The sequence below is a fragment of the uncultured Winogradskyella sp. genome, assembly GCF_947498005.1.
Classification (GTDB): Bacteria; Bacteroidota; Bacteroidia; order Flavobacteriales; family Flavobacteriaceae; genus Winogradskyella.
Genome location: NZ_CANMIW010000008.1, coordinates 115,343 through 173,013 on the forward strand (window position 1 = coordinate 115,343; position 57,671 = coordinate 173,013).

The window sequence follows — 57,671 nt, forward strand, 5'->3', positions numbered from 1 at the left end:
GTATTCTATAAACCGTGGGTATAAGCAAACCACTAATAACGTTACGCAATACCGCAATTTCCTTTTTACAGACAGAAGCATTTATAGACCTGGACAAACAGTTTACTTTAAGGGAATTGCAACTAAATCCATAAATGGAAAAACAGAAGTTTCTGCAGATGAAGCAGCAAAAATTAGATTAAAAAATGTAAATGGCGAAGTGGTCAGCGAACTTTCATTAAAGACTAATGAATTTGGCTCAGTGCATGGCGAGTTTATTTTACCAAATAATGGATTGACTGGCAATTACACTATTGATCTGTTTTCTAACAACTCTACTTACTCCTATATTTCAGTTGTAGAATATAAGCGACCAAAATTTAAACCAGAATTTCAACCCATTACAGAGACCTACAAAGTAAATGACAGTATTATTATAAAAGGCACTGCAATCGCTTTTGCCGGAAGCAACATTACAGATGCACAAGTGGTGTATCGTGTTAAACGAAATGTAAGGTTTCCTAGTTGGTATTATTGGAGACGACCTTATTTTAATTCTGAAGCTCAAGAAATTACGTTTGGAGATACGAAAACAAATGATAAAGGTGAATTTGAAATAATATTCAAAGCCTTACCGGATGAAAGCATTTCTCAAGATGATTTACCAATATTCAATTACGAAATCACAGCTGATGTTACAGACATAAATGGCGAAACACGATCTACATCTACAATAGTTAATGTTGGTTATCATTCAATGACTTTAAATATTGTTGCACCTCAAAAAATTGATAAAAGCAAGAAGGAAATTGAATTTAGCTTAGCGACTCAAAATCTAAATGGAGAATTTGCACCTGCACAAGGTGAAATAAAAATTTACAAACTAAATGCACCAAACCGAGTTTTAAGAACAAGATCTTGGCCAGCACCAGATTACCAAGTCCTATCTGAGGAAGAATTTAAAACCTTATTTCCACATGAAGCTTATGATGATGAAAACCAATTAACAAATTGGACAAAAGGAGAAGAAGTTTTTAGCACTACATTTAATACTGAAAAAGACAAAACCATAATCTTAAAAAAATTGAATAAATGGGATTCTGGTCAATATATTATAATCGCAGAAAGCAAAGATAAATTTGGGCAAACTATAAAAGATCAAATCTTTACGTCATTATTTAGCCACAAGGATAAAACAGTTGCAGACAATCAATTATATGAAGCGTACTTAGACCAAACCAGTTATAAAATCAATTCTATAGCAAAACTAACATTAGGTTCTGCTGCTAAAGATATCACTGTAACTGTTGAGATTGAGAAAGAGGGTAAAATTATAATGACCCAATTAGTACAGCTTAACAATTCTAAGACAACCATCACAATTCCTGTTTTAGAAAATGATTTAGGAGGCTTTATAGTACACACCTCATTTGCCGCTTTTAATGAATTTAAATCTCAAAGTTTTAATATCAATGTGCCATTTCCTAAAACTGACTTAGAAATTGAAACGACTACATTTAGAGATAAGCTTCAATCAGGACAAGACGAAACGTGGAGTTTTAAAATTAAAGGTCCTAAAGGCGATAAAGTTTCTGCGGAATTATTAGCAAGCATGTACGATGCGTCTTTAGATGAGTTTAAGCAACATAATTGGAGTTTTAACCCAATAAACAATCCTAACTATTACCCAAGAATTTATAAGAATTCTCGAGAAAGTTTTGGTAATACCAACTTTAGGATGTTTAACCATTTTAGCACAAATGCTAGCCAACCTTACCAAAATTATGACCAATTGAATTGGTTTGGATTTTATTTTGGGAATAATAGTTATTTGAGACGAGGCTATTCAAACATAAAAAAAATGGCTGCTCCAGAAGCCGCACTAGTTAGTAATTATGCTGTGGAAGAATCTGAAATGGAATTTGGGCGTGAAGACTTAAGTATGGACACTAAAGATAGTATAGCTGGTTCTATAGATGGAATTGGAATAAATCTCAAAGAAAAAAACAGCAGTACTTCAAATGATCCCTTAAAAGGAAAAGCTGACAATATTATCCAAATAAGAAAAAACCTCAATGAAACCGCATTTTTCTTTCCTCAATTAAGAACTGATTCAGAGGGTAATGTTAGTTTCAATTTTAAAGCTCCAGAAGCTTTAACCACATGGAAATTGCAACTATTGGCACACACAAAAACTTTAGAAAGTGCTGTAACCCAATTAGAAACCGTTACTCAAAAAGAGTTGATGGTTATACCGAATACACCTCGATTTTTAAGAGAAGGTGATAGAATTAGAATTAGCACTAAAATTGCCAATCTTACGGAAAATGCTCTAGATGGTGTTGCACAATTATTACTTACAGATCCAACTACAGGTCAATCAATTGACGGTGAATTATCAAATGCCTATAATGATCTCGGCTTTAAAGTTGAAGCCAAAGGTAATACGCAGGTAACTTGGAATTTGGTAATCCCAAAAGGCATACCAGCTGTAGAATATAAAATCATTGCCAAAGCCGGAAACTTTAGTGATGGTGAGCAAAATGCATTACCTGTTTTAAGTAACAGAATGCTGGTGACGGAAACTATGCCAATGTGGATTCGTTCTAACCAAACAAAAACATTCACTTTAGATAAGTTAAAGAAAAATACGTCTTCGACTTTAACACATCATAAGTTAACATTAGAGATGACATCTAATCCGGCTTGGTATGCTGTTCAGGCATTACCATATTTAATGGAATATCCTTATGAGTGTAACGAGCAAACGTTTTCAAAATATTACGCAAATGCGTTGGCGCAGCATATTGTAACATCTAACCCTAAGATTGAAGCTGTTTTTAATCAATGGAAAACAACAGATGCTTTACTAAGTAATTTAGAGAAGAATCAAGAATTAAAATCATTATTGATAGAAGAAACGCCTTGGTTACGTGATGCACAATCTGAAACCGAACAGAAGAAAAGAATTGCATTATTATTTGATCTTAACAGAATGAATAATGAATTGCAGTCTGATGTTAGTAAATTAAAGAATAACCAACATAGCTCAGGCGCTTGGCCTTGGTTTAATGGCGGCCGCGATAATCGTTTCATTACACAACATATTATAGCTGGTTTTGGGCATTTAAAACAATTGAACGTCGCAAACAACAATAGCGAAGACGCCATAATAAAAAAGGCTATTGGTTATTTAGATAAACAATTTGTGCAAGAATACAAGGACATAAAAAAATATAATAAAAATGCGGATTTAGAAAAGGACCATTTATCGCAAATGCAATTGCACTATTTATATACAAGGAGTTTTTATCCTGAAATAAAAGCCTCTAAAGAGGTTCAGAAAGTCTTAGACTATTACCATTCGCAGATTCAAAAATATTGGTTAAAACGTTCATTGTATGCAAAAGGTTTAATGGCCTTAGCTGTACACCGCATGAACGATTCTAAAACGGCTGGTAAAATTATAAAGTCCTTAAAAGAAAATAGTATTACGTCTGAAGAATTAGGAATGTACTGGAAAGCAAACACCAACTCTTGGTATTGGTACCAAGCACCAATTGAAACCCAAGCTTTAATGGTTGAAGTATTTTCGGAAGTTGGACATTTAATTCAAGATAACACCAAAAATCTAAATGATATAGACAACCTAAAAATTTGGCTGCTAAAAAACAAACAGACAAACCGATGGAAAACGACTAAAGCAACAACAGAAGCTGTCTATGCCTTATTACTACAAGGTAGTGATTGGCTAAGCGTTACAGAACAAGTTGATGTTACGGTTGGAAATGAAAATATTTCGCCAGAAACATTAGATCATGTAAAAGTTGAAGCTGGTACAGGCTACTACAAAACATCATGGAATGGCTCTGAAATTAAACCAGAACAAGCTGATGTAACAATTACTAAAAAAGGAGAAGGTATAGCTTGGGGAGCAATGTACTGGCAGTATTTTGAAGATTTAGATCATATAACCTCAGCAGAAACACCTTTAAAATTAAGTAAGAAATTATTCTTGAAAAAGAATACAGACAAAGGTGAAGAAATTACCGAAATCACAAAAGATTCAAAATTAAAAATTGGCGATTTAGTAAGAGTAAGAATTGAATTAAGAACCGATAGATCAATGGAATTTGTGCACCTTAAAGATATGCGAGCGTCTGGCCTAGAACCAATAAATGTTTTATCTCAATACAAATATCAAGATGGTTTAGGTTATTATGAAAGCACAAAAGATGCAGCTACTAATTTCTTTATGGATTATTTACCAAAAGGCATTTACGTATTTGAATATGACTTACGCGTTAGTAATGCAGGTGATATGAGTAACGGCATTAGTACTATACAAAGTATGTATGCACCTGAGTTTAGCAGTCATAGTGAAGGCATTAGAGTTATAGTTGACTAAAAACTTAATTGATCTTTAAATATATAGGATTGTCTTCTGGAGATTTCAATTTCTTCTCCAGAATTCATTTCAATTTTCAGTTTACCATTAAACCAAGACACCACTTTATTAACATGATTAATATTAATAATCTGCTGACGGTTGGCTCTAAAGAAAACATCTTGAGGTAGCTTCTCTTCAATTTGAGCCAATGATTTATAAATTAACGGCTTGTTGTCATCAAAAAAGACTCTAGTATAGTTACCTACAATTTCAAAAAGTGAGATGTCTTTAACTTTTACAAGCCAACAATTGTCACCATCTTTTATAAAGATTTGTCGGTCTAGATTATAACCTTCCTGTTTTGGTGTTGAGGATGTACCAGAATTTGCTTTTTCTAAAACTTTAGTAATTGAACTTGAAAACCGTTTTTGACTAATTGGTTTCAACAAATAATCAAAAGCATTGTATTCAAAAGATTTAATAGCATACTCATCAAAAGCGGTTGTAAAAATGGTTATTGGGACTTCATCTAACATTTCTAAAAGTTCAAAACCATCCTTTTCTGGCATATTGATATCTAAAAATAATAAATCGGGATTACTTTTATTAATTAAGGTAAACCCATCATCTACATTTTCCGCTTCACCTATAAACTCTATCTCTTTGTGTGCCTTAAAAAGTTCTTTTAACTCATTACGAGCTAAACGAGAATCTTCAACAATAACGGCTTTTAAGGTGTTCATACTAAAGGCATTTTAATAGTTGCTACTACGTTGTCTTCTTTTTCTTTTAATGTAAATTTGGCGTTTTTACCATAGAGTAATTCTAAGCGCTTCTTTATATTTTGCAGGCCAACTTGCGTAGAATTTTCACTATTTCTAAGTTTTCCTGAATTGATAATTTCTATTTGTAATAATTCATTTTTTATTGTTGTAGACAACTTCACCTCTCCACCTTCTTTTAAGTTTGAAATACCATGCTTAAGAGCATTCTCTACAAGCATCTGAATAATCATTGGTGGTATTTGCTTATTTAAAGTTTCGGGATCTATTTCTGTTGTGAACTTTAATCTATTTTCAAATTGAATTTTAGAGATCTCTACATAATTTTCAACCATTTCTAATTCATCTTCTAATGTAATAGAATTGACTTCACTTTTAGTTAATGAATACCTTAAAGTTTCAGACAAACTAGTTAACATACCTCTAGCTTTAGTGACATCTTCTAACATTAATCCACGAATGTTATTTAGGCTATTAAACATAAAATGCGGATTTATTTGCCCTTTTAGTGTATTGAGTTGCGATTCTTTAAGATTCGCTTCTAGCTGTAACTGTCTTAATTTAATAGTATTGATGTGATGCACTAATTTCAATGTTAAGACCACAAATAACCACACTAGAAAATAGGCAAGAAAATGTGGAACATTCGTTAACTTTTGAACGAGTGTTAAATTAACACCTTCATTTAAATAATACTGAACTGGAATACCCAATAATGGCCAAAGTAAAAAATTATAAATAACTTGAGTAACTAAAACTACACCAATCAACTTATACAAATCTACCTTGGTGTAATTACCAATGTCAAAAAAATTCTCTATAAAAAACAAGATGATAAAAGACAACACATAACCCAATAATCCACAAAGCACGCCTTCTACAATAAGGTAATTTGTGTAGTTAATTGGAATATCACCTGCATAAGATATTTTATCTATTGTTAGCATCAACAATGCAAAAACTACCCAGCCAATTAGATTGAGAATCCAATATCTATAATTTGTTAATAATTTCAAATGTTATTTTATTAGTGATTATTAATTTGAGTACAAGCTATGAAATAAGTAACGTTTATTGTAACTGATTTTCAATATTTCTCTGTAAAATCGCTATCTCCTTGTCAGCTTTCTTATATGCTAAATTACCTAAAAAACCTACAATAGCAATATATAGCATTACACCAATGATACCGAAAATATGAGACTCAAAATAGGCAGTAGAAGATGGTATAAGCGTTAAGATCCAAAACGCAATAAAATACATTTCATACTTTTTTCGTCGACACATATAGTTCTTTAGTTTGTATACACTAGCGATTAAGGACGTCTGCGTATACGATTTTTGTTTTATGCCTTTAAGCGACAAAAACTTATCCATAAAGAAAATAATAGCCAATGCTCCCATTAACAAAAGCATAACATAAAGACTGTTCTCTCTAGATTTAAATGCTTGAACCAATGATACTACAACCAAAATAACAGATGACAGTTTGGCCATTTTTGCTCCAGTTAATAATTTTTCAAATTTTGATTGCTGTTTTTTAAATGTGTCTTGATTGTTCATAATTAATATTTTTTGATTGATTGATTGATTGATTGATTGATTGACCTAGGAGAACACCACTTCTACTATAAACTCTACGACGGTTTTAACTAAATTGAACATAATACTGTTGTTTTTTGATTGATGAAATCTATTCGTTTTTTTATTGATAGTATAAATATAGTAAGGCTTTTACCAATAAAAAATCAAAATATGACGAGTGGTAAATAGCATATGGCAAGCGGAAATCACGACATCTTTTAGCATGAAAAAGCCTCTTAAGATCAACTCTTAAAAGGCTTTTTACTAACTATAATGATTGGTTGGTTATTTGATTTATTTTAAATGTTGCGCAAAGAAACCTAACATGGCTTTGTACAATTCCACTTTATTTTGTTCATGAGAAAAACCATGGCCTTCGTCATATTTTACCATGTATGGTACATCAATACCTCTAGCTCTCATACTTTTTACAACTTGATCTGACTCATCAATATTTACTCTTGGGTCATTAGCGCCTTGAATTACAAATAGTGGTTTTGTTATTTTATCCACGTGTAACGCTGGTGATACAGCTGTCATTATTTTTTGATCTTCTTCGTCCTCAGAGTTATACCATTGCTCATTAAACTGTGCCATGTAAGGTTTCCAGTATTCTGGGAAGGATTCAAAGAAGGTAAACAAGTTACTTACACCTACATAATCAATACCGCAAGTATATAAGTCTGGTGTTTTTACAAGACTACCTAAAGTCGCCAAACCTCCATAACTAGCACCATAGATGGCTACTTTATCATTGTCAATAAAATCTAAAGTCTTGGCATAAGCAACAGCGTCTTCTAAATCATTAAGCATTTTTCGTCCAATTTGCTTGTTTCCAGCTAAAAAGAAATCTTTTCCATAACCACCAGAACCTCTGTAATTAACTTGTAAAGTTGCATAACCTCTACTTGCAAATAATTGTGTTTCTGGATTAAAACCCCAATAATCTCTTACGCCATATGGTCCGCCATGTGGATTTACAATTAAAGGTACACGTTCACCTTTTTTAATATTGTTTGGTATTGTGATGTAACCATAAACTTTTAATCCATCTCTTGTGGTAAAGTTAATTGGTCGCATCTCTGCCATATCTTCTTCATGCAACTGTGGCATTAAATCTAATATTTTAGTAAACTCGTCCTTTTTTACATCATATGTATAGTACGTTCCGTAAAGCTTATCTGTTTGTAAAATAATTAAATATTTATCTTCATCATCCGTTTTATCTACAATAGAATATACTTTATCTCCAAATTGTTTTTTAAACTTTTTATCTAGTTTTTTATAGTAACTACTCACAGGCACAACGTGCGTTTTTTCACCAGTGTAGTAGTAATAATCTACTTCGTAATTTCTTTTTCTAGATCTACTGACACCACCAACATCAAACGTGTCATTACTATATATTCTTTCAATGATTTCTTTTTTAGCTAAATCATAAAGCACTAATTCGCTTGTGTTACTTTCTAAATTAGTTAACACATAAGCATCATGCTTGTAAGGTGTGTTGTAATTAAATGCCACTAAAGAAAATGAATCTTGCCAATTGGTAGTTACAATTTCATTAAATGGTTGATCATTACCTGTTCTGTAATACAATACATATTCTACTCCATTTTGTTGTTTAGTATAACCTCTAAGCTCACCATCTTTATCAAATTCATAGCCTGCAATAGGCGAAGAGGCATCTTTATTTTCGTATAACTTAACCATTTCACCAGTTACAATATTTAATTTATAAGGCTCAAATATTTGTTTATTATCCTTATTCATCATTATAATAACATGATCTGGTTGATCTTTTAAAAGATTAGAAAAATTAACCTGTACATCTTCAAAAGGTGTTAAAGCCTTAGGATTACTGCCATCTAAATTCGCTGCAAAAAGTTGGTAGTTTTCATTTCCACCATTATCTTTTATATAAACTAATCTATTATCATTAGCCCAACCGTAACCTCTAATAAGTTCCTCACCTTCTTTAATAGCTAAAGTTACCTTTTCAGTTTTAGTATCTTTTACATAAACATGGTTTTTGCCGTTTTCATCCTTTTCTCTAAATGAAAAATAATTGCCTTTAGGCGAAAATTGAAATGAGCTTTTACTTGGATCTTGAAAATAATCTTCAGCAGAATATTTGTAGGTTCCGTTATCAAAAGCAGCTAATTTATCTAATGATTCTTTAGTTGACGGTAACGACACATCACCTGGTTTCGTTTTTACAGTTTTAGATAAGTTGAGTGGCAACTCCATTCCGCCTTGAAAAAATGTTCCGTTTATAGTTTCATTTTCTAAAACACCTACATATTTAATTCCGCCTTGTGTGAACGCAATTGTTAACTCATTAGCCTCAAATACTGTTTTATCCATAGGAATTCCTGTTGCACCTTGGCTAGGACTATCCATTGTAGATGATAAAACACCGTTATCATTAGACACATTAAATAATAGTGGAATTTCTTGACCTTGAACTTTTAAAACACCTTTCCAAGATCCTGAGATATCTTGAGCAAAAGTGCTAATTGAAAACACTAGAGCAACAATGCTTAGTATTAAACTTGAATTTGATTTTGTTTTTTTCATGATGATTATTTTAAATTGATTTACAGTTTAGAATGTTACCTCATCAGTAAACGATTCTATAGAAATGTTACATTTATTTCTGTAAATATAATTTTGAAACAACCTCAATCCATTGAAAATATGACGAGTGGTCATTTGAATATGCTCAACGGAAATTTAGTATAATCACCAAGTTTTAATATAAAATGACGGAGAATCAGTCTTTTTGAGGCGGATATTCTGCAAATACTTTATCTATAATTTTAGCAAATAAAGCTTCTCTTTTTTCAGGGCTAGCGTTAGGATTAAAACTACTCTCACTAATAGCTTGCCAGAATAAACCAGTTTTAGTTTCATCTACAAAATCAATTATCAATTCTCTAGACTGTTTGTTTTGTCCCACAGGAATACCTACCGAAACACCGCCAAAACCGCCTCCACTTCCGCCACCTACGCCAACACCAACTGAGCTGTTATTGCGGCTAACGATGCTTTGACTTTGAATATCAATATAAAAATCTGGATTATCAGTGCGCGAAAACCCCATTGCTTTGAGCTTCTTATCCATAACTCTGATTAAGCGTTTGGTATCTAATTCGCTTAAACCCGTTTCTATATCATCAAAATAATTGTACGTTTTGTAATCGTCAAAATTTGTTGACTTTTCATAATCGTAGTTTACTATTGTACCACAAGACGTCAAAAGAAATGTAATAAATAGAAGTTTTAAATTCTTCATCATTTTTTATTTTAAAGGTATTAAAAAAATGAAAAAGTAAAGCCTATTTTAACGCTTCGTCTTCATTAGGTTCAACAGCTTTGGTCAATGAAGATGAAATAATACCTGTAGGAATTGCCACAATTCCCAAACCAATCATTAGAATAAAAAAGGTAAAAATTCGCCCACCAACTGTTATTGGGTAAACGTCGCCATAGCCAACAGTAGTTAACGTTACTATAGACCACCAAAGACTATCAAAAATTGAAGTAAAATGCTCTGGTTGTGCTTCGTTTTCAAAATAATAAATACCAACAGCCGCAAAATAAATTAGCATTAAGGTAATAATCATAAAGAGTATAATCTGTTCCTTGGCTACCATCATCGCTTGTGCAAAATGCTTCATGGCTTTATTGTATCGCATCATTTTAAACAAGCGAAATAACCTAAACATTCTCAATAAACGCAGTGATCTTAAATCGATGCCAAACGATAAGTAAAATGGAAGAATGGCTAATAAATCAATAATACCGAAGAAACTGAAAATAAATTTAGGCTTATGATCAGCAACATATATTCTAGCCAAATACTCAAAGGTAAATATGACAACACAGAAAGCTTCAATAGCATTTAACACCACCTTAGTTTGTGGCTTTAAGTCAGGAAGCGTTTCAATTGAAAATGTTATGACTGAAAATATAATTAAAAACTGAATAAAATACGCGAAAAGCCTACTTCGTCTATTATCGTTGAGTTCTACTAAGTTTTTAAGATATGCTTTCATGTTAAGCCATACACATTATTTAGTCATTTAACATCTTCCAGAGCGTATCTTTTAATTCTGTTAAGCCTTGTTGTGCTACTGAAGAAATGAATAAATAATTCGCTTTTAAATCTTTATCTAAAATAGCTGATATTTCAGATTTTAATTCATCATCTAACATATCAGATTTTGAAACTACTACTAAACGTTCTTTATCTAACATTTCAGGATTGTAACGTCTTAATTCATCTTCTAAGATTTCATATTGCTCTACGATATCCTTAGCATCTGCAGGAATTAAAAACAGAAGAATTGAATTACGCTCAATATGTCTTAGAAAGTAATAACCTAAACCTTTCCCTTCTGCCGCGCCTTCAATAATACCTGGAATATCTGCCATAACAAACGACTGATAATCGCGATATTTTACAATTCCTAAATTGGGCTTTAAAGTGGTAAACTCGTAATCTGCAATTTTTGGTTTTGCAGAGGTTAAAACAGATAACAGCGTTGATTTTCCTGCATTCGGAAATCCAACCAAACCAACATCTGCTAAGACTTTCAATTCTAAAGTAATATCTAATTCTTCAAGAGCGATTCCTGGTTGCGCATAACGCGGTGTTTGGTTTACAGAACTTTTAAAATGCCAGTTTCCTCGTCCACCCATTCCGCCTTCAACTACAATTCTTTCTTCGCCATCTTCTGTAATTTCAAACAATATTTTATCAGTTTCAGAATCACGAACTACAGTGCCTAAAGGTACATCTACATACTTGTCTTCTCCATCTGCACCTGTACTTCTACCAGAACTTCCATGAGATCCATGACCTGCTCTAATATGACGCTTAAATTTTAAGTGAATCAATGTCCAAAGATTAGAGTTTCCACGTAAAATCACATGACCACCTCGTCCACCATCTCCTCCATCTGGTCCTCCTTTAGCAATATATTTTTCGCGATGTAAATGCGAAGAACCTTTACCTCCATTTCCGGATGTAACGTGCATTTTTACGTAGTCTACAAAATTTCCTTCAGTCATGTTTACTTCCCACAAAAAGTGGGAATCTTTTTAATTAAAATCTTAAGCTAAATATAAATTTTAGTTTTATCATGAGTTTCCCGACCTCGCAGGAACGACAAACTAAAGTTTATCAATCACAGCACTTAAACGTACAGTAATATCTTCGATACTACCTACACCATCAACACCAAAATATTTATTTTGCTCAGCGTAATAGTCCTTTAAAATTGCTGTTTTATTGTAATATTCTTTAATTCTGTTTCTAATAATACTTTCATCTGCATCATCAGCACGTCCACTAGTTTTTCCTCTTTCTAGTAAACGACCAACTAACACTTCATCGTCTACTTCTAAAGCAACCATAGCATTAATTTGAGAATCTTTACTATCCATTAATTCGTCTAACGCTTTAGCTTGTGCATTTGTTCTAGGAAAACCATCGAAAATAAACCCTTTAGCATCGGCATTTTTCTCAACCTCTTTATTTAACATATCAATAGTTACCTGATCTGGAACTAATTCTCCTTTATCCATAAAAGACTTTGCTAACATTCCCAAAGCAGTTTCGTTTTTAATATTAAATCTAAAAACGTCGCCAGTTGAAATATGAATTAAATCGTATTTTTCTTTTAAAAAATTAGCTTGGGTTCCTTTACCTGCACCAGGAGGTCCAAATAGCACTAAGTTTGTCATGTGTTGTGTGGTTTTTAATTGATAAACGTCTGGTAAATCTCTCCCTAAGCCATCATAATCTAAGCCGTAGCCAACGATAAACTTGTTAGGAATCTCCATACCAACGTAATGAAGTTTAAAATCTTTATTGTATGCTTCTGGTTTATAGAATAAAGTTGCAATAAGCAACTGTTTTACATTTTCATTTTTAAAAATACGATGAACTTCTTCTAACGTATTACCTGTATCAATGATATCTTCAAGAATAACAACAGTTCTTCCTGTTAAATCTTGAGTAAGGCCAATTAAGCGTTGAATATCATCAGTAGATTTAACACCTTCATAAGATGCCAATTTTATAAAAGTAACTTCACAAGGTTTTGGATATTTCTTTACAAAATCACTCACTAACATAAATGAGCCATTCATAATACCAATAAAAACTGGAACTTCATCTCCCAAATCTTCTGCAATTGCATCCACCATTTTTTGAACAGCAGTATCTATTTCTTTTTCAGATATAAAAGGTTTGAAGTATAAATCGTGAAGCTTTATCACTTTGATATAATTTTAGATTTGCAAAGATAATCAATTGATTGGCGATTGACGATTTTTTGATTTACGAATTTAGAAGTATATATCATTTTTAGCTTATTTTTGTTGCTGAAAAGCAGAATTTTTAATCTTAAAAATAAGATTCCCATCTAATCGGGAACAACTCAAGTTAATGAACTATTTTTCTTCTAATTTTAAACTCGGAATTCTTGGTGGTGGACAACTTGGCAAAATGATGCTCTACGACACGCGTAAATTTGACATTTACACCTGCGTATTAGATCCTAGTACTGACGCACCATCTCGCCTTGCTTGTAATGAATTCACGGTTGGTGACCTATTAGATTACCAAACTGTGGTTGATTTTGGCCAAAACCTAGATGTGTTAACTTTTGAAATAGAAAATGTTAATGTAGATGCTCTCGAAACTTTAGAAAAACAAGGCGTAAAAGTTTACCCTTCCTCTAAAACCTTAAGGACGATACAGAATAAAGCAACCCAGAAATTATTTTATCAAGACCATGATATTCCTACTGCAGAGTTTTCAAGATTTGCGTTCACCTCAGAGATTCATGAAGCCGTAGAAAATGGTGGATTAAAATATCCCTTTGTTTGGAAAAGCGCACGTTTTGGTTACGATGGTACAGGTGTAAAAGTTGTAAGAAGTGAAAGAGATCTGGTTGACTTACCAAATGTAGAATGTATAGCAGAAAAACTGATTCCATTTAAAAATGAATTGGCCGTAATTGTTGCTAGAAACGAAAAAGGATTGGTTAAGACATATCCTGTGGTTGAGATGGAGTTTCATCCAGATGCCAACCAGGTTGAGTATGTTATTTGTCCTGCGAGAATACCCGATAATATCGCAAAAAAAGCAGAAGCCGTAGCGTTGAAGGTTGCAAACGAATTTAAACATGTTGGCTTATTAGCAGTTGAAATGTTTCAAACTAAAGACGACGAAATTTTAGTTAATGAAGTTGCGCCAAGACCGCATAACTCTGGCCATTATAGTATAGAAGGCAGCTATACATCTCAATTTGAACAACAGATACGATGTGTTTTTGGATTGCCTTTAGGAAATACCGAAAGTAAAGTTGCTGGTGTTATGGTTAACCTTGTTGGTAAAGAAGGATATACTGGTGATGTCGTTTATAAAAACATAGAAAACATAATGGCCTTAGATGGCGTTACACCACATATCTATGGTAAAAAACAAACACGACCTTTCCGCAAAATGGGACATGTTACTATTGTAAATAAAGATATTGCAATGGCAAGAGAAATTGCAGAAAAGGTAAAACAAACAATTGAAGTAATTAGTGAATAACGATGAGTAAAGTAGGAATTATAATGGGAAGTAAAAGCGACATGCCAGTTATGCAAGACGCTATAGATATTTTAAAAGAGTTCGATATTGCTATTGAAGTCGATATTGTTTCTGCACATAGAACACCAGAAAAATTATTCGATTATAGTAAAAATGCACATACAAGAGGTATCCAAGTAATTATTGCTGGTGCAGGTGGTGCAGCACATTTACCAGGTATGGTAGCATCTTTATCGCCTTTACCAATTATTGGAGTACCTGTAAAGAGCAGTAACTCTATTGATGGTTGGGATTCTGTTTTGTCTATTTTACAAATGCCAGGAGGCGTTCCTGTAGCAACAGTTGCACTAAATGGTGCTAAAAATGCTGGTATTTTAGCTGCACAAATTATAGGCAGTTCTAACCCAAATGTTCTTAATAAAGTAATTGAATATAAAGACGGCTTAAAAGCTAAAGTTTATGATTCTGCGAAAGATTTATAAAAAAGCCTCAACTTACGTCAAGGCTTTTCAGCTATTAATCAAATCTGAGTAGTAACTGTATCACTCTTAAGATTTTGCAAAGATATAGCAAGTGATAGTATTTACTCTCTTAACGTTTCGTTAAAAAACAGACTGTCAACTATTTAAATATAAAATTAAAACATGACAATTCTAAATAAACCCTTCAACACAGCCTATAATACAGCACCTTTTTCTCAAATAAAAACAGAAGATTATTTACCCGCTTTTAAAGAAGGTATCAAAAAGTCGAAAGCTGAGATTGATGCTATTGTAAATAATAGCGAGGCACCAACTTTTGAAAACACTATTGAAGCCTTAGATTATTCTGGTGAAGAATTAGATCGCTTATCTAGTATTTTCTTCAATTTAAATTCAGCTGAAACTAACGAAGAAATTCAGAAAATAGCACAGGAGGTATCGCCTTTACTTTCCGAATTTAGCAATGATATTACTTTAAATGAAGATTTATTTAAACGTGTAAAAACGGTTTACAATTCTAAATCTACTTTAGAGTTAACCACAGAGCAAGAAACACTTCTCGACAAAAAATATAAAGGGTTCTCTAGAAATGGTGCTAATTTACCAGAAGACAAAAAGGAAAAACTAAGAGCTATTGACAAAGAATTAAGCCAATTAAAATTAAAATTTGGTGAGCATATTTTAGCTGAAACTAATAAGTTTGAAATGCATCTTATTAACGAAGATGATTTGGCTGGCTTACCTGATGGCGCAAAAGAAGCTGCTAAACAATTGGCAGAGAGCAAAGATAAAGACGGCTGGCTAATTACACTAGATTACCCAAGTTATATTCCGTTCATGACTTATGCAGACAATAGAGCATTACGTGAAGAATTATCTAAAGCCTTTGGCAGAAAAGGATTTCAGAATGATGACTTAGACAACCAAGATATTGTTCTTAAGATTGCTAAACTTCGTTTTGAACGTGCGCAACTTTTAAGCTATAAATCTCACGCACATTTTGTTTTAGAAGAACGCATGGCACAAACGCCAGAAAAAGTAACCTCGTTTTTAAATGAATTACTAGACAAAGCCAAACCAGCTGCAAAAGCAGAATTTAAAAAACTTGAAGAATTTGCTAAAGATTTAGATGGTATAGACCAATTACAAAAATGGGATTCTAGTTATTATTCTGAAAAATTAAAACAAAAATTATTTGATTTAGATGACGAGCAGCTGAAGCCTTATTTTAAGTTAGAAAACGTTATCAATGGTGCATTTCAGGTTGCAGAAAAATTGTTCGGATTACAGTTTGAAGAAATTGATACTATAGATAAATACCACGAAGATGTTTTAACCTATAAAGTTACTGATGCCGAAGGCGAATTAGTGTCTATTTTCTATGCTGATTTTTTCCCAAGAGCAGGCAAACGAAATGGTGCTTGGATGACGTCTTACAAACCACAAATGATTAAAAATGGTAAAAACGAAAGACCACACATTTCTAACGTTTGTAATTTTACCAAACCAACAAAAAGCAAACCTTCATTATTAACATTTAATGAAGTAACCACCTTGTTTCATGAGTTTGGCCACGGACTTCACGGCATGCTAGCCAATACCACGTATCCAAGTTTATCTGGCACAAGTGTGTTTTGGGATTTTGTAGAATTACCAAGTCAGATTTTAGAAAATTGGTGTTACCAAAAAGAAGCTTTAGAGTTATTTGCTACGCATTATGAAACAGGGGAAGTAATTCCTATGGAATTAATTGATAAAATTACAGCATCATCAACGTTTCACGAAGGTATGCAAACCTTACGTCAAATTAGTTTTGGATTATTAGATATGTCTTGGCATGGTATTGACCCTTCAGATATAACAGATGTAAAAGCACATGAAGTTGAAGCTTTTGGAGATACTAGTTTATATCCAGATGTGGCAGAGAATTGCATGAGTACGTCATTCTCGCATATTTTTCAAGGTGGATATTCTTCTGGTTACTACAGTTATAAATGGGCCGAAGTTTTAGATGCTGATGCTTTTGAGTATTTTAAAGAAGAAGGTATTTTTAACAAAACGGTTGCTGACAAATTTAAAACCTATGTGCTCTCACAAGGTGGAACAGAAAACCCAATGACCTTGTATAAGAAGTTTAGAGGTCAAGAACCAAAACCTGAAGCCTTATTAAGACGTGCTGGTTTATTAAAATAAAAGAGCTTACAAAAAGAGAGTCAACAAAAAACTCTCTTTTTTTACAAATTAAACTTTCAATAATTACTGAAAGTTTAAAAAATATTATATATTTGCCGTATGGAATATTTAGAAGCTAAAGAAAAATTTATTGGTACTTGGGGAAGTTTAGGCTCACTTTGGGGCATAAATAAAGCCATGGCACAAATACAAGCACTACTTTTTATTTCTACAAAACCGTTGTCTATGGAGGACATTATGGAGGATCTTAAAATTTCTCGTGGCAACACCAGCATGAATTTAAGACAACTTATGGATTGGGGAATTGTAACCAAAGTTTTAGTTTCTGGGGAACGTAAAGAGTTTTTTACGACTGAAAAAGATGTACAAGAGTTAACCCGAATAATTGCCAAGGAAAGAAGCAGAAGAGAAATTCAACCTGTTATAAAAGTGCTAGATGATGTGTCTTCTATTAAAGACGATGGTACGGATAAAACGAAAGAGTTAATAAAACAAACAAAAGCTTTACATGATTTAAGCGTAAATGCGGACGCTATGCTTAATAAGTTAGTAACTCAAAAACAAAATTGGTTAACTAAGTCAATTATCAAATTATTAAAATAAAAAAATTTAAATACATCTTTCAATGTTTTCTGAAAGTTTAAAATTAACAGAATTATGAAAACCTTATACCAATTAAACAAGATCGTCTTAATAATTACCTTAGTACTTTATCTAACATTCTTATTAGGTTTATATGCTCAAGTCGTCTTGGGAGCTATTCAACTATTGAGCGCAATAAGTGTAACATGTTTTTGGAAACAATTAAAAAATCACAACAAGAAACAACTCCTAACCTATTGGCTACTTGTTACCATTTACGGAATTGGTTGGCTCATTGAAATAGATCTCAATGACCTTTGGTGGTTAGGCATAATCATTATACCAATGTCTATAGCTATATATTTTGTCTGGCTATTAAATAATGTAAAAAACTTATATCATGACATCTAAGAACAACCATAGCAACAACATTTTCATGACAGGACATTGGGAAGACCTAATTATTTCAACTTTTGAAGTGGAGGAAGAAATTTTAGAATCTTATTTGCCAAACAATACAGAACTCGATTTATTCAATGGCAAAGCCTTAATGAGCATTGTAGCATTTACATTTTCTAAAGTAAAATTCTTTGGTATTAAAGTTCCTTTTCATCAAGATTTTGGGCAAATCAATTTCCGGTTTTACGCAAAATCAACAATCGATGGCTCCAAAGGTGTTGTATTTATAAGAGAATTTGCACCAAAACCACTCATAGCATTAACTGCCAATCTATTTTATAACGAACCATATTTCTATAGAAAGATTCAATTAAATAAAACTTATTCAAATAAAACTCAAGCTCTAAAATATTCTTATAAGAAAATGAATATTAAAGCAAACACGTTTAAAGAATCAAAAGTTTTAAAACAAGGCTCATTTGATGAATTCGTTGTAGACAGATACATTGCTTTTGTTAAAAATAATAGTACAACAACCTTTCAGTATAAAATTCAACACAAACCTTGGGAATTATATAAATCTGCCAACATAGAAATCGATAAGACTATAATTACTATGCTTCCTGATGCATTCAAAAATGCAAAATATATCAAATCTTGTGTTGTAGATGGTTCTTTTGTATCTGTAGAAAAAGGAATTTTACAACAAACTATAGCAAAGCCAAAACCACAACAAGCCATCGCATAAAACTTAAAATTATAAATATGAAACCAAAAAAAATAATTATAGCAGGTGGAACAGGATTTTTAGGTAAAGTCTTAGAGAATTATTTCGCTAATAAAGGATTTGAAACCCTAATTTTAACACGACAACCTACTAAATCAAATCACACCTATTGGAATGCAAAAGATTTAGGTCAATGGGTAAATCATCTTGAAGGTGCAGATGTCTTAATAAATCTTACAGGGAAATCGGTAGATTGCAGATATACAGTAAAAAATAAAAGACTAATTCATGATTCTCGTATTAATTCTACTCATATTTTAGGCAAAGCAATTCTTCAAAATATAAATCCTCCTAAAATGTGGTTGAACATGTCCACTTCAACTATATATAAGGATTCTTACATTAAACAAATGACAGAGGCAAATGGCGATATTGGTAACGATTTTTCAATGAATATTGCTAAGTCATGGGAAGCCGTATTTAATAAATTTGAACCTCCGAATACAAAAAAAGTTATACTAAGAACGTCTATAGTTTTAGGAAAAAATGGAGGTGCCTTATTGCCTTTAAAATCATTAAGTAAACTTGGTTTAGGGGGAAAACAATGGCATGGAAAACAAAAAGTGAGTTGGATTCATGAAACTGATTTTGCGAGAGCCATAAATTTTATCATAGAAAATGAGCTGTCAGGAACATTTAATATTGTCTCACCTCAACCTACTACAAACGCCTATTTAATGAAATCTCTAAGACATGTTTTAAAAGTTTCAATCGGGCTACCACAACCAAAATGGCTCATTAAATTAGGAGCAAAATTAATAAGAACTGAACCAGAACTAGTTCTTAAAAGTAGAAATGTAATACCCGAAAATTTAATAAATAACGGGTTTAAATTTAAACATCATAAAATTGAAAAAGCTTTAAGTACACTTATTAATTCATAGAGTAGTTTCTCAAAATTTTAACTTATTTTTGACAAAGCAATGAAATTGAAAAATGCCTAAGCACAAAATAGATCCAAATAATTGGGTGAAACTATATTCTGATTATCTCTTTAATTACACAATTACTCGTGTAAATGATAGAGAAATAGCGCAGGATTTAATTTCCGAGACATTTTTAGCTGGTCTAAAATCAATGAAAAACTTTAAAGGAGAAGCTAGCGAACGTACGTGGCTAATTTCTATTTTAAAACGAAAAATTATTGATTATTACCGCAAAATTAATTCTAATAAAGGTAAAGCTGAAGTTAGAATGGGTTACATTAATAGCGAAGAATCAGAAGGTGACTGGCTAGAAGAACGTGTATCTGACCCATTTGACAAAACTGCAGAAGACACTTTAGTGAATTCAGAATTAGGAGATGCTATTTACGATTGTATAGAGAAAATCCCACAAAAACAGGCTGATGTTTTCAAAATGAAAACTATTTTAAATTATGATACTGAAACTATTTGTAATGAATTAAATATTTCTGCGTCTAACCTTTGGGTAATAATCCATAGAGCTAGAACTGCTTTAGCAGATTGCATGGAAGATAATTGGTTTAATTAGAGTGATTATTATCATAACTGAACATTAAAAATGAAAAAAAGTTTTTTATTTATTAGCTGTGATGAAGCTCAGCATATTTGCGATAAAGCGCAATATGGCGAAGCATCTGGTTGGGAACGCTTTAAACTTAACGTGCGTCTAATTTACTGTGGCATTACAAAAAACTATTCTAAAAAGAACCAAAAGTTAACTGAAAACTTAGAGAAAGCTGATGTTAAGTGCTTAAAAACGGAAGAACGCAACAAACTAGAAAAACATTTTAACGAGGAATTAGCGAAGCAGAATCAAGGTTAACAACCAAACCATTGGTATACTTTCTACCCAAAATGAACTGTGATATTTAGATTGATCTTTATGTGAAATTACAATAAAAACTAGCGTTAGAATAGATATACTTATTGTAGAAATAATTAGCGCTGAGCTTAATTCATCTTTAAAATAGTTTAATAACACAAAAACAACTAAAAGAAAAACACCAAATATTTTGGTTTTTTTTATGCCTATTTTTTGAGGTATTGTTGCCAACTTTATACTATCATAATTCAAATCTCTTATTTCAAAAGGCAGCATTAAGGCCAATACAAAGCAGAATCGTTGAGCTCCTGTAAAAATCACATCAGAGTTTATAGAAATGTCATTATTTACTACAGGCAAAAAAACAGTTGTAAAGGTCCAAACTAATGCTATCAGATAAACCTTTAAACCTCCTATTTGTCTTAAGTTTTTATGATCGTCAAACAAATAATGTTTAGGTATCATTATAGGTATTGCATAAAAAAAAGTAACGACGCCTAATATGGCAATAAGTATCAATGCTTTTGTATTAAGATAAAAAGCATAATAACACATTCCTAAAAACGCAACGAATGAGAATATTTGAATAACCTTAAGCCAGTTAGCCAATCTTCTATGATGAAACTTAGCAACTCCAAAATATTTTACAAAATTATATCCAGATATACTAGCAAAAAAAACAAATCCAAAAAGATCCTTATCGTAGTCTAAATTAAATTCAATAAAGGTTACCCAAACCAGTGAAGTGGCAACCAAAGCCACATGTATACTGCTATTTAAATAAAAATTAAAAATGCGTTTCACTACTTGCATAAAACAAAAATAACATTTGTGTTAATAACCTCTGCTTTCGGTTAAAAACTTTAATTAGCATTAACATAAAAACGTAGCTAAATCTGTATTTTTGCAAAACATAAATAATATATAATTTTTATATGGATACGACCTCTTTTGCACTTAGACATATTGGACCAAATTCTAACGAACAAGACGCCATGTTAAACACTATTGGTGTTAAAAATATTGAACAGTTAGTTACGGAAACTATTCCGGATAACATACGGTTAGAAAAAGATTTAAATCTAGATGCTGCTATGAGCGAGCAAGAATATTTAAGTCATATTTATAAATTATCTCAACTTAATAAAGTTTATAAATCTTATATAGGTTTAGGATACCATCCTACTAATTTACCTGCAGTTATTCAGCGTAATATTTTAGAAAATCCAGGTTGGTACACAGCCTATACACCTTACCAAGCAGAGATTGCGCAAGGTCGTTTAGAAGCTTTATTAAATTTCCAAACCATGGTTATTGATTTAACAGGTATGGAAATTGCAAACGCATCACTTTTAGATGAAAGTACTGCAGCAGCAGAAGCTATGTCATTATTATTTGCAGTAAGAGATCGCAGCCAAAAGAAAGCAAATGTTAATAAATTCTTTGTTTCAGATTTAGTTTTACCACAAACTATTTCATTATTAGAAACAAGAGCGAACCCAATTGGTATAGAATTAGTTATTGGTAATGAAGCCGAATATAACTTGTCTAGTGAATACTTTGGAGCGTTATTGCAATATCCAGGGAAAAATGGACAGATTACTGATATCAAATCTTTTATTGAGAAAGCAAATGCCGAAAACATAAAAGTAGCCGTAGCTGCTGACATTTTAAGTTTAGTAAAACTTGAAGCTCCAGGTAAATTTGGAGCAGATGTTGTTGTTGGCACAACGCAACGTTTCGGAATCCCAATGGGTTATGGAGGACCTCATGCTGCATATTTTGCGACTAAAGAAGCATATAAGCGCGATGTACCAGGAAGAATAATTGGTGTTACAAAGGATACCAATGGTAACAGAGCCTTACGTATGGCGCTGCAAACAAGAGAGCAACATATTAAAAGAGATAAAGCAACATCTAATATTTGTACAGCACAAGTACTTTTAGCCGTAATGGCAGGTATGTATGCTGTTTATCATGGACCAAAAGGCCTGAGTTTTATAGCTGATAAAGTAAAAAACTCTACAGCTACACTTGCTAATGCATTAGAAACCTTAGGTTTAGAGCAAGTGAACACCCACTATTTTGATACACTTCAAATAAAGGCAGATGCTGTAAAAGTAAAATACGAAGCTGAAAAATCTGAAGTTAACTTTCACTATCCAGACACCAATACAGTAACTATTTCTTTAAATGAAACCACAAACATTTCAGATTTAAATGAAATAATTTCAATTTTTGAAACCGTAACAGATAAGACAACTGACAAGATTGAAGCGCTTTCTGCTGTTGAAACAATTCCAGATCATTTAACACGCCAATCAGAATTTTTAGCATTCGACGTTTTTAACACCTATCATTCTGAAACTGAATTAATGCGCTATATTAAACGTTTAGAGCGAAAAGATTTAGCGTTAAATCATTCTATGATTTCTTTGGGATCTTGTACTATGAAATTAAATGCAGCCTCAGAAATGCTACCATTAAGTTGGAGTAGTTGGGGAAATATGCACCCTTTTGTACCAGCAGACCAACCAATCGGTTATAAGTTAATGTTGAATGAATTAGAACATCAACTTTCAGAAATCACTGGTTTCGCAGCGACGTCGTTACAACCAAACTCTGGTGCTCAAGGTGAGTTTGCAGGTTTAATGGTTATAAAAGCATATCATGAATCTCGAGGTGATCATCACAGAAATATTTGTTTAATCCCGTCTTCTGCGCACGGAACAAATCCGGCAAGTGCAGTAATGGCAGGTATGAAAGTCGTCGTTACTAAAGCGTCTGAAAACGGAAATATTGATGTTGAAGATTTAAGAGAAAAAGCAGAATTACATAAAGATAATCTTTCTGCATTGATGGTAACGTATCCATCTACACATGGAGTTTATGAATCTGCCATTAAAGAAATCACACAGATTATTCATGATAATGGTGGCCAAGTATATATGGATGGTGCCAATATGAATGCTCAAGTTGGATTAACAAATCCTGGTAATATTGGCGCAGATGTTTGTCACTTAAATTTACACAAAACATTTGCCATTCCTCATGGTGGTGGTGGACCAGGTGTAGGACCAATATGTGTTGCTGAGCAACTTGTTCCTTTTTTACCTGGAAACCCAATAGTAAAAACGGGTGGACACCAAGCAATTTCTGCAATTTCAGGCGCGCCATTTGGATCGTCTCTGGTATGCTTAATTTCTTACGGCTACATTAAAATGTTAGGTTATAGAGGTCTAAAAAAATCTACTGAGGTGGCTATTCTTAACGCCAACTATATTAAAGAAAGATTAGAAGGCTCATATCCTACTTTGTACTCTGGAGAAAACGGAAGAGCGGCACACGAGATGATTATTGATTGTAGAGATTTTAAAGCAAATGGAATAGAAGTTACTGATATTGCTAAGCGTTTAATGGATTATGGATTTCATGCACCAACCGTTTCTTTTCCAGTTGCTGGTACTATGATGATTGAGCCAACAGAAAGCGAAAGCAAAGCAGAAATGGATCGTTTTTGTGACGCTATGATTTCTATTAGAAGAGAAATCGATTTAGCTTCTAAAGATGATGCTAATAATATGCTTAAGAATGCTCCGCACACTTTAGACATGTTAACTTCTGATGAATGGTTATTACCTTATTCAAGAGAAGCCGCTGCGTTTCCATTAGAATTTGTTAGAGATAACAAATTTTGGCCAAGTGTGAGACGTGTAGATGATGCTTTTGGAGATAGGAATCTTATCTGTAGCTGTGCGCCTATAGAAGATTATATGTAAGGCTTATAATTGCATTTTCAAAATCATGAAAAACACATCTTTTATTGTGTATTTTAGAATATAATTAAAAATAATTACGATATTCTTAAAAATTAAAGCATTAAATCTGTAATTAAAAGATAAGCCTTTATTATTAGTTAACTTCGCAGTAATGAAAATAGAAAACAATGGCGATTAGAATTATAGGAACCGGAAGTTATATACCAAGCACAATTGAAAAGAATGAGGATTTTTATGATCATGAATTTCTAAATGCAGATGGATCAGCAATTAACAGTCCAAATAAAGTTATTGTAAATAAGTTCAAGGCCATTACAGGCATTGAAGAACGTCGTTATATAAAAAAAGATTTAGTAAACTCGGATATTGCATTTTTTGCTTCACAGAAAGCTATAGAAGATGCAAAAATCGATAAAGAATCTATTGATTACATCATAGTTGCACATAATTATGGTGACATTAAGCATAATACCGAACAGAGCGACACAGTACCTAGTATTGCCTCTAGAGTTAAGCACCTATTAAAAATTAAAAATCCAAAATGTGTAGGTTACGATTTACTTTTTGGTTGTCCTGGTTGGATAGAAGGTGTTATACAAGCCAAAGCTTTTATAGCGTCTGGTCTTGCTAAGCGTTGTCTAATAGTTGGCTCAGAAACCTTATCGCGAGTTATTGATCCGCACGATAGAGATTCAATGATTTACAGTGATGGTGCAGGAGCTGTAATTGTAGAAGAGAATAACGAAGAAGGTGGAATATTAGCTCACGACACAGCAACATTTGCTTTAGACGAAGCGCATTATATTCATTTTGGAGAAACTTATAATACAGAGATAACTGAAGAACGTCGATATATAAAAATGTACGGTCGTAAGATTTATGAGTTTGCTCTTTCTAATGTTCCTAAAGCATTAAAAGCCTGTTTAGAAAATAGTGGTAAGTCTATTAACGATGTTAAAAAGATTCTAATCCACCAAGCCAATGAAAAAATGGATGAAGCTATTGTTCAACGTTTCTATAAATTATATGATATGGAAATGCCAGAAGGCATTATGCCAATGTCTATTAACCTTTTAGGAAATTCTAGTGTAGCCACAGTCCCTACACTTTATGATCTAATTTTAAAAGGTCAGTTAGAAAACCAAGACATAAACAAAGGCGATATTATACTATTTGCTAGTGTTGGCGCTGGTATGAATATTAATGCTATTATTTACCAGTATTAATTAAGAATTCTCAGAGTTTAGAACAATAGTATGTACGAAAAAACATATCCAAATAAGCGATTTAAACTCACACTTCAGTTTTTACAAAAACACATTGATACATCAGAATCGATTTTAGATTTAGGTGTCATAAATCCATTATCGGAAATTATGATTTCTGAAGGTTATACGGTAAAAAACACTTCAGGCATAGATTTAGATGAGGACCGCTCTGAAATTGAAAATGCAACTGCCAAAGTGGTTACTGCTTTTGAAATTTTTGAACATCTTCTATCCCCTTATGAGGTTTTAAAATCGATAAAAGCAGATAAGATTGTTATCAGTATTCCTTTAAAATTATGGTTTGCTTCAGCCTATAAAAGTAAAACCGACATGAGAGATAGACATTACCATGAGTTTGAAGATTGGCAACTCGATTGGCTTTTAGAAAAAACCGGTTGGGTTATTAAAGACAGACAACAATGGACAAACCCTGTTAAGAAAATAGGCATAAGACCAATTCTAAGAAGGTTTACACCACGATATTATATTGTTTACGCAGAAAGGGCTTAACTTTGAAAAAACGATTTTCAAGATTTGAACTTTTACATCATCATTCCTGCACATAACGAAGACGATTATATTGGTAAAACTTTAGAATCATTAACGCAACAAACCTTACTACCAAAAGCTGTTATTGTAGTAAATGACAATTCCACAGATAACACACAAACTATAGCCGAAGACTACGCTATAAAACACCAATGGATTAAGGTAATTAACTCAACATCCTCTAACAAACATTTACCTGGATCTAAAATAATTAAAGCCTTCTATAAGGGTTTAGCCGCTTTAGATAATGATTATGATGTGATTTGTAAGTTTGATGCAGACCTTATTTTTCCTGTTAATTATCTAGAAATAATTTCGAAACATTTTAAATCTAACCCAAAATTGGGTATGGCATCTGGCTTCTGTTATATTGAAAAGAACAACAGTTGGGTTTTAGAAAACTTAACGAATAAAGATCACATTAGAGGTGCGCTTAAAACGTATAGAAAAGCGTGTTTTAACCAAATAGGACAGCTAAAAGCATCAATGGGTTGGGATACAGTAGACGAATTGCTTGCTAAATATTATGGTTGGGATATTTTCACTGATGAGAGCCTCCATGTAAAGCATCTTAAACCAACAGGACAATCTTACAATAAAGCGTCAAAATATCTTCAAGGTGAGGCTATGCACAAAATGCGTTATGGCTTTTCGATTACTTTTATTTCAGCTTTAAAATTAGCTTATAAAAAGAAGAGTATTAAACTGTTTAGAGACTATATGTCTGGATATTTTAGGGCAAAATCTAATAATGTCGACTATTTAGTATCTAAAGAAGAAGGTCAATTTATTCGCGATTTACGTTGGAAAGGCATTAAGGAAAAGTTTTAAGTTTATAATTAAAAAAGATCCTATTACCTATTGAGATGCTGAACTAAATTCAGCAAGACAAAATCATCTAATTTTTATTAGAAACTCCAGTTTTTATAGCTGCTAGAGGCTTCTAATTTGGTTTCGATATCATCTTCTAACTCAGGAAAGAAATCAATACCTGTAAGCGATTCTACCTCATCTACAGAAACCACAAACTTATATAAAGGTAGATTTGAATCTTTATGATCCAATAAAAAGGCCAATAGTTTAATGTTACCATTGGTATTATCTAAAATCACTTTATAAAATTGATTAGGAACTGAAACATTTTCAGTGCCGATTGCTTTCATACTACCAGATAGAACGCCACCCGTTACAACAAATATACCATCGTTCTTTTTAGCCCAATATCTAACTTTCTGTTCAAGTCTATTCCAAACGCCAGCATTAAATTTATGTTCTTGCGGACTAATATTACTGGTTAGAAAAGTTTCATCGTGAGCCGCTTTTGTATAACGTCTATCACCTGCAGGACACAAGTGACCCTTGTCATAACCCGATTTTTTATAATTTCGCCAATGCGCAGCTCCTGTCTTTACGTTTTCATCAATTTCAAAATATGGTCGTTTATGATTTGTAGAACTTAAATGTGAAGATTTTAATTCATAAGCAACCCATTCTGCTTGTTCATGAGCTTCACTATAAGACAAAGAATAGTTTTGATGATGCACAATTTGATGGGTTGTACTTGTAGGTAAATAATATTCGTTGGTACTTTCTTTAACTGTTTGCCCTTCATTTACAATACCTTCCTCTAATTTAGAATTAAGATAAAAGTCGTAACTATAAATGGCAATTGCTATAACAATAGCGATAAGGGTAAAGATTGGCTTTCTTTTCAAATCATCAATTTAATCAATTACAAATCCTAAAACACTCCCTGTAGCTCCATTAGGAAAACTAATCCCTAAAAGTGCAGAAATAGTTGGTGCGATATCTGGTATTACAGTCTTTTCTAATGTTTCTCCATGCTTTATACCATTGCCAAAGAATAATAATGGTACATGTGTATCGTAGTTTAAAGCACTTCCGTGTGTAGAACCTGTTTTCCCATAAGCAATAAAGGCCGTATCATTTACCAAAATAACATCACCAGAGCGCTTTTGGTTAAATCCATTTTGTAATAACGCTTCCACTCCATTTGTAAATCCGGCGGAACTTAATGTTGTTGCTGTGTAAACTTTAGAAACGTTTTTATAACTCAACTGTTCCATTGCAATTGCGTTCTGTACATCGATGAGATTTAATCCTAAAGCTTTTACTTTTGCCCTATCAATAAATACTTGATTGTTACTAATATTTTCTACAATATCAGTTGTTCCATAAGTTTCAGTTAAAAACGCATTAAACGTTTTCTTTCTAGAATAATTATCAACATATCCTGCTGGTACATTTACTGATTGCAAATAAGATGGTACATCTATAGCACCATGATCTGCAGTTAAGAACACAGTATATTCGCCTTTACCAACTGTTGCATCTAAATAGTTAAAAAAGCGTTCTAAATCCTTATCTAAACGAATGTATGTATCTTCAATCTCTTTAGAATTTACACCAAAATTATGCCCAACGTAATCTGTAGCTGAAAAACTAACAGCCAAAACATCTGTAATTTCATCTTGTCCCAAATTTTCTGCCGCTACTGCTGCCATTGCAAAATCTGTAGTAAGGCTGTTACCATAAGGTGTCGCTTTTAGTATATCAAAACCCCTATTAGTTTCACTTAAAGTCTTTAAGTCGTAAGGAAAGGTTGCTGTTTCCTTGCCTTTAAATCCACCTTCAAAATTGTTCTCATCAGCTCCACTTTCAGTGTATGTAGAAATATCATAAAGTGTATTCCAAACTTTTAAATACGATTGTGCAGCCTCTGAAGAATTAAAATCCTTTACCCATTGCGGTAATTCATTCATATAAAAAGAACTAGAAATCCAAACGCCTTCTTTTTTTCCATGAAACCAATATGCCGCGTTTGCCGTATGACCAGCTGGCAGTATTGCACCTCTATCTTTTAATGAAACACCAATGGTTTTACCTTGCATTTGCGTAAATAATCTATTTTCATCACCAAATGTTGTGGTTTGCATTCTATTTGGCGACATCATACCTGCCTTGTCTTCTGTACCAACAGAAGTTACATTATCATCTTGAGCACAGTACACCATTTCTTTAATTTCTTTATTATAAAAATTGTTACCAATTATACCATGATATTTAGGTGTAGTTCCTGTATAGATTGACGCATGACCAGGACCTGTATATGTTGGCACATAGTTAAAATGATTGTTCTTACAATTAAAACCTTCATTAATAAGGCGTTTAAAACCCCCTTCTCCGTATTTAGAGTTAAAACGCGTTAAATAGTCATATCGCATTTGGTCTACAACAATACCAACTACTAGCTTTGTACCTTGGTCCGTTGCTACTTCTAAAGGTTTTTGTGCTGTAACTTCTGACTTTGTATTTACCGTATTACTTTGTGAGGCGCAAGAATTAAGCAAGAATAAAACTGCAACTAAAGTGAAGATATTTTTCATGGTAATAAACTTTAAATATTGAACTTCAAAAATACAATTTTAAAGTTATCTTAATTTTAATTTAAGTTAATTTCACATTACTAATTTTATTTATTTCAATCTTATAATTTAATATCAATACATCTATTTTATATGTGAAAAAATACTGAATATGCTCATTTCCTAATCATTTTTTATACTTTAGCATTAATGAAAACACCTATCACTTACCTTGAAAATATAGGTACTTATTTTATCATGATTAAGGACATTTTTCGTAGACCTACAAAGTGGTCCGTGATGAAACCTTTAATTTTAAAAGATATTGATGACCTTATTATAGGCTCATTGGGTATTGTAGCTTTTATTTCGTTTTTTGTTGGAGGCGTTGTTGCCATTCAAACATCTTTAAACATGACGAGTCCCATTATGCCTAAATATCTTGTTGGTTTTGCTACAAGACAATCTATTATTTTAGAATTTGCGCCTACTTTTATCTCAATAATTATGGCAGGAAAAGTGGGTTCTTTTATAACCTCTAGTATAGGAACCATGCGCGTAACAGAACAGATTGATGCTTTAGAAGTAATGGGAATCAATGGAATAAATTACTTAGTCTTCCCTAAATTTATAGCCTTAACCCTTTATCCTTTTGTTATCTCAATAGCCATGTTTCTTGGGATTTTAGGTGGATTAATAGCTTGTGTTTATGGTGGCTATGGCACCATGGAAGATTATATTGAAGGTGTTCAGTTAGATTTTGAACCCTTTCATTTTATATATGCATTTATAAAAACTTTTGTATTTGCATTTTTACTCGCAACTATACCATCTTACTATGGTTACTTTATGAAAGGTGGAGCTTTAGAGGTTGGTAAAGCTAGTACTACTTCATTTGTTTGGACCAGTGTGATGATTATTTTGGTTAACTTTTTACTAACAAGCTTATTACTAGGATAATTATGATAGAAGTAAAAGACATACACAAATCATTTGGCGATGCTCATATTTTAAAAGGGATTACTACATCTTTTGAGAAAGGTAAAACCAATTTAATTATTGGTCAGAGTGGTTCTGGTAAAACGGTATTTTTAAAATGTTTGCTTGGCTTATTTGAATATGAAGAAGGTTCTATTTCTTACGAAGGTAAAAATTTTAGTAATTTAACAAGAGATGAAAAAACCAACCTGAGAGCAGAAATGGGAATGGTTTTTCAAGGCAGTGCTTTATTTGATTCTATGACCATTGCAGAAAACGTAATGTTTCCTTTACGTATGTTTACAAAACAAAGTAAGAGCGAAATGGAAGATAGAGTTAATGAGGTGCTACAACGTGTTAACTTAGAAAATGCGCACAATAAAATGCCAAGTGAAGCGTCTGGTGGAATGCAAAAGCGTGTTGCTATTGCTAGAGCTATTGTAAATAGACCTAAATACTTGTTTTGCGATGAACCCAATTCTGGTTTAGATCCTAGAACAGCTATTGTAATAGATAATTTAATTCAAGAAATCACAGACGAATTTAATATTACTACTGTGATAAACACCCATGATATGAACTCGGTTATGGAAATTGGGGAAAAAATTGTATTTCTAAAAGATGGTTTACTAGAATGGGAAGGCTCTAGCGAAACCATATTTAGAACAGAAAACGAAGCTGTTACCAACTTCGTTTATTCATCTGAATTATTCAGAAAAGTACGTAAAATGTATCTTGAAGAAAATGATTAAACCTAGTTCCTTTTAATAAATACAGTATCTACTTTTAATTCGTTTTTAAGCCACTTTTGTAAATCGCGTTCTTTAATTAAAACGATACTATCATTTAATTCTACTTTCCATCTTACATTGGCAACTGACACCGTGTCAATATTGATAAAATCCTTCGATTCAAGCATTTTAGCATATCCAAAATATTCTAAATCATTGAACTTAATTTTAGCATCACGAGATAAAGATGTAAAAGAAACAGATTTTTGATTGGAGTTCTTTGATTCTATTACCTTATTTAAGCTAGAGATATTAGATTCTAATTCCATAATTTGCTTTTGAAGTCCATCTATAACATTATCTTTTCGATCTAAATCCGCATAAGCTCTATCTAATGATTCTAATAAACGATCTGCACTTCTTGTTTTATTGGCATTAATAACCAGTTCAAAATCTTTTAGATTGACGTATTTAACTTTATCATTTTGTAAAGCTGAAATCATTTCATCACTAACGTCACCATTAAAATATAAACTAAGTCTTTTATTATCTGCGTCTAATACTTTTTTCTGCAACCATAAATTAGGGTTTGTATCAATTTCATTTTTTACAAAACTATCGTAATCTCTAGTATATTTGCTCTCTTGTAGTACCGTTAAGAACGTCCAAATTGCAGGAATCATTACTACTATAGCAACTAACATTGCTAATCTAGAAGTTCGTTTACGCTTCGCTGAGTTCGCATATCTTAACATTGGAAAGCGCAAAATCTTCAATACTAAAAATGTAGCTAAAGCAATGAAGATGGTATTTATTGTAAACAAATACATCGCCTGCCCAAAGTAGATCCAGTTTCCTTTGGCTAATCCATAACCTGCAGTACATAAAGGTGGCATTAATGCTGTTGCAATTGCTACACCGAAAATCACGGACGCAATTGTTCCTTTTTTAGTACGTGCAATTATTAAAGCCAATCCACCAAAAAAGGCAATAAGCACATCTCTAATATCTGGTTTTACACGACCTAACAATTCTGAAGTATCTTCACTCAACGGAAACAACCAAAAGAATAGAAAAGCCGTTAATAAACTCAGCACTATCATTGTCGCTAAGTTTATTAGAGATTTCTTTAAGGTATCAATATCATTTATGGCAATTGATAGACCAACACCTAAAATTGGTCCCATTAAAGGCGAAATTAACATGGCACCAATTACAACTGCAGTAGAGTTTGCATTTAATCCTACTGAGGCTACAAAAATAGAACAGATTAAAATCCAAGCAGTTGCACCTTTAAACGGAATATCTGCTGTGATAGCAGCTATAGTAGCGTCTCTATCAGTATCATCTCTAAAGTCTAATAACTCTTGTAAAAAAGTTTTTACACTCGCAAATAATCCTTTAGCGTCTTTTCTAACTGCTTCTTTCTTTTCTTCAACAGCAGCTTCCTTATTCATTTCGTTGGTGATTTGCTTCTGCTCATCTTCCGAAAAATTGAATTTATTTTCGTCACTCATAGTTTTTAACCATATTCTTCTCCAAAATTAGCTTTCACATTTTGAAGCACTTTTTTAATATCTTGCTCTTTTGCTTTAGGAAAGATAAGTAAAACTTCGTCTTTATCAACTATGATGTAATCTTTTAATCCATCTACGACGACAACTTTATCACCTTTTGTTCTAATCATGTTACCATTAGAATCATCAGTTAGGGCTTTTGCATTTACAATGGCATTGTTATTTTCGTCCTTATCTAACTTATCGTAAAGACTTCCCCAAGTTCCTAAGTCATTCCAATCAAAAGTAGCAGGTATTACATAGACATTTTCACTCTTTTCCATAAGTGCATAATCCACAGATATGTTTTCTGCCTTTACATAGTTTTCCTTTATAAAGTCGTCTTCAAACTCTGTATTGTATACACTGTAACCTTTTTCAAACAATTCAAATAACTTTGGTTGATTGTTTTTAAATGCAGCTACAACAGTTTTAGCACTCCACATAAAGATACCTGCATTCCATAAAAAATTACCTTGATCTATAAAAGATTTCGCTGTTTCATAATCTGGCTTTTCTCTAAACTGATTTACAGATTTAATTTCTTTTTGAGATGACTTATCATATTCAATATAACCGTAACCTGTGTTTGGAAATGTAGGTGTTATACCTAAAGTCATCAATGCAGAATTAGATTCACAGAAGTCAAAAGCTGCTTTTACATTATCAGAAAAAGCTTTTTCATCTTCAATCCAATGATCACTTGGCGCTACAATCATTACAGCGTCTTCGTTTTCTTTCTGAATTTTTAAAGACGCATACAAAATACATGGTGCAGTATTACGCATTGCTGGTTCTAACACAACTTGTCTTTTTGTAACCGTTGGTAACTGTTCAAAAACTAAATCATTATAACGTTCATTAGTTAAAATGAATATGTTTTCTTCCGGAATTAATTGTGCTAAACGATGAAATGTTTTTTGAATTAAAGTATCTCCTGTTCCTAACATATCGTGAAACTGTTTAGGAAAATCTTGTGTACTTACTGGCCAAAATCTTGAACCTACTCCACCTGCCATTAGTATGGCGTAATAATTTTTATTTTTGCTATTCATCATATTTTGATTTATTCTAAAACTTCAACTTCTGCGTTTGGATTAAACAAATATAATTTACCTGAGTTAACTTCCACACATTCATATCGTTTTCTTCGTTTATTACCTCTTTTAAAAATTCTGCCATTATACAGCTTAAAGGTCTGATTCAAAGGTAATTCAAACACAAACGTTTTATCGTTGTCTTCGTTGAATTGCTTTAAGGCGTAGGCGAGTTGCACATCTGTGTCGCTAGATGCTTTTGGGTTTTTAAAATGCTGAGCCAATAATGGCAACAGTTCATTAGGGAAAATATCTGGCCTTAAAAATGGCAACATTAAGTGTTGATACGTATGCTTCCACTCTTTTCCATGTGGTTTTATTAGTCTACCATATTTACTGTAAGCTTCATAATGCGCAATTTCATGAATTAACGTCATTAAAAACCTATAACAATTTAAATTTGAATTTATAGTAATTTGATGTTTTCCATTTGGCAAGGATCTATAATCACCATGTCTGGTTTTACGCTCGCTTTTAACTTTTATAGTAAACTTATCATCCTCTAAAATTTTTAAAATTAAAGGTTTAGCCAATTCTGGAATAAAGTCTAAAAACTGTAAGTGCATTCTATATTTTATAGATGTAAATGTTAATTTTTATTATGTATCAATGGTAATAAATCTGCCATATCATTAAATGTTTTTGTTGCCTTACTGTTTAGTTGATGATTATAGTCATGTGCAGTAAAGCCAAAAACGTCAAAACCACCATTAACTGCTGCATTAACACCAATGACACTATCTTCAATCACAACACATTCTTCTGGTTGAAAACCCATCGTTTTGGCTGCCCATAAAAATACAGCTGGATCTGGTTTCCATTTTTGAACACCATAACAACTAAATACATTAGCTTTAAAATACGACCACAAACCCGTTAATTCTAGATTCAATTGAATTTTATTTTCAGGCCCACTTGAAGCAACACAAAACGGAAGGTTAAGATGTTTGATGACATCTGAAACACCTTCGACAGGTTTAATATCTGATTTAAATTTTTCAAAAGACCGTCTTCTATATTCAGATTCAAAATTAGTTGGCAAATCCTTACCAATTAATTCTGAAATGAGATTTTCACATTTATGAAAAGAATTTCCTTTAAAATGTTGATAGGCATAATCTAGATTAATCTGTGCACCCAATTCGTTTGCCATGTCAACCATTACTTGATTTCCTATAGGTTCGCTATCTACTAGGACGCCATCACAATCAAAAATTACACATTTATATTTAGACATTAAGGCGTAGAATTAGAAACTTGTAACACTTTTCCGTTATAATATTTATTTCCTGTTAAAGCAAAATTCTGAATATAATCTGCCATTCCCTTAGCTGTTGTTGGCGCTTGATAGCCAGGAAATGCTTCTTCTAACATTTCGGTTTGTACAGCGCCTAATGCTAGTACATTAAATTGTGGACCCGTTTCTTTATACTCTTCAGCAAGTAATTCTACCAAAGTAATCACTGCGCCTTTGCTTGAGCTATAGGCAGACAATCCAGGAAATTTCATGCTACCTTGGATGCCTCCCATTGAACTAATCGTTACAACGTGTCCATCACTTTTTATAAACGGCAAAACGGTTCTAGTTAATTCCGAAACTCCAAAAACATTAGTTTGATACACCTTTGTAAAATCTTGAAATGTAGTTTCTGCAAATGGTTTATTGATAATTGCACCTGCATTATTAATAAGAATATCTACATGTTTCCATTCCTCTTTTATAAATTCGGTCACTTTTTGATAATCTTCTTCTTTACACAAATCAAAAGCAAAAGACGAAATATTATCAAAATGAAGATTACTTACTGGTTTAGCATTACGTGATAATGCCAAAACATTATGACCTTGATTAGCAAAAAGATGAACCAATTCAAATCCAATTCCTCTACTTGTACCTGTTATAATTATATTTTTACTCATCTTTTAAAACCACTTCTTTAGTTGGTGCATTCATCATTCCCTCTAACGCAGGAATCATTTTTTCTATAAAATTTACCATGTGTGCGTAATCCATTTTATCTGCTTCGTCGTCTACATGATGGTAATAATCAAAGTTTGAAAAATCGAAGGTAGAAATGGCGTGCGCAGGAATATTGAGATCTTTATAAAACGGAAAATTATCTGACCTCATAAATAAGTTAAACCCTTTTGCTTTTGGAAAAAACCCTACAACCTCTTGACCTGCATATGTATTTAAAGTCTCAGCAAAATTAGAACGTTCAAAACCGCTCATATAAGCCATAGATTGATCTTCTGCTCTTGGCACACCAATCATTTCAAAATTGATCATTGTATATGCATTAATCCCTTTATCTTTTAATCGTGCAGCCAAATGCGCAGAACCTTTCAGTCCTATTTCCTCCGCATCATAAAGCGTAATTAATATGCTCCTTTTATTTGTTTTTGATTTAGCAAAATATTTACCAAATTCCATCGCAGCAATTGTACCAGAAGCATCATCATTGGCTCCATTAGCGATAGAATCTCCTTCAACAACTTTCCCTTTACCAATATGATCGTAATGTCCTCCGAGAATAATGAATTCATTTTTTAATTTTGGATCATTCCCTTCAACCATTCCAACAATGTTATAACCATCTAAATCATTGACCTTAAACGAATCTCGATAGCTTTCAAAATAAGGTCTAATGCTATTCTTTTTTAAATAATCTTCGATAAAAACGGCTGCTTTCTCAATGCCTTCACTTCCTGTTGCTCGTCCATTTAGTTCATCTGAAGCCAAAAAATTCATACTCGCCTTAATGGCTTCTTGAGTAATGATAGGTTTTACAGTTTCACCATCTTTTCCTGATTTTCCGTCAGCACCTTTTGTATGATAAGCACAAGAGGCAACCAATACGATAATCAATAATGACACTATTTTTCTCATAATTTATATTTGAGTTTAAAGATAAAAAAATCCTGTATCAAATTATTAATACAGGATTTAATTCCAATTATATTATAAGCTAATTACATTTTCTTATTCGCTTTCTTTGCTAAACGTCCTACTTTTTTGTTTAAATCCTTCATTAGTTTTTCTACAGCACTCTCGCACATAGGTTGAATCTTATCCGTTTTCATAACAGGAATACCTTTAACCATCACTGCTTTTTTTGAAGAGCCAGCGACTTCACGAAACTGAAATACACTCTTATTATCCTTAGTATATAAATCCATACTAAATCTCGCTTGAATACTTACATAACCAAGATTTCCAACGCCTGTTTTAACGAATCCAAAATCTAAATGAATAAACATTATAGCATCAACACCTAAGTCTTCAGCTACATCCTTTAAATCCTTTACGTTTTGCCTATAGTTAGGAATTACATTATAACCATCTACTGATGTAGTTGACTCAACATCTTGATTAATGTTACCCGCTTCCTCATAAGTTGGTTTAAAGCTTTTATATTTTTCATTGGCAAACACCTCATCTTCTGCTATAAATTCGAAATCAAAATTTTCGGCATATTCATCAAAAAACGCAGTATGCAATTTATTAAGTGGTTCTGATAGATTAAAATCAGGATCATCACTAAGATTTGAATTTTTGGCAATTAAATCAGCAGAAGCATCAAGCGCTGATAAATCTAGCATTTTATCTGCGTAAAATGTTACTACAGCTACCTTCTTCTTTTGCGCATTACTTACCATAAATAATGACAGAAAAGTTACTAGCATTACTATTTTTAAATATTTCATATTATTGGTTAATTTATAAGTTTAGTCACGAAAATAATCTAATCTGATAGTTATAACAAAAAAAATCCTGATTTGAAAATTCATCAAATCAGGATTATAATATTTAAATTTTCACTTTATCAGCTACTTACGATACTAACATTGTTACAGGATTTTCAATATATCCTTTCAAAGTTTGAAGGAATTGCGCTCCTGTCGCACCATCTACAGTTCTATGATCACATGCTAGACATAATTTCATAGTGTTACCTACAACAATTTGCCCTTCTTTAACCACCGGTTTTTCTACTATGTTACCAACAGATAAAATTGCTGAATTAGGCTGATTAATAATTGATGTAAAACTATCAATACCAAACATTCCTAAATTAGAAATAGTAAAAGTACTGCCTTCCATTTCATCTAAAGCTAGTTTTTTGTTTCTTGCTTTACCAGCAAAATCTCTAACTGCTGCACCTATTTGAGTTAAGCTTTGCTCATTCGCAAATTTAACTACAGGCACTAACAATCCATCTGGTACAGCAACTGCAACACCAATATGTACATGGTTATTTAACTGCATTCTGTCATCAAACCACTGAGAGTTAACTTGAGGATGTTGTTTTAATGCTAAAGCACAAGCTTTAACCACTATATCGTTATAAGAAATTTTTACATCTGGTACAGAATTATATTGCTTTCTAAAAGCAATAGCATTCTCCATGTCAAACTCCACATTTAAGTAGTAATGTGGTGCTGTAAACTTAGACTTAGCTAAATTCTTAGCAATCGCTTTACGCATATTAGAATTTGGGACTTCATCAAAATCTTCTTGACCTGATGGCACAAATTTACCAACTGATGCTCCTGAAGCAGCAGGTGTAAAGTTCTCTATGTCTTTCTTAACGATTCTTCCGTTTTCTCCAGAACCACTTACTTGAGATAAGTTGATTCCTTTTTCTTCTGCCATCTTTTTGGCTAAAGGTGATACAAAGATGCGACCTGTACTTGTATTTGAAGTCTTAGGTGCTTCCTTCTTAGCTTCAACTTTTTTAGGAGCAGCTTTAGGCGCTTCTTTCTTTGCTTCAACTTTTGGTGCTTCTTTCTTTGCTTCACCACTACCAGCAACTTTAAAGTTTTTGGCTACATCAGAAACATCAGTTCCTTTTGGGCCAATAATAGCTAATAATGAATCTACTTTTGCCGAATCACCTTCGTTTAAACCAACATATAATAAATTACCAGACTGGAATGATTCAAATTCCATTGTCGCTTTATCAGTTTCTATTTCTGCTAAAATATCACCTTCTTCTACCTCATCACCAACTTGTTTTAACCAAGTAGCAACAGTTCCTTCTTCCATGGTATCACTTAAACGTGGCATGGTAACAACTATAACGCCTTCTGGTAATTCAGTTGCTTCTGTAGATGCTTCGTTTGAAGTTTCTTCCGTCGTAGCTGATGTTTCTTCTTCTTTTTCATCAGATGATGCTTCAGTACTCCCATTTAAGTAGCCAGAAATATCTTCTCCTTCTTCACCTATAATAGCTAAAAGCGTATCTACTTTTGCTGTTTCACCTTCTTGTATTCCTATATGAAGTAAAGTTCCTTCGTTGAAAGACTCAAACTCCATTGTAGCTTTGTCTGTTTCGATTTCAGCTAATATATCTCCTTCTTCAATTTTATCACCTACATTTTTTAACCAAGAGGCAACAGTTCCTTCTTCCATTGTGTCGCTTAAACGCGGCATATTTATTACTTCTGCCATAGCTTACTTAATTTTGTGATCTATAAATGGATAATCTTCTTGTTCGTATACAACATCGTACATTACGTTCTTATCTGGATATGGAGATTCATCTGCGAACTTCTCACATTCAGCCACACGTTTTTTAACATCCTTATCAATTTCTTTCAAGTCTGCTTCTGTAGCATATTTTTTCTCAAGTATAATATCTTTAACCTGTGTAATTGGGTCAATTTTCTTATACTCTTCAACTTCGTCTTTAGTTCTATAGTGTTGCGCATCAGACATTGAGTGACCTCTATAACGATACGTTTTAACTTCTAAGAATGTTGGTCCTCCACCTTTTCTAGCACGAGTAATCGCTTCATCAAAAGCTTCGGCTACTTTTATAGGATTCATACCATCAACCGGACCACAAGGCATTTCGTACCCTAAACCTAGTTTCCAAACATCTGTATGGTTTGCTGTACGTGCCACTGAAGTTCCCATAGCGTATCCATTGTTTTCACAAACAAATACTACTGGCAGGTTCCAAAGCATAGCAAGGTTAAAAGTTTCATGTAATGAACCTTGTCTTGCAGCTCCATCACCAAAACAACAAATTGTAACACCATCAACATCATGGTATTTATCTCCAAAAGCAATACCTGCTCCTAACGGTATTTGACCACCAACAATTCCGTGACCTCCATAAAAACGGTGTTCTTTTGAGAAAATATGCATTGAGCCTCCAAGACCTTGAGAAGTTCCTGTAGCTTTTCCAAATAATTCTGCCATAACACGTTTTGGATCAACGCCCATACCAATAGGCTGAACGTGATTACGATATGCCGTAATCATTTTGTCTTTTGTTAAATCCATAGCGTGCAATGCACCTGCTAAAACGGCTTCTTGTCCATTATACAAATGAAGAAATCCTCTCACTTTTTGTTGAATGTAAACTGCGGCAAGTTTGTCTTCAAACTTTCGCCAGAACATCATGTCTTCGTACCACTTTAGGTAAACCTCTTTAGTTATTTTTTGCATTATCTTGATAAGTGTTCATTAAATAGTTTAACAAAAATAACACTTTAGAGAATAATTAAGAAGTAGTATCTAATAAAAAAACAGCGGATTATTGAATAAAATGTAACAAAACTATCATAATACTGAATTTTCAAAAAGCAACGGTAATAAATTAGCTAATGAGCTAGACTTAACAACCTTTCCTTGCACTCCCATAAAATAAATTTCGATAGGTAGGTTTTGTTTTATTTCATATTCAGCAATAGATTGTCTACAAGATCCACATGGTGGAATTGGCTTATCTGTTACCTGATTTTGTGAAGATGCTGTAATTGCCATTTTTAATATTTTGGCTTTAGGATATTTTGCACCTGCATAATAAATGGCTGTACGTTCTGCACATAAACCAGAAGGATAACAAGCATTTTCTTGATTACTACCTATTACGGTTTCGTTATTATCTAGTAATATAGCTGCACCAACATTAAATTTAGAATAAGGCGCATAAGCATTATCTCTTGCTTCTATTGCTAATTCCATTAATGATTGAATTGACTTAGGAAGCTCATCAAAATCCTCGTAGATATCTAGCTTTGTTTCTATTTTTACTTCCTTCATAAGTGTACTATTTATTTTAGCCAAAAAAACTATTGCTTATAGACAATAGTTTTTTTTGGAATCTAAATTTAGTTATAATTTACTAATATTCGTTGTATTCATTTGCACCAAAATTAAATGTAAGTGAAAAACGTAATGTGTTTTCTAATGGACTTTGAATTTTTGAAGCTGAAAACAAATAAGATAAATCAACATTAATGGTTGTGTATTTAAAACCTGCACCTAATGCGAAAAACTTACGTGCACCTTTATCATCCGCTTCATTAAAATAACCACCTCTAAAAGAAAAATTATCTTGATATGTATATTCTGCTCCAAGTGCCCAAGTGAATTCTCTTAATTCTTCACTGAATCCTCCTGGTGCATCACCAAACGACTGAAAAACACCACTTAAGAAACTGACATCTGTACTTTGACCATCTATAATCACACCTTCTTCTGAAGCAGCACTTTGCTCATCTGTTTGAAAATCGCCATCATTAGCATCAAAAACACCATCATCATTAACATCTGTAAACACAATTTTATCACCATAAATTGGAGGTGTTGGCACTAAATATTTTGTTACCTCAGCAGTAACTGCTAACTTATTATATTCATCAAAAATAAAATCGAAACCTGCTCCTAATCTTAAATTAGTAGGCTGAAATACTTCTTGTCCTCCATCATCATACTTAAATCTTGGCCCTAAATTTTGAATCGCAAAACCAAGTCTCCAGCGACCATTAAAATCATTGTAAGCTTCTTCTTCACTTTGGTAGTAGCCTGTAATATCTGCACCAAACGTATTTCCTGGATTTGCATTAGGATCTGTTTGATTTAGTCTCAAAGCAGAATGCATATAACGAAGAGCCACAGCCATAGAAAATTGCTCACTTAACCTCAGTGAATAAGCAGCATCTATTGCAAATTCATTTGGTTTTACTGCAACTCCTGGTGATGTAGCATCTTGAGTTAATACAATTTCACCAAGTGAAAAATACTTTAAACTTGCTGAGAATGCACTCACATCACTCAGTCTATTAAAATACGTTACATAACTTAATGAGATATCATTTACCAATCTTGTTAAATAAGGCGTATAACTTAAACTTGCTCCTTGTTTTGATTCTGAAAACGCATATTTAGCTGGATTATATTGTTGAGAAAAGCCATCTACTGATGTAGCAACTCCCATATCTCCCAATGACGCAGATCTTGCATCTGGAGAAATTAGCATAAATGGCAAACCTGTTGTAATCACTCTAGTATCTGAAATACTAGGTCTTAATTCTGTTGTTTCTACTTGCCCAAAGATTGAACTAATTATAGTTAAAGCAAAAAAGGATAAGATGTATTTTTTCATGGTTATTTTAATAAGAATTAATATGCTGTTTCTATACTAATTCGTTAGCAAATATAATTTTTTATTTAAGAAGTAATTTAAAGTTTATGTTTTTGCTTCAAATTATCGATGTTTTACATTAAAACATATATTATTTTAAAGAATCACAAGTTTTTGAATTTTCTCAACTTGCTTATTTAAACGATCAGATTTCACTTTTAGTTTATACACATACACTCCTTTTCCGATTTTGTCTCCAAAATCGTCTCTTCCGTCCCAAACTATGCTCCTTGACAAAGAGGATGAACCACTATTACAGCATTCATCTGCACTTGTTTGTCCATTGAGCGTTCTTACTAATTTTCCAGATATAGTAAATATTTGAACTGATATATCTAAAGCATCAGAACTATTATGATTAAACCAAAACTCTGTGTAACTCACAAATGGATTAGGATAATTTAAGACATTATTAATCACTAATTCTTCATCTTTATCAAAGACTGTAAATTGAATTTCTGAAGTTGAAGAATTATTATATACGTCCCAAGCTTTTAAAGTTAAGGTATGTAAACCTTTTTCTAAATCTCTAAAAGGATATGTTAATGTACCATTTGTATAATCATCAACATTAGCCTGATAATAATTATTTAATACTATTGGATTAGTTTCATCACCATCTATTATAGCAGTTATATCATGACCAATACCACTTGCTGTATTAATTCCGTTTTCATCTTGAAGCTTAACTAAAAAATTAGGCGATTCATTTGTAATACCACCTGAAACAAAGTTTTCATCGTTCATATATAGATTGATAACAGGACCAATATTATCTTCTGCTGCATTTTCATTGATTCCTCCAATCTTAATATCAAAATTTGCTCCAGACTGATCTGCTGTTTGACTCGTATTCTCTGCATAGAAACTAACTTTACCTGTTCCGACAGGAATACCAATATCCCTAGGCACAACAAAATCAAATTCAAACAAACCATTCACTATACTTGCTTGTCCATTAAATAAAATTTCGCCTAAAGTTGTATAATCTAACGTTACTAATTTTTGACCATTTGAGTCGCAGTCACTTGGATCATCGTTTTCATCACAATCTTCTTTTATACCATCGTTGCCTAGTGTTGTTCGTTCAATAGATTTATCAAATACCGTAGCTGTTAACTTACCATTATAATTAGATAATAAATTTCCGTTTGAATCAACAACTTCGCCTGCAAATTTAGTATAGCTCAATGCTTTTAAAGTATCTATACTCTGAGTAATTTCTACATCATTTACTTTGGTTAACTTAATATCCGGCTGTCCAAAACCTAATTTCATAGCAGGATCACCTATATAGTAAACCAATCGTTTTTGTGATTGACCAGCAATATTATTATCTATTTTAGTTAATCGCACTGCTTCCGCAGCGGAAGGATATTCATTAGACCCAAAAGCATATAGGTAATCATCTAGTACTGCATTGAAATCTTCACCTACATTAACTATGATCTGTCTAGTTGTTGTTATTAAGGCAATAGATCCGCCGTTTGTGTTCCAAAACATAAACTCACCAGCCGTATCTCTATCTGGATCATCAAACTTTGTGTATTCACAAGTCACAGTAATAAAGAGATTGAATTTACATATGTTGTTTACCTCTTGAGATTCAAACTTATCAAAGATTCGTTCTTTAGCAATGCCATCTTCACCGCCATGTCCAAAATAGTTCACAACTAAAGCACCTACTTCTATTGCATCTTTGATAGCTTCATTAACTTCTGGATATCTATCTCCAGCAGAAGAAGATTCTTGTTCAAACGCGTCAGAATGAATTTTTACTACATTTAAAAATGGTTTTTCTTGTTCTAACGTTATCCCTAGATCTTCTGTAGCTATCTGCAGTCGTTTTTCCCATTCTTCATCCACATCGTCTGAAATAAGAACAATATTATTTCTCCAATTACCAAAAGATTGCGGTTGATAATAAGCTTTTACTTTATCTACCATTTCGGTTGCACGTTGCACATCTTCTGCTACAATTCTACCCACTGCAATATCCATTCTATCACTACTATCCATATTTCCTTCATTCTCATCCATCATTGTAAAAAAATCATCGGACACAAATGAATTAATTAAACTATAACTATTAATGGTATACCATGAAGGCACTAAATTGGTGTTGTTACTTATTCGATCTTTGTAATCATAAGACCCATCACCAAACAGACACAAATATTTTAGACGATTTGCTTCCGTACTTGCATTATCATATACATATTTCACAAAATTTCTTAACGCTGCAATATCTTGACTACCTGTGCTAAACTCATTATAAATTAATTGTAGATCTACAACTTTTACATTTAGGTTATATTGCTCTCTGTTTATCTGAGCCAACCGTTCTGCTTGTGTTAAAAATTGCGAAGGTGCTAGTATGATATAATCAATATCTTCAAACTGTCCTTGAGCATTATTAAAGATTGTGCCTTTTAAGTTTTGATTAGCCAAAGATGATCTTGTTTCTTTTAATGGCGATAAGGTATTTGAATAAGAAAACGCGATATAAATTCGTTCTTCACCAGATTGTGACTTAAAACTTAAGCTATTTGAATTCTCAGAATTAATTGTATTGGCTACATTAAATCGATCTGAAATATCCCAAATTTCACTTAATCCTGATGTATTAGTGACATTATATTGTGCAATACCAGGTGTAGTGACAACAGTTTTGTTCTTAAAAACCATTTGATCACCTTCATAATTTAATTGCCTTGTGGCTTCAATATTAATATAATCTAAAAACGCGTTAGATGAAGGGTTTCCACTATTGTTATAATCTAGATTCACAACAATATCATCTGACGCAACATTGACTAATCCATAATATGAATTTCCTGATGCTAATATAGAACCTGCCGTTATAGTGCCTAATCCTAAATTTGCTACTTGACTTCCGTTGACATTTACCTGCATTGTTGTAGCTACCTCAGAAATAGAACCAAAAGCAACTTCAAATTCAATAGGCTCACTTGTTACTAAATTAGGAAAATCAAACTCATACGTTCGTTGATTTTCTATATCAAATTCATCGCCAAACCAGCGTCTACCTATTTTGGCTATATTGGATTCATCTACTTCGTAAAATTGATAATCTTGAAAAGTATCTATTTCTAAATCTGGCTCTTGAGCAATTGTAGGCATTGATTGAATACGTTTTCCTTCACCAGAGCCTATATTTATGTAATAATATGTCTTGTCTGTATATAAATTTAGATTCGTTTGACTTTCTTCATTGTAAGACTTTGGCCCTTCACCATAGAATAGGATAAAATCGCCATTATCAAAACTGCCATCGGTCTCACCTACAAACTTTATAGCATTTTCAACCACATCAAAAGGATAATTTGCAGAATTAGCATACGGCAACATTCTTCCGCCATTGCCAAAAAGTTTAATTGTTCTTGGATCTATTGAATTAGTACTAATTCCTAAACTACTTAAAAAGTCTTTTGTTAATTTAAAAACACCTGACTCTTCAATATAGAACCGATACCATTCACCAGTACTTAAAACTGAATTGGTAATTTGGTTAGTTGTCATTGTACTATTATTTAACCGACTAGATAGAGTACTATATATTAAAGTAAAGGATACTACTTTTTTATAAATGCCATTTTCCTTTATAATAGGTTGCATCTGAAAATAACAAGAGCGCTGTCCTCTAGCATTAGTATCGTACAATTTATGATGATGTGATGCAGAGATTAGTGTTGGGTCTAAATCTTTTAATTCACTTTTATTAATAGTTTCATAAACTATATTATACAATTGTACTGTGTTTTGGTCTATAGTAATTCCGTTAGATTGCCATTGTGCAAAAAATATAAGCCCTTTGTCCTCATCAAAACTAAAATGTTCAGAATCAAAACTAGGAACTTCAAGTTTACTCAAAGCAGTTTCTAATATTTCAGTCCCATCCCAATTAATATTAAATTGTTTTTGTTGACCAAAACAAAAGATTGTAAATAAAAGCAAAATGATAGAATAGCAATTTTTCATTAACTTGAACGATATTAAGTATCAGATAAAATCTTTAAAAAGTCATAAAATTGACAAATTCAGGATTTTCACAGTAAATTAACGGTAATTAAAGCCTGTTATTATGAGGGTTTAATTTTTATTTCAAAAATACAACAATAATTCAGATACACCCTCGTTATTAAAGGGTAAAATACATCGACAAATGGCCAAAAATCCGTTGTGATGTTCAAAAAAAAGGATGAAATACACGTTTTTTTGCATTTTGATGCAAAAAAAAGTTGTTAGTTTACCTTTAATTACTATATTGCGACTCTAAAATTAAACGAGCTTACTTAAACCTATGGATATGAAACATGTCTCAAACCTAAAATTACTTATTGCATTAACGCTTTGCGCTACGATAGTTAGCTGTAATCGTTCTTCTAATGATGGCAACGTAGATAGTGCCACTGGATGGAAAATTAACGATAAAAAAGGTGGTTTTCAATACAACACCCAATTCAAGGAGCAAGAAACGCCTCCAGGAACATCTTTTATAGAAGGTGGAACTTTTACAATGGGTAAAGTGCAAGATGACCCAATGCATGATTGGAATAATACTCCAAATCAACAACACGTTCAATCTTTTTACATGGATGAAACTGAAGTTACAAATCTTAACTACACGTTTTATTTAGATTATTTAAAGAACGTATATCCACCAGAAGATCCTAACTATGCATTAATATATAAAGGAGCACTTCCTGATACATTAGTATGGAGAAACCGTTTAGGATATAACGAAATGATGACTGAAAACTATTTGCGTCATCCTGGTTATGCAAACTACCCAGTAGTTGGTGTTAGTTGGATTCAAGCAGTTGAATATGCAAACTGGAGAACAGACCGTGTAGCTGAAATGGCTTTGCAAGAGTCTGGTTATATTAAAAGAGATGCTCACCTTACTGACGTAAATGCTGAAAGTACTTTTAGTACGGACACTTATATAAATGCACCTTCTCAAACTTATGGTGGAAACACAGAAGTTCTTGAAGGCGGAAAACGTAAGCAACAAACAGATGCTGAAGGTAACCCTGTGAATGTATATGCTAGTAGAGAAACTGGATTAATCCCAGTAAAATATAGACTACCTACTGAAGCAGAATGGGAATATGCTGCATTAGGAATGAGTGAATTACGTAGCTATAATGTTTATAGAGGTCGTAAAAAATATCCTTGGGATGGTCAGTACACAAGATCTGGAAAACGTGTAAATCGTGGAGATCAAATGGCTAACTTTAAGCAAGGAAAAGGTGATTACGGTGGAATTGCAGGATGGTCTGATGATGGCGCTGATATTACAGCAGAAGTTAAAACATACTCTCCAAACGATTACGGTTTATATGATATGGCTGGTAACGTTGCAGAATGGGTAGCTGATGTTTACAGACCTATCGTTGATGATGAATTTAATGATTTCAACTATTATAGAGGTAACGTTTATTCTAAAAACGCAATTAACGAAGATGGAACAGTGAAAATTGTTACTGTTGATGAGATTGTTTACGATACTTTACCAAACGGTAAGATTGTAGCAAGAGATTTACCAGGAGAAATTGCAAGAGTACCTGTTGATGAAGAAGAAACTTATTTAAGAGCTAACTTTAGCCAAAGTGATAACAGAAACTTTAGAGATGGTGACAAACGTTCTTCTCGTTACTACAGAGAAAGCTTTGATGAAACAGAAGGAAGCAAGAACAATGACACTCGTAAGATGTATAATTCTCCAAAACATACAGTAGAAGTTGATTCTGCTGAAGGTAAATTAATTAGAGAATATGATAAATCTAGTAGTAGAACTTCTTTAATCAATGATGATGTAAGAGTTTACAAAGGTGGTTCATGGAGAGATAGAGCTTATTGGATTGATCCAGCTCAACGTCGTTACTTCCCACAAGATATGGCAACTGATTACATTGGTTTTAGATGTGCAGTTTCTAGAGTTGGTTCTAAGAGCCAAAAAGGAGGAAAAAGACGTAACTAAGAAACGTTTAATAATATTTAAGAAAGTCCTGATAAATTTATCAGGACTTTTTTATTTTTAAGCCTATGGAAATTGCTGATATATATTTAAAATTTAAGTCCACTTCTGGCATATGTACAGATACAAGAAAACTTAAACAAGATTGCTTTTACTTCGCTTTAAAAGGCGATAATTTTGATGGTAATAAATTTGTCTCAAAGGCATTTAATGGTGGTGCTAAATACTGTGTTGTTGACGATAAAACTTCTGTAATCAATGACCAATGTGTTTTAGTAGAAGACGTATTAACAACATTGCAAACTTTAGCTTCATATCACAGAAAAGCCATAAACATACCCATTATTGCTTTAACAGGAAGTAATGGAAAAACCACTACTAAAGAACTCATATATGCCGTTCTTAATACAACATATAATATAAAAGCCACTATAGGAAACCTAAACAACCATATTGGTGTTCCTTTAACATTACTCCGATTTACTGAAGATTTAGACTTTGGTATTGTAGAAATGGGTGCTAACCACCAAAAAGAAATTGCATTTTTAAGTGATATTGCTCAACCAAATTATGGATTAATTACCAATTTTGGAAAAGCACACTTAGAAGGGTTTGGCAGCATAGAAGGTGTTATAAAAGGCAAAGCGGAACTTTATGATTTTATAAAATCTCATGATGAAACCATATTTGTAAACCGTGATGACCAAAAGCAAATAGAGCAAGTTGCTGAATATGAAAAATTGATAACCTTTGGTAATGACGTTGCCAACGATTGTGTTGTTTCTTTTGTAGACGCAAATCCTAACGTAACACTAACTTACAAATCGGTACAAATTAATAGCAAACTTATAGGCAGTTATAATTACGCAAACATCGCTGTAGCGATTGCCATTGGTCAACATTTTAATATTTCTGTTGAAAACATTAAGCAAGGTATAGAAAACTATGTACCAGATAATAATAGATCGGAGATAATTAAAAAAGGGAGTACAAAAATAATCTTAGATGCTTATAATGCTAACCCAACAAGTATGTTAGCAGCACTCCAAAACATGAAACAATTAAAGGCTGACAATAAATTTCTTTTTCTTGGTGATATGTTTGAATTGGGTGCTGAAGCCGAAAAGGAGCATCAAGCTATTGTAGATTTTGCTGAAAACAATTTTGAGAATAATATATTCTTAATTGGACAAAATTTCGGAAAAACACAAACTAAAAGAACTACCAAACGCTTTACAAATTTTCAAGATATAAAGTCAGAGATTGCATCATTGGCACTCCAAAATGCCACTGTTTTAATTAAAGGATCTCGTGGTATGGCTTTAGAGCGACTCTTAGATTTGATTTAATTTTGAGAACAATTTCTACACAAACTATTTTATCTTATTCTACCACCTGAATAAGTCATAGCTTCTCCTTTACCAAAACCATAACTTAATCCTAAGGTAACAAATCGACCACGTTGATCAAAACTATAAGTTTCAAAAGTTGATTGATAGACGTTACTTTCAGATATTCTTGATTCAAATAAATCTCTAACTCCTAAGTTAACCACAGCTTTTCCTTTAAAAATTTTTTTTCGGATTCCTAAATCTAAAAAAGCGAAACCTGTTACTTCTCCTTGAATTGTCTTATAACCCGACTGATATCTTCCGGTTAATTCTAAATCTATATCTGCTGGTAATCCTATTTTTGCCCCTAGCCTAGATGACCATTGACGACCAGAAAAATCGAAAGATTGTGTTTCGAAAGTGCCGTTACGATCAAAATAATTATAATTAAAATCTCCTGTTAATGTTAACCATTTACTAGGACTGTATTTACCATTAGTTTCAAAACCTACAGAACCATTAGTACCAATGTTTTCTGGTATTGTAGTTGTTACATTATCTTCAAAAGTAGATACGCGCTCAATAACATCTGTAGTATATTTATAATATACACTAGAACTAAACGAGGCTTTACCTATTTTATAAATACTCGTTAACTCATAAGAATCTGTAAATTCTGGCAGTAAATCAGGATTTCCAATCCTAATATTAAAGTTGTTTCTGATATTAAAAAATGGATTTAAATCCCATAACCTTGGTCTAAAAATACGTCTAGAAAATCCTAATTGAAACGAAACAATATCACTAAGTTTATACGACGCATGTATGGATGGAAAATAATCCGTGAAATTCTGATAATTAGATTCATCCGTATTGGTTAAAAGCGTTTCTAAATCTGTATTTTCTAACCTTAAGCCAGCTTTTATTCCCCATTTTTCTAATTCATAAGCACCTGTAAAGTAAATACCTAATACCTTTTGATTGTATTCAAAATTATTAGTTAAGTCCTCGTTCACAACATATGAACCTCCTTCTAAATCTCTTACTTCATAGTTGTTCCCTACATCATTAATTACGTATTGCGCACCAGCTTCAATAGTATATGTATCAGATAACGGATTTGTATAATCTACTTTAAAAGTATAGTCTGCTTGTTGAAAATCAGTATCTGTTTGCTGATCACTATTGGCATCAGTTCCAGAAATAGTTCTATTTTCAAATTGAGATGATTGGTCTTTCCCGAAGAATCTTCCTAAAGCACTTAATAATAAAGAATGGTCTTCATTATTTTTGAATTGCTTTTTATAATTAAACTCATATTGATATTTAGGGTTAGTCGCTTCTGTAGTTTCACGCCTTAACCAACTTGAAGTTAGTATGTTATTTGAATCATAAAACCTAAACTTAGTTTCCGAAGGTTGGTCTTCTATTTCGTAAGCAAAATTCCCTGATAAGGTTAATACATTAAGATCATTTATATGATAATCTGTTCCTAAAGTGATATTATAAAATGTTTCATCTCTATAGGCTATTCCGTCGCTGTAAATGATTTCATCATCGACTAAATTTCTATTAATGGCTTCACTCTCTCTTGGCAAAGAGCGATAACCAGCTCCTATTTGAGTAAACAAATTGAATTTCTCAGTTCTACGATTAAGACTTATACCAATACTATGATTATCTGGTGTACCTGTATTTAATGATATAGAACCATTCCATCCCCTTTTTTCTTCTTTCTTGAGAATAATATTTAAAATACCTGCTGTCCCTGAAGCTTCATACTTAGCGGAAGGGTTAGTTATAACCTCAATACTTTCTATCATATCTGCAGTAATTGTACCTAATGCGTTACTAGATTCGTCAGCTAAAACAGAAGGTTTTCCATTGATTAAAATCTGAACACCAGAGCTTCCTCTTAGGCTAATTTCTCCTTCTATGTTAACTGCAACGGATGGTACATTGTTAAGTACTTCTAATGCACTTGCACCTGTACTACTTATATCCTTACCAATATTAAAAACCCGTTTATCTAGTTTAAATACAGTTTTAGACACTTCAGCCCTAACTACGACTTCATCTAGAATTTCATTATCTTCAGAGAGTTTAATTTTACCTAAGTCAATTTTTGAATTGGTAATAGTAAAATCAGTAATCGTTTTAGTTTTATAACCCATAAAACTTACTTCGATGTAAAAATCAGCTACCGATGTATATATTTGAAACTCCCCTTTATCATTAGTTGTTGTACCCGTAATAATGGCTTTAGAATTATTTTTATAAAGCGCAATAGTTGCATATGGAATAGGTTGCATCGTTGCTTCTTCAACCAACGTACCAATGACATCTATCTCTTTTACTTGAGCTACCAAAGTAGAACACGCTACTAATATCAACAGCGTAAATATTTGTCTTGAATACATTAAATTTGTTTTAGTACTAATTTAAAATTTTTCTTGCAGTTATAATATAATAATCAGGATTTTAACCCCTAACAAATACAATCGTAAAAGCAAAAAATCCCGATCTACAAATGTAAATCGGGATTCTTATTAAGTGGGCGACAAGGGATTCGAACCCCTGACCCCTTGGGTGTAAACCAAGTGCTCTGAACCAACTGAGCTAGTCGCCCTTATTATTAAGGACTGCAAAGATACTCTAGTTTTTAATATCTCAAAACATTTTTTAAAAATTTTTTATTTTATTTTTTATTGATCAATTTCTTCCATTGTTTTGACCATAAATAGCATTTCTTAATAAACAAATTTATACGATTTTAATATATTAGGTCTCAAACAAAAATCTATTGAAATATTACTCTTATATAGACGAATTCAGCCTGAATATTGAAGAACTCATTAGTTTATCTCCATATAAACTAAAAGAAATTATTGACAAGCTAAGCAAGCAAGACAAAAAATATAAAAAAGTAATAATTAACGGGCTAGAAGACGATACACTTAGATCATATCATGTAACCGTAGAAAAAAACCCTTGGTTAAAACATATGCTCTTCGAAAAATTTGATAAGCTCGAATTATCTCAAATCGAGCTTAATATAGAATACTTAAACTATTTGGGTGGTTTTAAATTTTTCATTGAACCATATCTACGACCTATCCTTCCCAATCTTATAAACCAATTAATTGAAAAAAATGAATTAAAACTTTTACTATATATTCTTAATCAAACCGATATATTTTCTAGCAATTGTGAAAAAGATGTTATTAGCATACTTAAGAGAAAAGTTAATAATGCTATAAATTATTTAGATCAAAATTCATTAAATAATTTAGATGAGAATATAAAATATATTAAAAATTATCGTTTTTACGAGACACTCAACTTGTATGAACCACATTTAAAGGTTGAACTCATTAAACTCTACGACAATATAATTGCAATCGTAACGCAATTTGATGTAGATGCAGACGATCCTATATTTAGATTTGTTTCTCAAGCTCAAGTCGCTTTTCAAAAAAGTCAGATTGACGATGTAGCTACAAAGTTATTCATCGATAACAATGCTGAAAACGCAAAGGATTATGCCTATAAAAATTCTTCTATAAAAGAAAAAAAGTCAAATAAACCTATATATCAACAATATGGTATCTATTTGGTTTTGGGAATAACTACTGTAATTGTTTTACTTTTTGCCATTACTTTTAAACGTGGACAAAGTTATCAGGAAGAACAAAATACATCTCAAACAGAATTGAACAGTAAAAAAAAGAAGAGAACTACGTACGATAATCGCATTCGATTTTATTATTCTCTAAAAAGAATAACTAAAAAAGGGCGTTCAAATAATATTTCAGTTGGTGCCACAGAAATTCAACCATTTTCTAATCCTTTCCCTAAAACATTCAAGCCTATGACTAACGACACAATGGCCTCTGAAAATATAAATGTACAAATAGCTAATGGAACAGGATTTGATTTAATAGTTTTTAAAATGATTGAAGGCCAAGATGAATCTATTTACATTCCAAAAGACAAAACACGATTTATCGCACTGAATCCTTTAGATTCATTACTTTTTTATAGTGGCAGCAACTTTGTATCCTCTAAATTTTCGAATTTTACACAGAATATGGTAATTTCTGACATTTATAAAGTAGGTAAAATTGAAAGTGCTCCGATTTCTACAATTAATATAACCGCAATAGACTCAATTAACAAGTTTAAAAGAAGGTTGATTTCCCGAAAAAATATCGAAGCAACTGAAAATATTACACTTAACAAATTGAGTATCGACAATTTATACAGAGCATATTATAATAAATATGTTAACTAAAGAACTTCAGCCACTACGAATGTACTGCCTCCAACATAAATTAAATCTTCTCTTTTAGCATTAGATTTTGCCATAGATAAAGCTTCCGAAACGCTATGAAATGAATCCCCTAATAATTGATATTTTGCAAATTCGAGTCTTAATAATTCAGCATCCAAACCACGTTGAACATTTGGTTTGCAGAAATAATATATGGCTGAAGAAGGAAGCAAAGGGACAATAGTACCCAAATCCTTATCGTTAACCACACCAAAAACAATATGAAGTTGATTATAATCTGTATTTTCAATTTGATTTAATACATACTTTAAACCTTCCTTATTATGAGCTGTATCACAAATAATCATAGGATTGTTATTTAGAACTTGCCATCTACCTTGTAATCCTGTGTTTTTTACAACCTTTCTAAGTCCAGTTTTTAAATTGCTATCAGAAATCTTAAGGCCTTTAGTCTTTAGAACTTCAACGGATTGTAAAACGGTCTTTATGTTGTGAATTTGATATGATCCTTTTAAGTCACTCTCTAAAACTCTCTTTATGTTTTGGTCTGCGAAATAAATATCAGATTGTGTCTCTTTTGCTTTACTTATAAATACAGTTTTGGTTTCGGAATGTGTTTCTCCAATAACTATTGGAATCTTGTTTTTAATAATTCCTGCCTTCTCTCCTGCTATTTCAGTGAGCGTATTTCCTAAAAACTGCGTGTGATCAATACCAATATTGGTAATAACCGATAATTCTGGAGTAATAATATTAGTTGAATCTAAACGACCACCTAAACCTACCTCAATAACAGCAATATCTACTTTTTGCTTAGCAAAATAATCAAACGCCATACCGACAGTCATTTCAAAAAAAGACAACTGATTTATTTCAATAAAAGGGCGATTCTGCTTTATAAAGTTAATTACAGCCAGTTTACTAATAACTTTACCATTTATACGAATGCGTTCTCTAAAATCCTTTAAATGTGGTGATGTGTATAAGCCAACTTTATAACCTGCTTCTTGTAAAACAGAAGCCAACATATGACTTGTAGATCCTTTACCATTAGTACCTCCTACATGTATGGACCTAAATAAAGCTTCAGGATGATTTAAGTGTTTTGCTAATTTAAGCGTGTTAGATAAGTCTTTTTTAAAGGCTGAGTTTCCTTTATTCTGATACATTGGAAGCTGTTGAAACATCCAATTTACAGTATGTTGATAGTTCATAGCTTATTGACCTACATCAAAATTAATACTTACAAAGCCAACTTGAGTTGTTGGTGCATCTGCATCAGATGGCCATTTATGTGACATTGCTATTTTCTTTGCTGGTGCAAGTAAACATGGATGTGTATTAGTAGAACCTTTAATACCTGGCTCTGCTTTTATTACTTTACCTTGTCTATTGACCTCTATCTTAACTACCACTAATCCATATTCATTACAATCTTGTTTGTAAATTTGTTTTGATGGTCTACCTCTACCACCTAAGCCATAACCAACGCCACCTTTTCCTGGTCCTGAACCTCCAAAATAACTTGGCGCATAAGGATCGCCATCTAACTGGCCTTTATTTCCACCTTGACTATCTGGTCCTTCACCTCCATCAGTATTACCCTCGGCATTTTTTACGCCTCCTATAAGATTATCTAGTTTACGCTTTTTCTCTGCTTCCTCTTTACGTTTCTTTTCTTCAGCTTCTCTTTTTTCGCGTTCCACACGTTCTGCTTCTGCTTTTATTTTAGCTTCTGCCTCTGCTTTCGCTTTTGCCTCTGCTTCTTTTTGCTTTTTTATAGCAATAGCTTCAGCATTTTCTTGTGTCATAACCTCTTCAGCTTTAGTTGAGGCTTCGGTTGGCGTAACTTGTGTTTCTTCTGGCACAGACTCTTCTACTACTTCTTCCTCTACAACTTTATCTTCAACTGCCTTTCTTGGCTCACTTAGCGGTTTATTTCCACTACCAAAATCAGTTGTTCCAAAGTTAACAGCAACACCATATTCTTCAGGTGGATCCATATACTGAGGACCAACAACAAACAATAACAAAAGTAAAATCAAAGTAATAAGTACTGTGATTCTTGCTGAATTACGTTCGTGTTTAGTCTCTAAATATTTCACTTTGTAGTTTATTTAATAGACCTACTAGGTTATATAAACCAAGAAGGTTATTGTTTGATAATATCAAACTTTCAAAAATGATGCCGTTTAATTTGGTTGAACAGCCAATATCACTTTAAATTTATTTCGGTTAGCGATATCCATCACTTTTACAACATTCTCTACAGGAACAGATTTTTCTGCTCTTAAAACAATGGTAGGCGCATCTTGATTAGACAGAATATCTAATAACCGCCTTTCTAAAATAGCTTCGCTCACTCTTTTTTGATCTATATAATAAGTCAAATCTTTCTTGATACTTACAGCTGTAGATTTCTTGTTTTCAGTTTTACCACTCGCCTTTGGTAATACAATATCAATAGCATTAGTACTTACCAATGTCGATGCTATCATAAAAAATATCAATAACAAGAATACAATGTCTGTCATTGACGCGAAATTGAACTCTGGTGTTATTTTATTTCGTCCTCTAATATTCATAAAATTAGATTGGTTCGTTTAAGTGATCTAAAAATTCAATTGAATTTGCTTCCATCTGGTAAACAACCTTATTAGTTTTACCCACGACATGGTTAAATGCTACGTAAGCAACTATACCAACAATTAATCCACCAACGGTTGTTGTCATCGCTGTATATAAACCACTTGCTAAAACATCCATTTGAATCGTTCCACCAGCGTTAGCTAATTCAAAAATAGAAATAATCATACCCACAACTGTTCCTAAAAACCCAATCATTGGTGCTACACCAGAAATGGTTGCTAATACATTAACGTTCTTCTCTAGATTATAAATTTCTAATCGACCTGCATTTTCAATCGCTGTATTAATATCATCTAAAGGTTTCCCAATTCTTGTAATACCTTTATTTATCAATCTTGAAACTGGTGAGTTTTGTTGCGCACACAACATTTGTGCTGAATCTATTTTTCCATTACTCACATGATCTTTAATCTGATTCATAAAGTTTGAATCTACCTTAGACGCAGCTTTAATAGCAAAAATTCGTTCAAAATAAATGTATATCGCTAATATTAATAGTAGAAATAAAATGAGAATAATAACTATTCCTGATGTTCCTCCACTGGTAATCAACTCAATTATAGATAATGTTTTTTCAACTGATTCGCCTGATTCTCCATCAGCCAAAACAGCAACTTCATCTTGAATAGCACTTAATGATATCATACTAATATGTTTATTTTTTTTAAGTTCTTCTTTTAATAACGTTAAGTTTTTAACTTAAGTATAATTGTATTATTTCAATATTAAAAAATGGCTCTTGTTACCATAAAAGCAGCAGCACCAGCTATAAAACCAACAAATGCCAACCAAGAGATCTTTTTAAGATACCAGAAAAAATCGATTTTCTCCATTCCCATTGCTACAACACCTGCCGCAGAACCAATGATTAACATACTTCCACCTGTACCAGCAGAATACGCTATAAAGTGCCATAACTCATTATCTAATGGCTCAGAGAACATACCTAAACTTGCAGCTACTAATGGTACGTTATCGATTACAGCTGAACCAACACCTAGTAATAGTACTACTAAATCGGAAACAC

48 protein-coding genes and 1 tRNA gene (2 of these 49 running past the window's edge) are annotated in these 57,671 nt (G+C 32.6%); 19 read left to right on the forward strand and 30 right to left on the reverse strand.

The genetic code is table 11. The annotated features are described in order from the left end of the window. Window positions 1-4,387: the 3' portion of an MG2 domain-containing protein gene (locus Q0891_RS14580; protein WP_299102740.1), read on the forward strand. 1,709 nt of this gene lie to the left of the window's left edge; the window shows 4,387 of its 6,096 coding nt (coding positions 1,710-6,096); the start codon falls outside the window, past its left edge; its stop codon occupies window positions 4,385-4,387. Here the strand turns inward: Q0891_RS14580 and Q0891_RS14585 are convergent. From Q0891_RS14585 to Q0891_RS14620, 8 genes are all read right to left on the reverse strand, one after another. After that, window positions 4,384-5,112: a LytTR family DNA-binding domain-containing protein gene (locus Q0891_RS14585; RefSeq protein WP_299102742.1), complete on the reverse strand. Its 729-nt coding sequence runs from the start codon at window positions 5,110-5,112 to the stop codon at window positions 4,384-4,386. The two genes, Q0891_RS14580 and Q0891_RS14585, sit on opposite strands and share 4 nt — an antisense overlap. Then, complete coding sequence (locus Q0891_RS14590; protein WP_299102744.1) at window positions 5,109-6,167, reverse strand: sensor histidine kinase; 1,059 nt, start codon at window positions 6,165-6,167, stop codon at window positions 5,109-5,111. Before Q0891_RS14590 ends, Q0891_RS14585 begins: the two co-directional genes overlap by 4 nt. Before the next feature lie 55 nt (window positions 6,168-6,222). After that, on the reverse strand, window positions 6,223-6,714 hold the full coding sequence (locus Q0891_RS14595) for a hypothetical protein (protein ID WP_299102746.1): 492 nt from the start codon (window positions 6,712-6,714) through the stop codon (window positions 6,223-6,225). A gap of 315 nt (window positions 6,715-7,029) precedes the next feature. Then, on the reverse strand, window positions 7,030-9,315 hold the full coding sequence (locus Q0891_RS14600) for a S9 family peptidase (RefSeq protein ID WP_299102748.1): 2,286 nt from the start codon (window positions 9,313-9,315) through the stop codon (window positions 7,030-7,032). A gap of 196 nt (window positions 9,316-9,511) precedes the next feature. Next, a complete protein-coding gene (locus tag Q0891_RS14605) occupies window positions 9,512-10,033 on the reverse strand; it encodes a DUF4136 domain-containing protein (RefSeq protein ID WP_299102750.1) in 522 nt (173 codons plus the stop codon). A 43-nt stretch (window positions 10,034-10,076) separates the two neighbouring features. Further along, window positions 10,077-10,796 carry an ion transporter gene (locus tag Q0891_RS14610; RefSeq protein WP_299102752.1) on the reverse strand — a complete coding sequence of 240 codons (720 nt, stop codon included), beginning with the start codon at window positions 10,794-10,796 and terminating at the stop codon, window positions 10,077-10,079. Window positions 10,797-10,815: 19 nt separating this feature from the next. Further along, window positions 10,816-11,814: a GTPase ObgE gene (obgE, locus tag Q0891_RS14615; RefSeq protein WP_299102754.1), complete on the reverse strand. Its 999-nt coding sequence runs from the start codon at window positions 11,812-11,814 to the stop codon at window positions 10,816-10,818. A 102-nt stretch (window positions 11,815-11,916) separates the two neighbouring features. Then, entirely contained in the window at window positions 11,917-13,026 is a 1,110-nt protein-coding gene (locus Q0891_RS14620) for an adenylate kinase (protein WP_299102756.1), read from the reverse strand. Window positions 13,027-13,195: 169 nt separating this feature from the next. Between Q0891_RS14620 and Q0891_RS14625 the strand changes: the two genes are divergently transcribed. From Q0891_RS14625 to Q0891_RS14665, 9 genes are all read left to right on the forward strand, one after another. Then, on the forward strand, window positions 13,196-14,350 hold the full coding sequence (locus tag Q0891_RS14625; RefSeq protein ID WP_299102758.1) for a 5-(carboxyamino)imidazole ribonucleotide synthase: 1,155 nt from the start codon (window positions 13,196-13,198) through the stop codon (window positions 14,348-14,350). 2 nt (window positions 14,351-14,352) lie between these two features. Continuing rightward, a complete protein-coding gene (purE, locus tag Q0891_RS14630; protein WP_299102760.1) occupies window positions 14,353-14,832 on the forward strand; it encodes a 5-(carboxyamino)imidazole ribonucleotide mutase in 480 nt (159 codons plus the stop codon). Window positions 14,833-14,994: 162 nt separating this feature from the next. Next, window positions 14,995-17,025 (forward strand): M3 family metallopeptidase, encoded by a 2,031-nt coding sequence (locus tag Q0891_RS14635; RefSeq protein WP_299102762.1) that lies wholly within the window; start codon window positions 14,995-14,997, stop codon window positions 17,023-17,025. A gap of 99 nt (window positions 17,026-17,124) precedes the next feature. Then, a complete protein-coding gene (locus Q0891_RS14640; protein WP_299102763.1) occupies window positions 17,125-17,628 on the forward strand; it encodes an ArsR family transcriptional regulator in 504 nt (167 codons plus the stop codon). A gap of 54 nt (window positions 17,629-17,682) precedes the next feature. Next, a complete protein-coding gene (locus Q0891_RS14645) occupies window positions 17,683-18,018 on the forward strand; it encodes a hypothetical protein (protein ID WP_299102765.1) in 336 nt (111 codons plus the stop codon). Next, window positions 18,008-18,754, forward strand: a complete 747-nt coding sequence (locus tag Q0891_RS14650) for a DUF2071 domain-containing protein (protein WP_299102767.1) — start codon at window positions 18,008-18,010, stop codon at window positions 18,752-18,754. The genes Q0891_RS14645 and Q0891_RS14650 overlap by 11 nt, the downstream gene beginning before the upstream one ends. 17 nt (window positions 18,755-18,771) lie before the next feature. Further along, window positions 18,772-19,677, forward strand: a complete 906-nt coding sequence (locus tag Q0891_RS14655) for a TIGR01777 family oxidoreductase (protein ID WP_299102769.1) — start codon at window positions 18,772-18,774, stop codon at window positions 19,675-19,677. Window positions 19,678-19,729: 52 nt separating this feature from the next. Continuing rightward, a complete protein-coding gene (locus Q0891_RS14660) occupies window positions 19,730-20,287 on the forward strand; it encodes a sigma-70 family RNA polymerase sigma factor (RefSeq protein ID WP_299102771.1) in 558 nt (185 codons plus the stop codon). A gap of 30 nt (window positions 20,288-20,317) precedes the next feature. Next, window positions 20,318-20,581, forward strand: coding sequence for a hypothetical protein (locus tag Q0891_RS14665; protein ID WP_299102773.1), 264 nt, complete (start codon window positions 20,318-20,320; stop codon window positions 20,579-20,581). Here Q0891_RS14665 and Q0891_RS14670 read toward each other — a convergent pair. Continuing rightward, window positions 20,558-21,394 carry a hypothetical protein gene (locus Q0891_RS14670; protein ID WP_299102775.1) on the reverse strand — a complete coding sequence of 279 codons (837 nt, stop codon included), beginning with the start codon at window positions 21,392-21,394 and terminating at the stop codon, window positions 20,558-20,560. The genes Q0891_RS14665 and Q0891_RS14670 overlap by 24 nt on opposite strands. Before the next feature lie 122 nt (window positions 21,395-21,516). Between Q0891_RS14670 and gcvP the strand changes: the two genes are divergently transcribed. The 4 genes from gcvP (at window position 21,517) to Q0891_RS14690 (ending at window position 27,008) form a co-directional block, all read left to right on the forward strand. Further along, a complete protein-coding gene (gene gcvP / locus Q0891_RS14675; protein ID WP_299102777.1) occupies window positions 21,517-24,360 on the forward strand; it encodes an aminomethyl-transferring glycine dehydrogenase in 2,844 nt (947 codons plus the stop codon). A 167-nt stretch (window positions 24,361-24,527) separates the two neighbouring features. Further along, a complete protein-coding gene (locus Q0891_RS14680; RefSeq protein ID WP_299102779.1) occupies window positions 24,528-25,586 on the forward strand; it encodes a 3-oxoacyl-ACP synthase III family protein in 1,059 nt (352 codons plus the stop codon). A gap of 30 nt (window positions 25,587-25,616) precedes the next feature. Continuing rightward, window positions 25,617-26,138 (forward strand): methyltransferase, encoded by a 522-nt coding sequence (locus Q0891_RS14685; RefSeq protein WP_299102781.1) that lies wholly within the window; start codon window positions 25,617-25,619, stop codon window positions 26,136-26,138. 24 nt (window positions 26,139-26,162) lie between these two features. Further along, window positions 26,163-27,008 carry a glycosyltransferase family 2 protein gene (locus tag Q0891_RS14690; RefSeq protein WP_299102783.1) on the forward strand — a complete coding sequence of 282 codons (846 nt, stop codon included), beginning with the start codon at window positions 26,163-26,165 and terminating at the stop codon, window positions 27,006-27,008. Between the two features lie 77 nt (window positions 27,009-27,085). On the opposite strand, the gene Q0891_RS14695 is transcribed toward Q0891_RS14690, so the two are convergent. Continuing rightward, complete coding sequence (locus Q0891_RS14695) at window positions 27,086-27,892, reverse strand: DNA/RNA non-specific endonuclease (protein ID WP_299102785.1); 807 nt, start codon at window positions 27,890-27,892, stop codon at window positions 27,086-27,088. A 9-nt stretch (window positions 27,893-27,901) separates the two neighbouring features. Next, window positions 27,902-29,584 carry an alkaline phosphatase PafA gene (pafA, locus tag Q0891_RS14700; RefSeq protein ID WP_299102787.1) on the reverse strand — a complete coding sequence of 561 codons (1,683 nt, stop codon included), beginning with the start codon at window positions 29,582-29,584 and terminating at the stop codon, window positions 27,902-27,904. A gap of 201 nt (window positions 29,585-29,785) precedes the next feature. Between pafA and Q0891_RS14705 the strand changes: the two genes are divergently transcribed. Together Q0891_RS14705 and Q0891_RS14710 are read left to right on the forward strand one after the other, a co-directional pair. Next, a complete protein-coding gene (locus tag Q0891_RS14705; protein WP_299102844.1) occupies window positions 29,786-30,523 on the forward strand; it encodes an ABC transporter permease in 738 nt (245 codons plus the stop codon). Between the two features lie 2 nt (window positions 30,524-30,525). Continuing rightward, window positions 30,526-31,293 (forward strand): ABC transporter ATP-binding protein, encoded by a 768-nt coding sequence (locus Q0891_RS14710; protein ID WP_299102789.1) that lies wholly within the window; start codon window positions 30,526-30,528, stop codon window positions 31,291-31,293. 2 nt (window positions 31,294-31,295) lie between these two features. On the opposite strand, the gene Q0891_RS14715 is transcribed toward Q0891_RS14710, so the two are convergent. The 12 genes from Q0891_RS14715 to porU all read right to left on the reverse strand — a co-directional run bounded on the left by Q0891_RS14715 (window position 31,296) and on the right by porU (window position 46,368). Further along, window positions 31,296-32,789: a DUF389 domain-containing protein gene (locus Q0891_RS14715; RefSeq protein ID WP_299102791.1), complete on the reverse strand. Its 1,494-nt coding sequence runs from the start codon at window positions 32,787-32,789 to the stop codon at window positions 31,296-31,298. 5 nt (window positions 32,790-32,794) lie between these two features. Then, window positions 32,795-33,883, reverse strand: a complete 1,089-nt coding sequence (locus tag Q0891_RS14720; RefSeq protein WP_299102846.1) for a mannose-1-phosphate guanylyltransferase — start codon at window positions 33,881-33,883, stop codon at window positions 32,795-32,797. An 11-nt stretch (window positions 33,884-33,894) separates the two neighbouring features. Continuing rightward, window positions 33,895-34,491 (reverse strand): SprT-like domain-containing protein, encoded by a 597-nt coding sequence (locus Q0891_RS14725; RefSeq protein ID WP_299102794.1) that lies wholly within the window; start codon window positions 34,489-34,491, stop codon window positions 33,895-33,897. Window positions 34,492-34,514: 23 nt separating this feature from the next. Beyond that, on the reverse strand, window positions 34,515-35,162 hold the full coding sequence (locus Q0891_RS14730) for an HAD family hydrolase (RefSeq protein WP_299102796.1): 648 nt from the start codon (window positions 35,160-35,162) through the stop codon (window positions 34,515-34,517). Then, window positions 35,162-35,845, reverse strand: coding sequence for an SDR family oxidoreductase (locus Q0891_RS14735; protein ID WP_299102798.1), 684 nt, complete (start codon window positions 35,843-35,845; stop codon window positions 35,162-35,164). The genes Q0891_RS14730 and Q0891_RS14735 overlap by 1 nt, the downstream gene beginning before the upstream one ends. Further along, window positions 35,838-36,815 carry a M28 family peptidase gene (locus Q0891_RS14740; protein WP_299102800.1) on the reverse strand — a complete coding sequence of 326 codons (978 nt, stop codon included), beginning with the start codon at window positions 36,813-36,815 and terminating at the stop codon, window positions 35,838-35,840. The genes Q0891_RS14735 and Q0891_RS14740 overlap by 8 nt, the downstream gene beginning before the upstream one ends. Before the next feature lie 83 nt (window positions 36,816-36,898). After that, a complete protein-coding gene (locus Q0891_RS14745) occupies window positions 36,899-37,633 on the reverse strand; it encodes a hypothetical protein (protein ID WP_299102802.1) in 735 nt (244 codons plus the stop codon). 127 nt (window positions 37,634-37,760) lie between these two features. Continuing rightward, window positions 37,761-39,380 (reverse strand): pyruvate dehydrogenase complex dihydrolipoamide acetyltransferase, encoded by a 1,620-nt coding sequence (locus Q0891_RS14750; RefSeq protein WP_299102804.1) that lies wholly within the window; start codon window positions 39,378-39,380, stop codon window positions 37,761-37,763. A gap of 3 nt (window positions 39,381-39,383) precedes the next feature. Next, window positions 39,384-40,385 (reverse strand): pyruvate dehydrogenase (acetyl-transferring) E1 component subunit alpha, encoded by a 1,002-nt coding sequence (gene pdhA / locus Q0891_RS14755; protein ID WP_299102806.1) that lies wholly within the window; start codon window positions 40,383-40,385, stop codon window positions 39,384-39,386. A 114-nt stretch (window positions 40,386-40,499) separates the two neighbouring features. Beyond that, entirely contained in the window at window positions 40,500-40,982 is a 483-nt protein-coding gene (gene cdd, locus Q0891_RS14760) for a cytidine deaminase (RefSeq protein ID WP_299102808.1), read from the reverse strand. An 82-nt stretch (window positions 40,983-41,064) separates the two neighbouring features. Then, window positions 41,065-42,327, reverse strand: coding sequence for a type IX secretion system outer membrane channel protein PorV (gene porV, locus Q0891_RS14765; RefSeq protein WP_299102810.1), 1,263 nt, complete (start codon window positions 42,325-42,327; stop codon window positions 41,065-41,067). A 135-nt stretch (window positions 42,328-42,462) separates the two neighbouring features. Further along, on the reverse strand, window positions 42,463-46,368 hold the full coding sequence (porU, locus tag Q0891_RS14770; RefSeq protein WP_299102812.1) for a type IX secretion system sortase PorU: 3,906 nt from the start codon (window positions 46,366-46,368) through the stop codon (window positions 42,463-42,465). 322 nt (window positions 46,369-46,690) lie between these two features. On the opposite strand from porU, the gene gldJ reads away from it, so the two are divergent. Next, a complete protein-coding gene (gene gldJ, locus Q0891_RS14775) occupies window positions 46,691-48,373 on the forward strand; it encodes a gliding motility lipoprotein GldJ (RefSeq protein WP_299102814.1) in 1,683 nt (560 codons plus the stop codon). 65 nt (window positions 48,374-48,438) lie between these two features. Further along, window positions 48,439-49,719, forward strand: coding sequence for a UDP-N-acetylmuramoyl-tripeptide--D-alanyl-D-alanine ligase (murF, locus tag Q0891_RS14780; protein WP_299102816.1), 1,281 nt, complete (start codon window positions 48,439-48,441; stop codon window positions 49,717-49,719). Between the two features lie 29 nt (window positions 49,720-49,748). On the opposite strand, the gene Q0891_RS14785 is transcribed toward murF, so the two are convergent. Together Q0891_RS14785 and Q0891_RS14790 are read right to left on the reverse strand one after the other, a co-directional pair. Continuing rightward, on the reverse strand, window positions 49,749-52,121 hold the full coding sequence (locus Q0891_RS14785) for an outer membrane beta-barrel family protein (protein ID WP_299102818.1): 2,373 nt from the start codon (window positions 52,119-52,121) through the stop codon (window positions 49,749-49,751). Window positions 52,122-52,255: 134 nt separating this feature from the next. Next, a tRNA-Val gene (locus Q0891_RS14790) sits at window positions 52,256-52,330 on the reverse strand. Window positions 52,331-52,504: 174 nt separating this feature from the next. On the opposite strand from Q0891_RS14790, the gene Q0891_RS14795 reads away from it, so the two are divergent. Continuing rightward, complete coding sequence (locus Q0891_RS14795; protein ID WP_299102820.1) at window positions 52,505-53,995, forward strand: hypothetical protein; 1,491 nt, start codon at window positions 52,505-52,507, stop codon at window positions 53,993-53,995. On the opposite strand, the gene Q0891_RS14800 is transcribed toward Q0891_RS14795, so the two are convergent. From Q0891_RS14800 to nhaD, 5 genes are all read right to left on the reverse strand, one after another. Beyond that, a complete protein-coding gene (locus Q0891_RS14800; protein ID WP_299102822.1) occupies window positions 53,992-55,209 on the reverse strand; it encodes a folylpolyglutamate synthase/dihydrofolate synthase family protein in 1,218 nt (405 codons plus the stop codon). The genes Q0891_RS14795 and Q0891_RS14800 overlap by 4 nt on opposite strands. A gap of 3 nt (window positions 55,210-55,212) precedes the next feature. Next, entirely contained in the window at window positions 55,213-56,100 is an 888-nt protein-coding gene (locus Q0891_RS14805; RefSeq protein WP_299102824.1) for an energy transducer TonB, read from the reverse strand. Window positions 56,101-56,187: 87 nt separating this feature from the next. Next, window positions 56,188-56,580 (reverse strand): biopolymer transporter ExbD, encoded by a 393-nt coding sequence (locus Q0891_RS14810; RefSeq protein ID WP_299102826.1) that lies wholly within the window; start codon window positions 56,578-56,580, stop codon window positions 56,188-56,190. A 4-nt stretch (window positions 56,581-56,584) separates the two neighbouring features. Continuing rightward, window positions 56,585-57,289, reverse strand: coding sequence for a MotA/TolQ/ExbB proton channel family protein (locus Q0891_RS14815; protein WP_299102828.1), 705 nt, complete (start codon window positions 57,287-57,289; stop codon window positions 56,585-56,587). 80 nt (window positions 57,290-57,369) lie between these two features. Then, window positions 57,370-57,671 carry the 3' end of a sodium:proton antiporter NhaD gene (gene nhaD / locus Q0891_RS14820; protein ID WP_299102830.1) on the reverse strand. The gene runs 1,090 nt beyond the window's last position, so 302 of the gene's 1,392 nt are visible here — the last part of the coding sequence; its start codon lies off the right edge, out of view; it ends in the stop codon at window positions 57,370-57,372.

Excerpts from the sequence above, each read along its gene's own strand:
- Q0891_RS14585 (WP_299102742.1), bottom strand. The coding sequence starts at position 5,112 with ATGAACACCTTAAAAGCCGTTATTGTTGAAGATTCTCGTTTAGCTCGT.
- Q0891_RS14595 (WP_299102746.1), bottom strand. The coding sequence starts at position 6,714 with ATGAACAATCAAGACACATTTAAAAAACAGCAATCAAAATTTGAAAAA.
- Q0891_RS14600 (WP_299102748.1), bottom strand. The coding sequence starts at position 9,315 with ATGAAAAAAACAAAATCAAATTCAAGTTTAATACTAAGCATTGTTGCT.
- Q0891_RS14605 (WP_299102750.1), bottom strand. The coding sequence starts at position 10,033 with ATGAAGAATTTAAAACTTCTATTTATTACATTTCTTTTGACGTCTTGT.
- Q0891_RS14610 (WP_299102752.1), bottom strand. The coding sequence starts at position 10,796 with ATGAAAGCATATCTTAAAAACTTAGTAGAACTCAACGATAATAGACGA.
- obgE (WP_299102754.1), bottom strand. The coding sequence starts at position 11,814 with ATGACTGAAGGAAATTTTGTAGACTACGTAAAAATGCACGTTACATCC.
- Q0891_RS14625 (WP_299102758.1), top strand. The coding sequence starts at position 13,196 with ATGAACTATTTTTCTTCTAATTTTAAACTCGGAATTCTTGGTGGTGGA.
- purE (WP_299102760.1), top strand. The coding sequence starts at position 14,353 with ATGAGTAAAGTAGGAATTATAATGGGAAGTAAAAGCGACATGCCAGTT.
- Q0891_RS14635 (WP_299102762.1), top strand. The coding sequence starts at position 14,995 with ATGACAATTCTAAATAAACCCTTCAACACAGCCTATAATACAGCACCT.
- Q0891_RS14640 (WP_299102763.1), top strand. The coding sequence starts at position 17,125 with ATGGAATATTTAGAAGCTAAAGAAAAATTTATTGGTACTTGGGGAAGT.
- Q0891_RS14645 (WP_299102765.1), top strand. The coding sequence starts at position 17,683 with ATGAAAACCTTATACCAATTAAACAAGATCGTCTTAATAATTACCTTA.
- Q0891_RS14650 (WP_299102767.1), top strand. The coding sequence starts at position 18,008 with ATGACATCTAAGAACAACCATAGCAACAACATTTTCATGACAGGACAT.
- Q0891_RS14655 (WP_299102769.1), top strand. The coding sequence starts at position 18,772 with ATGAAACCAAAAAAAATAATTATAGCAGGTGGAACAGGATTTTTAGGT.
- Q0891_RS14660 (WP_299102771.1), top strand. The coding sequence starts at position 19,730 with ATGCCTAAGCACAAAATAGATCCAAATAATTGGGTGAAACTATATTCT.
- Q0891_RS14665 (WP_299102773.1), top strand. The coding sequence starts at position 20,318 with ATGAAAAAAAGTTTTTTATTTATTAGCTGTGATGAAGCTCAGCATATT.
- Q0891_RS14670 (WP_299102775.1), bottom strand. The coding sequence starts at position 21,394 with ATGCAAGTAGTGAAACGCATTTTTAATTTTTATTTAAATAGCAGTATA.
- gcvP (WP_299102777.1), top strand. The coding sequence starts at position 21,517 with ATGGATACGACCTCTTTTGCACTTAGACATATTGGACCAAATTCTAAC.
- Q0891_RS14680 (WP_299102779.1), top strand. The coding sequence starts at position 24,528 with ATGGCGATTAGAATTATAGGAACCGGAAGTTATATACCAAGCACAATT.
- Q0891_RS14685 (WP_299102781.1), top strand. The coding sequence starts at position 25,617 with ATGTACGAAAAAACATATCCAAATAAGCGATTTAAACTCACACTTCAG.
- pafA (WP_299102787.1), bottom strand. The coding sequence starts at position 29,584 with ATGAAAAATATCTTCACTTTAGTTGCAGTTTTATTCTTGCTTAATTCT.
- Q0891_RS14710 (WP_299102789.1), top strand. The coding sequence starts at position 30,526 with ATGATAGAAGTAAAAGACATACACAAATCATTTGGCGATGCTCATATT.
- Q0891_RS14715 (WP_299102791.1), bottom strand. The coding sequence starts at position 32,789 with ATGAGTGACGAAAATAAATTCAATTTTTCGGAAGATGAGCAGAAGCAA.
- Q0891_RS14720 (WP_299102846.1), bottom strand. The coding sequence starts at position 33,883 with ATGAATAGCAAAAATAAAAATTATTACGCCATACTAATGGCAGGTGGA.
- Q0891_RS14725 (WP_299102794.1), bottom strand. The coding sequence starts at position 34,491 with ATGCACTTACAGTTTTTAGACTTTATTCCAGAATTGGCTAAACCTTTA.
- Q0891_RS14730 (WP_299102796.1), bottom strand. The coding sequence starts at position 35,162 with ATGTCTAAATATAAATGTGTAATTTTTGATTGTGATGGCGTCCTAGTA.
- Q0891_RS14735 (WP_299102798.1), bottom strand. The coding sequence starts at position 35,845 with ATGAGTAAAAATATAATTATAACAGGTACAAGTAGAGGAATTGGATTT.
- Q0891_RS14740 (WP_299102800.1), bottom strand. The coding sequence starts at position 36,815 with ATGAGAAAAATAGTGTCATTATTGATTATCGTATTGGTTGCCTCTTGT.
- Q0891_RS14745 (WP_299102802.1), bottom strand. The coding sequence starts at position 37,633 with ATGAAATATTTAAAAATAGTAATGCTAGTAACTTTTCTGTCATTATTT.
- Q0891_RS14750 (WP_299102804.1), bottom strand. The coding sequence starts at position 39,380 with ATGGCAGAAGTAATAAATATGCCGCGTTTAAGCGACACAATGGAAGAA.
- pdhA (WP_299102806.1), bottom strand. The coding sequence starts at position 40,385 with ATGCAAAAAATAACTAAAGAGGTTTACCTAAAGTGGTACGAAGACATG.
- cdd (WP_299102808.1), bottom strand. The coding sequence starts at position 40,982 with ATGAAGGAAGTAAAAATAGAAACAAAGCTAGATATCTACGAGGATTTT.
- porV (WP_299102810.1), bottom strand. The coding sequence starts at position 42,327 with ATGAAAAAATACATCTTATCCTTTTTTGCTTTAACTATAATTAGTTCA.
- porU (WP_299102812.1), bottom strand. The coding sequence starts at position 46,368 with ATGAAAAATTGCTATTCTATCATTTTGCTTTTATTTACAATCTTTTGT.
- gldJ (WP_299102814.1), top strand. The coding sequence starts at position 46,691 with ATGGATATGAAACATGTCTCAAACCTAAAATTACTTATTGCATTAACG.
- murF (WP_299102816.1), top strand. The coding sequence starts at position 48,439 with ATGGAAATTGCTGATATATATTTAAAATTTAAGTCCACTTCTGGCATA.
- Q0891_RS14785 (WP_299102818.1), bottom strand. The coding sequence starts at position 52,121 with ATGTATTCAAGACAAATATTTACGCTGTTGATATTAGTAGCGTGTTCT.
- Q0891_RS14800 (WP_299102822.1), bottom strand. The coding sequence starts at position 55,209 with ATGAACTATCAACATACTGTAAATTGGATGTTTCAACAGCTTCCAATG.
- Q0891_RS14810 (WP_299102826.1), bottom strand. The coding sequence starts at position 56,580 with ATGAATATTAGAGGACGAAATAAAATAACACCAGAGTTCAATTTCGCG.
- Q0891_RS14815 (WP_299102828.1), bottom strand. The coding sequence starts at position 57,289 with ATGATATCATTAAGTGCTATTCAAGATGAAGTTGCTGTTTTGGCTGAT.